Source organism: Pseudomonas sp. ES3-33 (assembly GCF_000952175.1).
In the GTDB taxonomy this organism is placed as follows: domain Bacteria; phylum Pseudomonadota; class Gammaproteobacteria; order Pseudomonadales; family Pseudomonadaceae; genus Aquipseudomonas; species Aquipseudomonas gregormendelii.
Genome location: NZ_JZRI01000043.1, coordinates 1 through 56,884, shown reverse-complemented (window position 1 = coordinate 56,884; position 56,884 = coordinate 1). Strand labels below are relative to the sequence as shown.

The 56,884-nt window shown below is 59.8% G+C and carries 56 protein-coding genes and 3 tRNA genes (1 of these 59 cut by a window edge); 39 read left to right on the top strand and 20 right to left on the bottom strand.

Features of this window, described 5'->3' with window-relative positions:
• Positions 1–1,354, bottom strand: partial view of a bifunctional acylase PvdQ gene (gene pvdQ, locus UB23_RS05615; RefSeq protein ID WP_045058339.1) — the 5' portion only. Its footprint begins 962 nt before the window's first position; only the first 1,354 of its 2,316 coding nucleotides appear in the window; its start codon is at positions 1,352–1,354; the stop codon falls past the left edge of the window.
• A 244-nt stretch (positions 1,355–1,598) separates the two neighbouring features.
• Between pvdQ and UB23_RS05610 the strand changes: the two genes are divergently transcribed.
• On the top strand, positions 1,599–1,970 hold the full coding sequence (locus UB23_RS05610) for a fe2+ zn2+ uptake regulation protein (protein ID WP_045058338.1): 372 nt from the start codon (positions 1,599–1,601) through the stop codon (positions 1,968–1,970).
• A gap of 18 nt (positions 1,971–1,988) precedes the next feature.
• On the opposite strand, the gene UB23_RS05605 is transcribed toward UB23_RS05610, so the two are convergent.
• Positions 1,989–2,177, bottom strand: a complete 189-nt coding sequence (locus UB23_RS05605) for a hypothetical protein (RefSeq protein ID WP_045058337.1) — start codon at positions 2,175–2,177, stop codon at positions 1,989–1,991.
• A gap of 250 nt (positions 2,178–2,427) precedes the next feature.
• Between UB23_RS05605 and UB23_RS05600 the strand changes: the two genes are divergently transcribed.
• From UB23_RS05600 to UB23_RS05580, 5 genes are all read left to right on the top strand, one after another.
• The gene (locus tag UB23_RS05600; protein WP_045058336.1) at positions 2,428–2,874 is read left to right on the top strand and encodes a DUF411 domain-containing protein; all 447 of its coding nucleotides are present in this window, start codon (positions 2,428–2,430) and stop codon (positions 2,872–2,874) included.
• Positions 2,874–3,308: a YqaA family protein gene (locus tag UB23_RS05595; RefSeq protein WP_045058352.1), complete on the top strand. Its 435-nt coding sequence runs from the start codon at positions 2,874–2,876 to the stop codon at positions 3,306–3,308. The genes UB23_RS05600 and UB23_RS05595 overlap by 1 nt, the downstream gene beginning before the upstream one ends.
• A gap of 82 nt (positions 3,309–3,390) precedes the next feature.
• Positions 3,391–4,416 (top strand): alpha/beta fold hydrolase, encoded by a 1,026-nt coding sequence (locus UB23_RS05590; protein ID WP_045058335.1) that lies wholly within the window; start codon positions 3,391–3,393, stop codon positions 4,414–4,416.
• Between the two features lie 13 nt (positions 4,417–4,429).
• Entirely contained in the window at positions 4,430–5,383 is a 954-nt protein-coding gene (locus tag UB23_RS05585; RefSeq protein WP_045058334.1) for a D-2-hydroxyacid dehydrogenase family protein, read from the top strand.
• 115 nt (positions 5,384–5,498) lie between these two features.
• Positions 5,499–6,032 carry a tetratricopeptide repeat protein gene (locus tag UB23_RS05580; RefSeq protein WP_045058333.1) on the top strand — a complete coding sequence of 178 codons (534 nt, stop codon included), beginning with the start codon at positions 5,499–5,501 and terminating at the stop codon, positions 6,030–6,032.
• A gap of 67 nt (positions 6,033–6,099) precedes the next feature.
• Here the strand turns inward: UB23_RS05580 and UB23_RS05575 are convergent, their stop codons facing one another.
• Both UB23_RS05575 and UB23_RS05570 read right to left on the bottom strand, forming a co-directional pair.
• A complete protein-coding gene (locus tag UB23_RS05575) occupies positions 6,100–7,401 on the bottom strand; it encodes an ATP-binding protein (RefSeq protein WP_045058332.1) in 1,302 nt (433 codons plus the stop codon).
• A 4-nt stretch (positions 7,402–7,405) separates the two neighbouring features.
• Positions 7,406–8,107, bottom strand: coding sequence for a response regulator transcription factor (locus UB23_RS05570; protein WP_045058331.1), 702 nt, complete (start codon positions 8,105–8,107; stop codon positions 7,406–7,408).
• A 294-nt stretch (positions 8,108–8,401) separates the two neighbouring features.
• Between UB23_RS05570 and UB23_RS05565 the strand changes: the two genes are divergently transcribed.
• The 8 genes from UB23_RS05565 to UB23_RS05530 all read left to right on the top strand — a co-directional run bounded on the left by UB23_RS05565 (position 8,402) and on the right by UB23_RS05530 (position 18,841).
• Positions 8,402–9,559, top strand: a complete 1,158-nt coding sequence (locus UB23_RS05565; RefSeq protein ID WP_045058330.1) for an efflux RND transporter periplasmic adaptor subunit — start codon at positions 8,402–8,404, stop codon at positions 9,557–9,559.
• Between the two features lie 15 nt (positions 9,560–9,574).
• The gene (locus tag UB23_RS05560) at positions 9,575–12,673 is read left to right on the top strand and encodes an efflux RND transporter permease subunit (RefSeq protein ID WP_045058329.1); all 3,099 of its coding nucleotides are present in this window, start codon (positions 9,575–9,577) and stop codon (positions 12,671–12,673) included.
• Between the two features lie 158 nt (positions 12,674–12,831).
• Positions 12,832–13,473, top strand: a complete 642-nt coding sequence (locus UB23_RS05555) for a DUF1345 domain-containing protein (protein WP_045058328.1) — start codon at positions 12,832–12,834, stop codon at positions 13,471–13,473.
• Positions 13,474–13,587: 114 nt separating this feature from the next.
• The gene (locus UB23_RS05550; protein ID WP_045058327.1) at positions 13,588–14,613 is read left to right on the top strand and encodes a LacI family DNA-binding transcriptional regulator; all 1,026 of its coding nucleotides are present in this window, start codon (positions 13,588–13,590) and stop codon (positions 14,611–14,613) included.
• A gap of 74 nt (positions 14,614–14,687) precedes the next feature.
• A complete protein-coding gene (locus UB23_RS05545; protein WP_045058326.1) occupies positions 14,688–15,470 on the top strand; it encodes a sugar phosphate isomerase/epimerase family protein in 783 nt (260 codons plus the stop codon).
• A complete protein-coding gene (locus UB23_RS05540) occupies positions 15,463–16,488 on the top strand; it encodes a sugar kinase (RefSeq protein ID WP_045058325.1) in 1,026 nt (341 codons plus the stop codon). Before UB23_RS05545 ends, UB23_RS05540 begins: the two co-directional genes overlap by 8 nt.
• 66 nt (positions 16,489–16,554) lie before the next feature.
• Positions 16,555–17,850: an MFS transporter gene (locus tag UB23_RS05535; RefSeq protein ID WP_045058324.1), complete on the top strand. Its 1,296-nt coding sequence runs from the start codon at positions 16,555–16,557 to the stop codon at positions 17,848–17,850.
• Between the two features lie 13 nt (positions 17,851–17,863).
• Entirely contained in the window at positions 17,864–18,841 is a 978-nt protein-coding gene (locus UB23_RS05530; protein WP_045058323.1) for a 2-hydroxyacid dehydrogenase, read from the top strand.
• Positions 18,842–18,902: 61 nt separating this feature from the next.
• Here the strand turns inward: UB23_RS05530 and UB23_RS05525 are convergent, their stop codons facing one another.
• Positions 18,903–20,090 (bottom strand): pyridoxal phosphate-dependent aminotransferase, encoded by a 1,188-nt coding sequence (locus UB23_RS05525; RefSeq protein WP_045058322.1) that lies wholly within the window; start codon positions 20,088–20,090, stop codon positions 18,903–18,905.
• A 157-nt stretch (positions 20,091–20,247) separates the two neighbouring features.
• On the opposite strand from UB23_RS05525, the gene rarD reads away from it, so the two are divergent.
• The gene (gene rarD / locus UB23_RS05520) at positions 20,248–21,129 is read left to right on the top strand and encodes an EamA family transporter RarD (protein WP_045058321.1); all 882 of its coding nucleotides are present in this window, start codon (positions 20,248–20,250) and stop codon (positions 21,127–21,129) included.
• 92 nt (positions 21,130–21,221) lie between these two features.
• Here the strand turns inward: rarD and hppD are convergent, their stop codons facing one another.
• A complete protein-coding gene (hppD, locus tag UB23_RS05515) occupies positions 21,222–22,298 on the bottom strand; it encodes a 4-hydroxyphenylpyruvate dioxygenase (RefSeq protein ID WP_045058320.1) in 1,077 nt (358 codons plus the stop codon).
• A gap of 409 nt (positions 22,299–22,707) precedes the next feature.
• Between hppD and UB23_RS05510 the strand changes: the two genes are divergently transcribed.
• On the top strand, positions 22,708–24,243 hold the full coding sequence (locus UB23_RS05510) for an EAL domain-containing protein (protein ID WP_045058319.1): 1,536 nt from the start codon (positions 22,708–22,710) through the stop codon (positions 24,241–24,243).
• A gap of 230 nt (positions 24,244–24,473) precedes the next feature.
• Positions 24,474–24,839: a histone-like nucleoid-structuring protein, MvaT/MvaU family gene (locus UB23_RS05505; RefSeq protein ID WP_045058318.1), complete on the top strand. Its 366-nt coding sequence runs from the start codon at positions 24,474–24,476 to the stop codon at positions 24,837–24,839.
• Between the two features lie 197 nt (positions 24,840–25,036).
• On the opposite strand, the gene UB23_RS05500 is transcribed toward UB23_RS05505, so the two are convergent.
• Positions 25,037–25,549 carry a DUF4946 domain-containing protein gene (locus tag UB23_RS05500; RefSeq protein WP_045058317.1) on the bottom strand — a complete coding sequence of 171 codons (513 nt, stop codon included), beginning with the start codon at positions 25,547–25,549 and terminating at the stop codon, positions 25,037–25,039.
• 145 nt (positions 25,550–25,694) lie between these two features.
• Between UB23_RS05500 and gloA the strand changes: the two genes are divergently transcribed.
• Positions 25,695–26,216 carry a lactoylglutathione lyase gene (gene gloA / locus UB23_RS05495; protein ID WP_045058316.1) on the top strand — a complete coding sequence of 174 codons (522 nt, stop codon included), beginning with the start codon at positions 25,695–25,697 and terminating at the stop codon, positions 26,214–26,216.
• Positions 26,217–26,296: 80 nt separating this feature from the next.
• On the opposite strand, the gene ahpF is transcribed toward gloA, so the two are convergent.
• The 3 genes from ahpF to UB23_RS05480 all read right to left on the bottom strand — a co-directional run bounded on the left by ahpF (position 26,297) and on the right by UB23_RS05480 (position 29,637).
• A complete protein-coding gene (gene ahpF / locus UB23_RS05490) occupies positions 26,297–27,859 on the bottom strand; it encodes an alkyl hydroperoxide reductase subunit F (RefSeq protein ID WP_045058315.1) in 1,563 nt (520 codons plus the stop codon).
• A gap of 137 nt (positions 27,860–27,996) precedes the next feature.
• The gene (gene ahpC / locus UB23_RS05485; RefSeq protein WP_045058314.1) at positions 27,997–28,560 is read right to left on the bottom strand and encodes an alkyl hydroperoxide reductase subunit C; all 564 of its coding nucleotides are present in this window, start codon (positions 28,558–28,560) and stop codon (positions 27,997–27,999) included.
• 138 nt (positions 28,561–28,698) lie between these two features.
• A complete protein-coding gene (locus UB23_RS05480; protein WP_045058313.1) occupies positions 28,699–29,637 on the bottom strand; it encodes a site-specific integrase in 939 nt (312 codons plus the stop codon).
• A 338-nt stretch (positions 29,638–29,975) separates the two neighbouring features.
• On the opposite strand from UB23_RS05480, the gene UB23_RS05475 reads away from it, so the two are divergent.
• Positions 29,976–30,986, top strand: a complete 1,011-nt coding sequence (locus UB23_RS05475; RefSeq protein ID WP_045058312.1) for a DNA-binding protein — start codon at positions 29,976–29,978, stop codon at positions 30,984–30,986.
• Here UB23_RS05475 and gorA read toward each other — a convergent pair.
• Positions 30,983–32,341: a glutathione-disulfide reductase gene (gene gorA / locus UB23_RS05470; RefSeq protein ID WP_045058311.1), complete on the bottom strand. Its 1,359-nt coding sequence runs from the start codon at positions 32,339–32,341 to the stop codon at positions 30,983–30,985. The genes UB23_RS05475 and gorA overlap by 4 nt on opposite strands.
• Positions 32,342–32,469: 128 nt before the next feature.
• Complete coding sequence (gene galU / locus UB23_RS05465) at positions 32,470–33,309, bottom strand: UTP--glucose-1-phosphate uridylyltransferase GalU (protein ID WP_010460715.1); 840 nt, start codon at positions 33,307–33,309, stop codon at positions 32,470–32,472.
• Between the two features lie 281 nt (positions 33,310–33,590).
• Here galU and UB23_RS05460 point away from each other — a divergent pair, with 281 nt between their 5' ends.
• Both UB23_RS05460 and UB23_RS05455 read left to right on the top strand, forming a co-directional pair.
• Positions 33,591–33,782 (top strand): hypothetical protein, encoded by a 192-nt coding sequence (locus tag UB23_RS05460; RefSeq protein WP_045058310.1) that lies wholly within the window; start codon positions 33,591–33,593, stop codon positions 33,780–33,782.
• A 151-nt stretch (positions 33,783–33,933) separates the two neighbouring features.
• A complete protein-coding gene (locus UB23_RS05455) occupies positions 33,934–34,215 on the top strand; it encodes a lipoprotein (RefSeq protein ID WP_045058309.1) in 282 nt (93 codons plus the stop codon).
• 11 nt (positions 34,216–34,226) lie between these two features.
• Here the strand turns inward: UB23_RS05455 and UB23_RS05450 are convergent, their stop codons facing one another.
• Both UB23_RS05450 and UB23_RS05445 read right to left on the bottom strand, forming a co-directional pair.
• Positions 34,227–34,457 (bottom strand): hypothetical protein, encoded by a 231-nt coding sequence (locus UB23_RS05450; protein WP_045058308.1) that lies wholly within the window; start codon positions 34,455–34,457, stop codon positions 34,227–34,229.
• 72 nt (positions 34,458–34,529) lie between these two features.
• Complete coding sequence (locus tag UB23_RS05445; protein ID WP_045058307.1) at positions 34,530–34,886, bottom strand: hypothetical protein; 357 nt, start codon at positions 34,884–34,886, stop codon at positions 34,530–34,532.
• Positions 34,887–35,096: 210 nt separating this feature from the next.
• On the opposite strand from UB23_RS05445, the gene UB23_RS05440 reads away from it, so the two are divergent.
• The 12 genes from UB23_RS05440 (at position 35,097) to UB23_RS05390 (ending at position 45,015) form a co-directional block, all read left to right on the top strand.
• The gene (locus UB23_RS05440; RefSeq protein WP_045058306.1) at positions 35,097–35,399 is read left to right on the top strand and encodes a DUF1883 domain-containing protein; all 303 of its coding nucleotides are present in this window, start codon (positions 35,097–35,099) and stop codon (positions 35,397–35,399) included.
• A 35-nt stretch (positions 35,400–35,434) separates the two neighbouring features.
• A complete protein-coding gene (locus UB23_RS29880; RefSeq protein ID WP_163019503.1) occupies positions 35,435–35,605 on the top strand; it encodes a hypothetical protein in 171 nt (56 codons plus the stop codon).
• A 49-nt stretch (positions 35,606–35,654) separates the two neighbouring features.
• Positions 35,655–36,320, top strand: a complete 666-nt coding sequence (gene alkB, locus UB23_RS05435; RefSeq protein ID WP_045058305.1) for a DNA oxidative demethylase AlkB — start codon at positions 35,655–35,657, stop codon at positions 36,318–36,320.
• Positions 36,321–36,407: 87 nt separating this feature from the next.
• Complete coding sequence (ada, locus tag UB23_RS05430) at positions 36,408–37,508, top strand: bifunctional DNA-binding transcriptional regulator/O6-methylguanine-DNA methyltransferase Ada (protein WP_045058304.1); 1,101 nt, start codon at positions 36,408–36,410, stop codon at positions 37,506–37,508.
• 93 nt (positions 37,509–37,601) lie between these two features.
• Positions 37,602–38,663: an NAD(P)H-dependent flavin oxidoreductase gene (locus UB23_RS05425; protein WP_045058303.1), complete on the top strand. Its 1,062-nt coding sequence runs from the start codon at positions 37,602–37,604 to the stop codon at positions 38,661–38,663.
• Positions 38,664–38,893: 230 nt separating this feature from the next.
• Positions 38,894–39,661 carry a molybdate ABC transporter substrate-binding protein gene (modA, locus tag UB23_RS05420; protein ID WP_045058302.1) on the top strand — a complete coding sequence of 256 codons (768 nt, stop codon included), beginning with the start codon at positions 38,894–38,896 and terminating at the stop codon, positions 39,659–39,661.
• A complete protein-coding gene (modB, locus tag UB23_RS05415) occupies positions 39,662–40,342 on the top strand; it encodes a molybdate ABC transporter permease subunit (RefSeq protein ID WP_045058301.1) in 681 nt (226 codons plus the stop codon).
• 3 nt (positions 40,343–40,345) lie between these two features.
• Positions 40,346–41,425 carry a molybdenum ABC transporter ATP-binding protein gene (modC, locus tag UB23_RS05410; RefSeq protein ID WP_045058300.1) on the top strand — a complete coding sequence of 360 codons (1,080 nt, stop codon included), beginning with the start codon at positions 40,346–40,348 and terminating at the stop codon, positions 41,423–41,425.
• 75 nt (positions 41,426–41,500) lie between these two features.
• A complete protein-coding gene (locus UB23_RS05405) occupies positions 41,501–42,547 on the top strand; it encodes a DNA topoisomerase IB (protein ID WP_045058299.1) in 1,047 nt (348 codons plus the stop codon).
• Between the two features lie 140 nt (positions 42,548–42,687).
• Positions 42,688–44,370 (top strand): ABC-F family ATP-binding cassette domain-containing protein, encoded by a 1,683-nt coding sequence (locus tag UB23_RS05400; RefSeq protein WP_045058298.1) that lies wholly within the window; start codon positions 42,688–42,690, stop codon positions 44,368–44,370.
• Between the two features lie 44 nt (positions 44,371–44,414).
• Complete coding sequence (locus tag UB23_RS05395; RefSeq protein ID WP_082069131.1) at positions 44,415–44,672, top strand: hypothetical protein; 258 nt, start codon at positions 44,415–44,417, stop codon at positions 44,670–44,672.
• Positions 44,673–44,784: 112 nt separating this feature from the next.
• A complete protein-coding gene (locus UB23_RS05390) occupies positions 44,785–45,015 on the top strand; it encodes a hypothetical protein (protein ID WP_045058296.1) in 231 nt (76 codons plus the stop codon).
• 574 nt (positions 45,016–45,589) lie between these two features.
• Here the strand turns inward: UB23_RS05390 and UB23_RS05385 are convergent.
• Positions 45,590–45,676 (bottom strand) — tRNA-Leu (locus UB23_RS05385).
• 692 nt (positions 45,677–46,368) lie between these two features.
• Here UB23_RS05385 and UB23_RS05380 point away from each other — a divergent pair.
• Positions 46,369–47,451 carry an acyltransferase family protein gene (locus tag UB23_RS05380; protein WP_045058295.1) on the top strand — a complete coding sequence of 361 codons (1,083 nt, stop codon included), beginning with the start codon at positions 46,369–46,371 and terminating at the stop codon, positions 47,449–47,451.
• 73 nt (positions 47,452–47,524) lie between these two features.
• Here the strand turns inward: UB23_RS05380 and UB23_RS05375 are convergent.
• From UB23_RS05375 to gacA, 5 genes are all read right to left on the bottom strand, one after another.
• Positions 47,525–47,598, bottom strand: a tRNA-Cys gene (locus tag UB23_RS05375).
• Positions 47,599–47,645: 47 nt separating this feature from the next.
• Positions 47,646–47,721 (bottom strand) — tRNA-Gly (locus tag UB23_RS05370).
• Positions 47,722–47,784: 63 nt separating this feature from the next.
• Entirely contained in the window at positions 47,785–48,345 is a 561-nt protein-coding gene (pgsA, locus tag UB23_RS05365; protein WP_045058294.1) for a CDP-diacylglycerol--glycerol-3-phosphate 3-phosphatidyltransferase, read from the bottom strand.
• A 32-nt stretch (positions 48,346–48,377) separates the two neighbouring features.
• Positions 48,378–50,201, bottom strand: a complete 1,824-nt coding sequence (gene uvrC, locus UB23_RS05360) for an excinuclease ABC subunit UvrC (protein ID WP_045058351.1) — start codon at positions 50,199–50,201, stop codon at positions 48,378–48,380.
• Between the two features lies 1 nt (position 50,202).
• Positions 50,203–50,844: a response regulator transcription factor GacA gene (gacA, locus tag UB23_RS05355; protein ID WP_082069126.1), complete on the bottom strand. Its 642-nt coding sequence runs from the start codon at positions 50,842–50,844 to the stop codon at positions 50,203–50,205.
• Positions 50,845–51,523: 679 nt separating this feature from the next.
• On the opposite strand from gacA, the gene UB23_RS05350 reads away from it, so the two are divergent.
• From UB23_RS05350 to UB23_RS05330, 5 genes are all read left to right on the top strand, one after another.
• Positions 51,524–52,591, top strand: coding sequence for a 3-deoxy-7-phosphoheptulonate synthase (locus UB23_RS05350; RefSeq protein WP_045058292.1), 1,068 nt, complete (start codon positions 51,524–51,526; stop codon positions 52,589–52,591).
• A gap of 217 nt (positions 52,592–52,808) precedes the next feature.
• Entirely contained in the window at positions 52,809–53,090 is a 282-nt protein-coding gene (locus UB23_RS05345) for a peptidylprolyl isomerase (RefSeq protein WP_045058291.1), read from the top strand.
• Between the two features lie 136 nt (positions 53,091–53,226).
• On the top strand, positions 53,227–55,095 hold the full coding sequence (locus UB23_RS05340; RefSeq protein ID WP_045058290.1) for an extracellular solute-binding protein: 1,869 nt from the start codon (positions 53,227–53,229) through the stop codon (positions 55,093–55,095).
• A complete protein-coding gene (locus UB23_RS05335) occupies positions 55,095–56,156 on the top strand; it encodes a microcin C ABC transporter permease YejB (RefSeq protein WP_045058289.1) in 1,062 nt (353 codons plus the stop codon). Before UB23_RS05340 ends, UB23_RS05335 begins: the two co-directional genes overlap by 1 nt.
• On the top strand, positions 56,156–56,884 hold a 729-nt coding region (locus UB23_RS05330), incomplete at its 3' end, for an ABC transporter permease (RefSeq protein WP_045058288.1). The genes UB23_RS05335 and UB23_RS05330, both read left to right, overlap by 1 nt.

Below are 56,884 nucleotides of genomic sequence, written 5' to 3'. Positions count from 1 at the left end.
ATTCGCTGCGAGAACCATCGAGCACGATCATCTGCAGGCCGGCGCGCGGGTCGCTGCACGCCGCCAGTTTCGCGGCATTCACGTTGGGCACGACCGAAAGGTTCATGTAGAGCGTCTGGCCCTGATCATCGGCGGCCAGGGTGTTGACCCAGGGGATACCCTGGATCTTGTGCACTGACGCTTGCAACTGGCCAAGGCTGGTTGCGCGGTTCATCGAGTACCACTGCTGTAACACCCGATCGTTTTCCAGATTGGCATCGCGCAGGCTGTAGGCGAACTGCGAATCCCAGTCCAGCTTGCCGGGCCATTGCACCACGGGGCCGAATCGCGAGCTGTAGACTTCGCGTGTCATCGGCTGCACCTGACCGTCCGCAGTTTTTGCCTCTACCATCACGGTCTGCCGGGTCATCGGCAGCGACTTGCCATCCAGCAAATAGCGGGTCGGGTCCTTGGGATCGAGCTCCAGGCGGTACAAGGTAAAGTGTTTGGACGAATCCACCGTGTGGGTCCAGGCCAGGTGCTGGTTGAAACCGATGTTGATCATCGGCAGCCCAGGCAACGCGGCGCCCATCACGTCCAGCTGGCCGGGAATGGTCAGGTGCATCTGGTAGAAGCGCATGCCGCCGACCCAGGGAAAGTGCGGGTTGGCCAGCAACATCCCGCGCCCGTTGAAGGAACGCTCGCTACCCACGGCCACGGCGTTACTGCCGCGATCCAGGGCAAAACGCTGCAGGCGCGTGGACGCCACCTGGAACGAAGCCGGCGGGCCGGCCTGTGCAGCGCCTGCCTGGGGCGGCGAGGCACCCGCCAGTCCTTCGGCAAACTGACCAACCCCTCCCTCGACTAGCAAGCGCCGGGTCAGCTTGACCAGATCCTGCGTGGTGATGTCGCGCACCCATTCGCCCTGGCACTGCGGGGGCAGGCCCTTGGCCCGGGTTTCTTTCAGGGAGCGGTTGAAGCCTGCCACATAACCTTCCACCAGCTCGCGCACGGGGAGCGTTTGCGCCTGCCAGAATGCGGCAACCGCCTGGGGCGTGTTGAGCCAGGTGAAAAACACGTCGCTGACCTGGTTCTCCCGCTCTTCCACGGTCAACTGGGTCGGGCCGAAGTAGCGCGAGCGCTCGCCATTGACCGTGACAATCTCGTTCGCCAGCAAGCACAGATTATCTTGCGCATAGGCATAACCGATGCCGTAGCCCAGGCCGCGCTCGTTGTCGGCGCGAATGTGCGGTACGCCAAAACTGGTGCGCCGGATATCTGCGGTGGCCTCGTTCGGCTGCGCGCTTGCCGCAACGTTCACCGCTGCCAATACACCCGCAAGGCTCAATCGGGTCAACTGCCGGGAAATAATCACGCTCGCTCCTGATCGAAAATGCCAGTCATTGACTGTACGTACGCGACTGGCCTTCCCCCAAGAACGAAAATCCCGGGCAAAAATTTAGCGCCTGCAACCCCGTCTTCAAGGCCGCTCACACCTTGCCGACATGGCGTCGACAAAATTTCTACATTTGAGCCTTCATGATTTGGCCATCTCATCCGTCTTATTAAATGAGAGCACCCATCATTTACCGGACAAAGCTCGGAAAAGGAGTTTTTGCATGTACAACTCGCAACTGCCAACGGACGGTAGCATTGCGCCAATGGGAACATCCATTGGTGCCGGCGTTTTCGATCAACGTACCGATCGCCATGGCAACGAACGCATCAGGGTCCTGCTCAAGAGCTTCGGCCTGCGCACCAGCCTGATCCGCCTCAAAGTCATCGACGCCCTGTTGAGCGCCGCCGAACAGGAGCGTTCCCTGGGCGTGCGCGGGGTGCACAGCCAACTGCTGGACCTGGATATCCCCCTGTCCTTTCTCAGCGTGCGCGAAGTGTTGAAACGCTTGTGCAGCGAAGGGGTTATCAACCTCAACCCGGACAAGAGCTACAGCCTCAATCCCCAGGCATTCGCCGCATTGCACGGCGAATAAGCATCCGGTGTGCGTCGTTCAGGGCTTGACCTTGCGACGCATCACGCCGTTGATCACCACCACCAGCACCGCCACGCCAATGGCGATGTACTGGAAGGTTTTTTCGCCGATGACGCCGGTGTTCTGCAGATAAGACAAGCCAAACATGATCGCCAGCACTACCAGCGAGATCAAAATCGAATACTTCAAACGTTGTGACTGGGTCATGGGTAATTCCTGAACGTGAAAATATAGCCGCCTGCCTGTCGGGGTACAGGCGGGTCATCATGTTACAGGACTCGATTCCAGCCGGCACCGATGGTTTGCGGTGCAGTTGCACCCCAGGTTTTGCCTCAGGATGGATCCGCCTTGATCCTTCCTGCGCATTTTGTAGCACTTGGAAACACTCATTGAAGGCCTGGCCGTCGAAAAAGGTCAAAATGAATGTTTCCGGCCGCAATTCGAGACGAGACTCCCCATGCGAACCCACCTGCGACTGGCTGCCTTGAGCGCCTTGTTCATTTCTTCCCTGGCCCAGGCCGCCGACCTCATCCCAATCGAGGTCCATCGTGACGCCAACTGCGGCTGCTGCAAAAAGTGGATCAGCCACCTGGAAGCCAATGGTTTCAAGGTCGAGGACCATGTTGAAGCCGACATGAGCGCGTTCAAACAGAAACACGGCGTGCCGCCACGCCTGGCGTCCTGCCACACCGGGCTCATCAATGGCAAATTTGTCGAGGGCCACGTGCCGGCCGATCAGGTGCTGGCCTTGAGCAAGCGCGACGATTTGCTGGGCGTGGCCGCCCCCGGCATGCCCATGGGTTCGCCCGGAATGGAAATGGACGGCATGAGCGACGCCTATCAGGTGATCGGCCTGAACAAGGCTGGCGCTGACGTGGTGGTGGCGGACTATCCGGCCAAGTGATTGTCGGCGCCTACCTGGGGCTTTTCCTCGCCGCGTTCGGCGCCGCCACCTTGCTGCCGTTGCAATCGGAAGCCCTGCTGGTGAGTTTGCTGCTCAGCGGCAAGTACTGGCTTTGGGTGCTGCTGGCGGTCGCGACCCTGGGCAACGTCCTGGGGTCATTGGTGAACTGGTGGCTGGGGCGCGGTATCGAGCGCTTTCGTGATCGTCGCTGGTTTCCGGTGAGCCCCCGACACCTGGAAAAAGCCCGGGTGCACTACCAGCGTTATGGCCATTGGTCGCTGCTGCTCAGTTGGCTGCCGATTATCGGCGACCCGCTGACCCTGGTGGCTGGCGTAATGCGTGAGCCATTGGGCCGATTCCTGCTGATTGTCACTTTCGCCAAGGGCGCGCGTTACGGTGTAGTGGCCGTGGCGACCCTGGGCTTGGCCGGTTGAACGATCGGCCCCGCGTATTGCCTGTTTAATGTTGCCCTAATGAGGCCGTCCCAGGATCGGTCGATTACCAAGGAGTTCACCCATGTCCCTCGCCTTTTCCCGCTGGCTGCCCGGCCTGCTGTTGAGCGCTGCGCTGCCGGCTCTTGCCTACGCCGAAGGTCCGGAATATGGCCCGCAATTGCAGGGCTTCGAGTACCCCTACACGGTGAAGCATTTTGCCTTTGAGTCCCAAGGTGAATCCCTGCAGATGGGCTACATGGACGTCGCCGCCGAAGGCAAGTCCAACGGCCGCAGCGTGGTGCTGATGCATGGCAAGAACTTCTGCGGCGCGACCTGGGACACCTCGATCAAGGCGCTGAGCAAAGCCGGGTACCGGGTCATCGCACCGGACCAGATTGGCTTCTGCACCTCAAGCAAGCCAGCACATTATCAGTACAGCTTCCAGCAACTGGCGACCAATACCCAGCAACTGCTCAAGGCCCTGGGCATCCAGAAGGCGACCCTGCTGGGGCATTCCACCGGCGGCATGCTCGCCACCCGCTACGCGCTGCAATACCCCGAACAGGTCGATCAACTGGCCATGGTGAACCCCATTGGCCTTGAAGACTGGAAAGCCCTCGGCGTGCCCTATCGCACCGTGGACCAATGGTATGAGCGTGAGCTGAAAGTAACCGCACAAGGCATTCGCGACTACGAGCGCAGCACCTACTATGACGGGCGCTGGAAGCCTGAATACGACCGTTGGGTCGACATGTATGCAGGCCTGGCCAAAGGGCCGGGCAAGACCCAGGTGGCGTGGAATTCGGCGCTGATCTACGACATGATCTTCACCCAGCCGGTGTACTACGAATTCAAGGACCTTAAGGTGCCCACCCTGTTGCTGATAGGCACGTCCGATACCACGGCCATCGGCAAGGACATCGCACCGCCGCAGGTCAAGGCGAAAATCGGCCATTACGAAGTGCTGGGCAAAGAAGTGGCCAAACTGATTCCACAGTCGACCCTGGTGGAATTCCCCGGCATGGGCCATGCACCGCAAATGGAAGAACCGGAAAAATTTCATCAGGCCTTGCTCGCCTGGTTAAGCAAGACCAACTCCGTTCCTTGATGAGGTAAGGCCAATGGCTGTGCAGATTGCGGTGCTCGATGACTGGCAGGACGTGGCGCGCGACGTGGTGGACTGGACAGCACTGGACGCCATTGGCCTGGTGAGTTTCCTTCACGACTTCCCGGCCGATAACGCCACCCTCGCTCAGCGCCTGCAGGCCTTCCAGGTGATCTGCGTGATGCGTGAGCGCACGCGCTTCGATGAAGACCTGCTGCGCCGCCTGCCCAACCTCAAGCTGCTGGTGACCGGGGGCATGCGCAATGCGGCCCTGGACCTCAAGGCCGCGGCAGCCCTGGGAATTCAGGTCTGCGGCAGCGACAGTTACAAGCACGCCGCACCGGAGTTGACCTGGGCGTTGATCATGGCGGCCACGCGCAATCTGCTCGCCGAAGCCAACGCCCTGCGGGCCGGCCACTGGCAGCAAGGCCTGGGGGGCGATCTGCACGGCAAGACCTTGGGCATTCTGGGCCTCGGCAGCATCGGCCAGAAAGTCGCCGGTTTCGGCCAGGCCTTCGGCATGCGGGTGATCGCCTGGAGCGAAAACCTGACCCCCGAGCGAGCGGCGGCCGTCGGCGTGACTCATGTCAGCAAGCAGCAGTTGTTCGAGCAGGCCGACGTACTGTCGGTGCATCTGGTACTCAGCGAGCGCAGCCGTGGGCTGGTGGACGCCGAGGCGCTGGGGTGGATGCAGCCCCACTCGCTGCTGGTCAATACCGCACGCGGACCGATCGTGGACGAGGCGGCGCTGATCAAGGCGTTGCAAAAACAGCAATTGGGCGGCGCGGCCCTGGATGTGTTCGAACAAGAACCCTTGCCAGCCCATCACCCGTTCCGAACACTCGACACTGTGTTGGCAACACCGCATGTGGGCTACGTGAGCCAGCAGAACTATCAGCTGTTCTTTTCTCAGATGATTGAAGACATCCAGGCCTGGGCAACGGGAGCACCGATCCGCCTGCTGACCTGATCAGCAGTCAGGCAGGACACCATCATTTGAGCTTTGCTTACAGGGAGCGCTGCAAAGAAATGAACATTTGCCGGCGCGGCGATGTTCTTTAAGTATCACCCCTGAGGATTGGCTAATGAATACTCGTCTTGCCTGGTGCTCCCCCCTGCTGCTGGCCGCTGCGCTATCCAGCTCCCTTGCCTTCGCCAACGCTGACGAAGACGAGGAGCCGGCCAAGCCCAATTGTCCCAAAGGCCAGGTCTGGGACAGCAAGCAGCAAAAATGCCTGATGCAGGACAGCAGCCTGCTGCCTGACGCCGACCGCACCACTTACGCCTATCGCCTGGCCAAGGATGGTCGCTACGAAGAAGCCCTGGCGCTGCTCGACACGCTGAAACAACCCAACACCGCCAAGGCACTGAACTATCGCGGGTACGCCACGCGCAAACTGGGGCGCACCGACGAAGGCATCGGCTATTACCTGCAGTCGGTCAAACTTGACCCGCAGTATGCACAGGTCCGCGAATACCTCGGCGAAGCCTATGTGATCAAGGGCCGACTGGACCTGGCACAGGAACAGTTGCAGCACATCAAGTCCATCTGCGGCGACACCCGCTGCGAGGCCTATCAGGATCTGGCCGAGGCGATCAACGCCTCATCGAAAACCTGAAACGGCAGCGACGCCGCAGGCTGAATCAGCACCAGGCCCTGGCCCTTGGCGGGGCCGTTCGTCCATATCATGCTACGTTCGGCAACCACAACCTGAACCGGGCGCCGCCCAGGGGCGAAGCCTCCACCGTAAGTGTGCCGCTTTGGGCCTCCAGGGCTCGACGGCTGATGGCCAGGCCCAGCCCAAAGCCTCCGGTGGCGCGATCGCGGCTGCGATCAAGCCGGTAGAAGGGTTCGAAAATTCGCTCACGTTCGTCGTCAGGGATTCCGATCCCGTCGTCATCCACCCAGATCTCGCAACCGTGCGCCAGCACCTGCACGCTGACCTGGATACGTTTCTCGCAATAGCGCATGGCATTGCGCAATAGGTTCTGCAGCGCCCGCGCGGTGAGGCGTGGGTCGAGGCTGAAGCGCTCAAGCTGGCCATGCAGCCACACGTCGATGACGATGTCCGGCGACTCCAGCTCTTCGTCGACACTGCCCAGCACGCTGTCGATGAACTCATCCAGCGAGACCTCGACTTGCTCAGGCAGACGCGCAGGATTTTGCAGGCGGCTGTAGGACAGCAACTCCAGCACCAGTTCATCCAGTTCGCGAATGTGTGCCACCAAGCCTTGCAAGCGCTCGCGAGTGGCCGCTGGCAAATCATCGGAGAGTGCCAGCGCCAGGCCGAAATCCAGGCGTGTGAGGGGCGTGCGCAGTTCGTGAGAGACGGCATTGAGCAGGTCTCGCTGCTGGTTGAGCAGGCTTTCGATGTCACTGGCCATGGTGTCAAACACGTTCGCCAGGCTGCCGATGTTGGAGCGCGGCGAAATATTCGTGCGCTCACTCAGTTGTCCTTTGCCGAAACGTTCGGCGGTACCCTTGAGGCGCTCCAGATCACGCCAGTGCGCGCGCAGCCACAGTAACAGGCAGGCGAGCATGGTCGCGCCTATCAGGAGGTTAATGCTCCAGTACAACAGGTTGACGTCCAGCGGATCCGGCGGCACCACCATCTTGACCACGGTTTGCTCGTTCAGAGGCGCCACCGCCAGGGTGCGCCAGCCCCAGTCACCGATGCGCACAACCTTCTCGCCGCGCTGCAGGCGTTGGCGCTCCGCCGGAGAGAAATCAGCGTCGTCGATGGGTGACAGTACGATGTGCAGCGGCGCGAACTCCTTGTCCATCTGCTCGGCCAGGCCAGGCCACTGCTCCTGCGGCACGCCATGAAACTGCTTGACGATCAGGCTTTGCAGGCCGCGGGAATAGTCGAGGTTGTAGCTGACAAAGCGCTCGTGAAACAGCTTGATCACCAGGTCCGGTACCAGGTAAATCGCCGCGCTGTAGGAGACGATCGTGACCAGGTACAGGCGGAACAGGATTCTGAACATGGCTTCAGCATTCCCACTCGGAGCGGCTGAACAGGTAGCCCTTGCCCCACACCGTCTTGATCTTGCGCGCCTCGGCGGCGGTGTCGTCGAACTTGCGCCGCAGCTTGGAAATCGCCACGTCCACCGAACGGTCGGTGCCGTTGAACTCGATGCCACGCAGACGTTGCAGGATCTGGTCGCGGCTCAACACTTCGCCCGCGTGCCGGGCCAGTACCACCAGCAGGTTGTACTCGCCGCTGGACAGTTCCACGAGTTGCCCACGCCAGGTCACGGTGCGCTCGGACAGGTCGATGCACAGGTTGCCCATGAGGATCCGGTCGTTGGCGGTCTGCGGCTCGCCCAGGCTGCTGCGGCGCAACAGCGTGCGCACCCGGGCCAGCAGCACCCGGGGCTCGCAGGGCTTGGTGACATAATCGTCGGCGCCCATTTCCAGGCCCAGGACCTGGTCGTGGCTGTCGTCCCGGGCGGTGAGCATCAGGATCGGCAAGGTCGCCGAGTCGGCGCGCAGCAGGCGGCAGACCTGCAAGCCATCGAGCCCCGGCAGCATCAGGTCAAGGATCACCAGATCCGGCGGATTGAGCCGCGCGCGCTCGCGCACATGATCACCACGGCTGATCACGCTGACGGAGTAGCCATTACGTTCCAGATAGCTGGCAATCAGCTCGGCGAGCGCGGTGTCGTCTTCGACCAGGAGGATGTTGGGCATGGGGTGTTTCCAGAAAGTGCGATGGCGACTGTGAGATTGCGATCGCGGGCAAGCCTTGCTCCCAGGGATTCTCGTTGGACACAAATCCTGTGTACACCACAGATCCACTGCGGGAGCGGGCTTGCTCGCGAAAGCGGCATGACAGACGCAATAGGAATCAAGGCCTGCAGGATATACGCCATCACCCACTCCTGAGTAAAACCCTTACACAATTTCACACTGCACGTACAAAGCTTCACCGCTACTCTCGCCCCCTCCCCGTAGGATGCCGGGGGGTCACTATTGGGGTAATACATGTCAAAGAAACTGCTCGCCAGGCTCAGTCTGATTGCACTTGCGCTGACGCTGTGCGCCTGTGACAAGTCGTCGATCGCCGAAGAGACGGCGCCACTGGCTACCGTGCGCATTGAAACCATCGAGGCGCGGCCACTGTCGATTACCAGCGAACTGAGCGGGCGGATTGCCGCGCCGCGCATGGCCGAAGTCCGCGCCCGGGTCCCTGGCGTGGTGTTGCAACGGACCTTTCGCGAAGGCAGCGACGTCAAGCAGGGGGACGTACTGTTTCGTATCGACCCGGCGCCGTTCAAGGCTGACCTCGATAGCGCCGAGGCTGCGCTGCGCAAGGTCGAGGCCAACGCGTTCCAGGCGCGCTTGCAGGAGCAGCGCTACGCCCAGCTGGTGGATGGCAACGCTATCAGCGGCCAGGATTACGACAACGCCAGGGCCGCCGTGCGACAAACTGCTGCCGACGTCGCCGGCAACAAGGCCGCGGTCGAGCGCGCCCGCCTCAACCTCGGCTACGCCACAGTCACTGCACCGATTTCCGGTCGCATCGGCCGCGCCCTGGTCACGGAAGGCGCCCTGGTGGGGCAGAACGAAACCACGCCCCTGGCATTGATCCAGCAGCTCAACCCGATCCATGCCGACCTGACGCAATCGACCCGCGAGCTCAACGACCTGCGCCGCGCGTTTCGCTCCGGTCAGTTGCAGCAGGTAGGTCAGGGCCAGGCCAAGGCTACGCTGATCCAGGACGACGGCAGCCTCTACCCGCTGCCGGGCAAGCTTCTGTTCACCGATATCACGGTGGACCCGGGCACCGGCCAGATCACCCTGCGCAGCGAATTCCCCAACCCGGATCTCGATTTGTTGCCCGGTAGTTTCGTGCGGGTGCGCCTGGAACAGGCCATCGACCAGCAGGGCATCAGCGTGCCGCAGCGGGCCATCCAGCGCGACAGCGCCGGCGTGGCCCAGGTGTTGTTGCTCGATGGCGAACAGCGCGTCGGCCAGCAGCCGGTTGAACTGGGGGCCGTGCAGAACGATCGCTGGATCGTCACCGGTGGCCTGAAGCCGGGCGACCGCATCGTCATCGAAGGCCTGCAGCACGCCCGTACCGGTGAGAAAGTCCAGATCGACGACACCCCTCTTCCACTTGCCCAGGTTTCTGGCCAGTAAGCAGGACGCTTTTTTATGCCGCAGTTCTTTATCGATCGCCCGATTTTTGCCTGGGTAGTCGCCCTGTTCATTCTGCTGGCGGGCGCCCTGGCCATCCCGCAGTTGCCGGTGGCGCAGTACCCGGATGTCGCGCCGCCGCAGGTGGAAATCTATGCCGTTTACCCCGGAGCATCGGCGCAGACCATCGACGAGAGCGTGGTCAGCCTGATCGAGGAAGAGCTCAACGGCGCTGACAATCTGCTGTATTTCGAGTCCCAGAGCAACTTGGGCAGTGCGACGATCAAGGCCACTTTCCAGCCCGGCACCAACCCGGAGCTGGCCCAGGTCGACGTGCAGAACCGCTTGAAAGTGGTCGAGTCGCGACTGCCCCAGGCAGTGAACCAGCAGGGTTTGCAGGTAGAAAAAGTGTCCTCCGGCTTTTTGCTGTTGATCACCCTGACCTCCAGCGACGGCAAGCTCGACCAGACTGCGCTCAGCGATTACCTGGCGCGCAACGTGATGAACGAAATCAAGCGCCTGGACGGCGTCGGCAAGGCGCAGTTATACGGTTCCGAGCGAGCCATGCGTATCTGGATCGACCCGCAGAAGCTGATCGGTTTCAACCTGACCCCAGCTGACGTCAACGCTGCCATCGTTGCACAGAATGCCCAGGTCTCGGCCGGCAGCATTGGCGACTTGCCAACCCGCAGCACCCAGGAAATCACTGCGACCATTCTGGTCAAAGGCCAGCTCTCGACCCCGGAAGAATTCGCCGACATCGTGCTCAAGGCCAATCCCGACGGCTCCACCGTGCGCATCGGTGATGTCGCCCGGGTGGAAATCGGCAGCCAGGAATACCAGTTCGGCACCCGCCTGAACGGCAAGCCGTCGACCGCCGTCAGCGTGCAGCTGGCGCCGAGCGCCAACGCCCTGAAAACCGCGACCCTGGTGCGGGCCAAGATGGATGAGCTGGCGCGGTATTTCCCGGCAGGCGTTGAATACAAGATCCCTTACGACACCTCACCCTTCGTCAAGGTCTCGATCACCAAGGTCGTCTACACCCTGGTCGAAGCCATGGTGCTGGTGTTTGCGGTGATGTTCCTGTTCCTGCAGAACATTCGCTACACGCTGATCCCGACCCTGGTAGTGCCGGTCGCACTGATGGGTACCTTCGCCACCATGTTGGCTTTGGGCTTCTCGATCAACGTGCTAACCATGTTCGGCATGGTGCTGGCCATCGGCATACTGGTGGATGACGCCATCGTAGTGGTGGAGAACGTCGAGCGCATCATGGTCACCGAGGGCCTGTCGCCCAAGGAAGCGACGCGCAAGGCGATGCAGCAGATCACCGGGGCGATCATCGGCATCACCCTGGTGCTGGTGGCCGTGTTCATTCCGATGGCGTTCATGCAGGGCTCGGTCGGGGTGATCTACCGGCAGTTCTCCCTGTCGATGGCCACCTCGATCCTGTTCTCGGCGTTCCTCGCCCTGACCTTGACCCCGGCCCTGTGCGCGACCTTGCTCAAGCCGATCGCCAAGGGTGAGCATCATGAAAAGCGCGGTTTCTTCGGCTGGTTCAATCGACGTTTCGAGCAACTGACCGAACGTTATCAAGCCTGGGTCGCTTACGCGCTCAAACGTACAGGGCGCTATCTGCTGATCTACGGCGTGCTGCTGATCGCCCTGGGTATTTGCTTCGTACGCCTGCCCTCCTCGTTCCTCCCGGTGGAGGACCAGGGCTACACCATCACCGACGTACAACTGCCGCCGGGTGCGAGCAAGAACCGTACAGTCGCAGTGGTCGAGCAGATCGAAGCGCATAACGCCAAGGAGCCCGGAGTGGGCGACAGTACGGTGATCCTCGGCTTCAGTTTTTCCGGCAGCGGGCAGAACGCGGCGCTGGCATTCACCACGTTGAAAGACTGGTCCGAACGCGGCAGCGACGATTCGGCGAGCTCGATTGCCGACCGGGCCAACATCGCCCTGAGCCAGATCAAGGACGCCGTGGCGTTCTCGGTGCTGCCCCCACCGGTGGATGGCCTGGGCACTTCCAGTGGTTTCGAGTTCCGCCTGCAGGATCGTGGCGGCCTCGGTCATGCCACGCTGATGCAGGCACGCACCGAGTTGCTGGAGGCAGCAGAGAAAAGCCCAATCCTGATGAACGTGCGCGAAAGCACCCTGGCCGAGGCACCGCAGGTTCAATTGATCGTCGACCGCAAGCAGGCCAACGCCCTGGGCGTGTCGTTCGCCGAAATCGGCAATGTATTGTCCACCGCCGTCGGCTCCAGCTACGTCAACGATTTCCCCAATCAGGGGCGCATGCAACGGGTGGTGGTCCAGGCCGAAGGCGATCAGCGCAGCCAGGTGGCGGACCTGTTGCAAATGCACGTGCGCAACAACGCCGGAAAAATGGTGCCGCTGTCGGCCTTCGTCGAGGCCAAATGGACACAGGGCCCGGCGCAACTGACCCGTTACAACGGCTACCCGGCGATCAGCATTTCCGGTGAACCGAAGCCGGGGCACAGCACCGGCGAAGCCATGGCCGAGATCGAGCGCCTGGTAGCGCTGGGACCTGCGGGTTTGGGCCAGGAATGGACCGGCTTGTCGCTGCAGGAACGGCTGTCCGGAAGCCAGGCGCCGATCCTTTTAGGATTGTCCTTGCTGATCGTGTTCCTGTGCCTGGCGGCCTTGTACGAGAGCTGGTCGATTCCGACTTCAGTGCTCCTGGTCGTACCGCTCGGCGTGCTGGGCGCGGTACTGGCCGTGACGTTGCGCGGAATGCCTAACGACGTGTTTTTCAAGGTCGGGTTGATCACTATCATCGGCCTGTCGGCGAAGAACGCGATCCTGATCATCGAGTTCGCCAAGAGCCTGTATGACGAAGGTCACGACCTGATCGACGCGACCCTGCAAGCCGCACGCCTGCGATTGCGGCCGATCGTGATGACCTCCCTGGCGTTCATCCTCGGCGTCGTGCCGTTGGCCATCGCCACCGGCGCCAGCTCGGCCAGCCAGCAAGCGATCGGCACCGGAGTCATCGGCGGCATGATCACCGCGACCCTGGCGGTGTTGTTTGTGCCGGTGTTTTTTGTGGTGGTGATGAAGCTGGTGCGCAAGCGCCATAAGGACCTATAGCCGCCCCCCGTTGTAGGAGCGAGCTTGCTCGCGATGAACGCAAGAACGCTGCTGGGTGTCAGGCTCCCAGCGTCATCGTTAACGACCATCGCGAGCAAGCTCGCTCCTGCAACAGGACCGCGCTATGGTGCACTGACGTCCTGTTACAGTGAGCCGCTATGCCCTTCCTCGCCCGCACCCACCCGCGCCTGTCCGCCGCCGCCACCCTTGGCATTGCGGTGGGCATCCTGGCTCCCGCCGATTCGATCATCAGCAAAATTCTCTTTGGCTGGAATGCCGGGGTCTGGACTTACCTGGTGCTGATGCTCTGGCTCACCGCTCGCGCCAAAGCGCCTGACGTAAAGCGCATCGCTGAAGTCGAAGACGAAAACGCCGGTCTGGTGCTGCTCGTGGTGTGCATCGCCGCCATCGCCAGCCTGGCCACCATCGCCTTCGAACTGGCTGGCAGCAAGCAACTGGACACCACGACCAGACTGCTGCACTACGGCTTCACTGCGCTGACCGTGATTGGCTCATGGCTGCTGATCGGCGTGATATTCAGCGTGCATTACGCGCGCCTGTTCTACACCTGGCGCGGCAAGGACCCGGCACTGCGATTCGCCGAGGGCCTGACCACGCCCAACTATTGGGATTTCCTGTACTTCTCGTTCACCATCGGCGTGGCGGTGCAGACCGCCGATGTGGGTGTCGCCACCCGCGATATGCGCAAGATCGTGCTGGCGCAGTCGTTGGTCGGATTTGTATTTAATACGGCGATATTGGGCTTTTCGATCAATATCGCGGCGGGATTGTTTGGGTAAAAGGCGACGAACATTTTGCCCGGGGCTTGACGCAGGGCATATTCCTGGTGTTTCCTGAAACCGGTTTCAGCGCCAAGCGCCAGCCTTATAAATCCAATAACAAGGTTTCAACCCGTGAACGACTTTTCCGCCGCCCAGCGCAGCCGCGTGACCATGCTTGATGTCGCTGAACACGCCAGGGTTTCCAAGGCCAGTGTGTCGCGATTCATTGGCGAAGACCGCGGCTTGCTCTCCGATGCCATTGCGTTGCGCATCGAGCAGTCGATTGCCGAGCTGGGCTACCGCCCAAACCAGATGGCCCGTGGCTTGAAGCGCGGACGCACGCGCCTCATCGGCATGCTGGTGGCCGACATCCGCAACCCTTATTCGATTGCCGTGATGCACGGGGTGGAAACCGCCTGCCGTCAGCACGGCTACAGCCTGGTGGTGTGCAATACCGATCGCGATGACGAACAGGAGCGCCAACACCTTGCCCTGTTACGTTCGTACAACATCGAAGGCTTGATCGTTAACACCCTGGGCCATCACCGCGACGAATTGCACGAACTGCATCGGGAAATGCCCCTGGTGCTGGTGGATCGCAAGGTCGAGCACCTGGAAAGCGACATGGTCGGGCTGGATAACTCGAAGGCGGTCGAGATGGCCATCGAGCACCTCGAAGCTCAGGGCTATCGCGATGTACTGTTGGTGACCGAGCCATATGACGGCACCAGTTCGCGTATCGAGCGCGTCAGCAGTTTCAAATCGCAGGTCGCCCAGCGGCCTTCACTGCGAGGCGCAATTATCGAAACCGGCAGCCAACTCACGGCTCATCTCAAGGCTTTCCTGGACGCTCCTGGCCCCGGCCCGAAAGCGCTCTTCTGCGCCAACGGCATTGCGGCACTGGCCAGCACCCACGCACTGCGGGAACTGCAGTGCGATCTGTTTGCGAATGTGGGCTTGATTGCCCTGGACGACCTGGATTGGTACCCGCTGGTGGGCAGTGGCATTACCGCCCTTGCGCAGCCGACCGCGCAAATTGGAGCAAGTGCATTCGAGTGCCTGCTCAAGCGACTGCGTGGGCAGGCTGGGCCGGTTCGAACGCTGGATTTTTCGGCGCAGTTGATCGTGCGGGGCTCGACGCTCGGGAGTTCCCGGTGATGGAGCCTGCAGCAACACCCACCAGAAACTATTTTTTTGTACAAAAATGAAACCGGTTTCAGAGGTAAATAACAATGAAAAAATCACCCGTCTCCATCAGCCTTTCCAGCTACGGCGCCGAACTGGTACGCCAGCGAGGCCAAGGCAGTTTCATCGAAATCCTCGCCGCCGCCGGTGCTTCCCTCATTGAATGGCGTGAGGAATTGCTGACCCACGAACACGCCACGCAACTGGCCCAAGCCACCTCCAACCATGGCCTGGAAAGCATCTACTCCTCACCCATGGAGCTATGGCTGGCGGGCCATTCAAACCCTAATCCCGCTTTGACGGCAGCCCTGCACAGCGCCCAGGCCTTTGGAGCCAAATGGCTGAAAGTCTCGCTGGGTTATTTCACTGATAACAATGACCTGCAAGGTCTGGCCCGTACCCTGGGCCACTGCGGCGTGCAACTGCTGGTAGAAAACGACCAGACCCTGCACGGTGGCCGCATCGAACCCTTTCAGCGCTTTTTCGGCGAAGTGGAGCAACACCAACTGCCCATCAGAATGACCTTCGATATCGGCAACTGGCACTGGCAGGACCAGTGCGCCGCAAGCGCCGCTCGAATGCTCGGTCGTCACGTCGGCTATGTGCACTGCAAGGCCGTGACGCGCCGGGCCGATGGCAAACTGATTGCCACACCGCCCGCCGCAACAGATCTGCAGCAATGGGAACAACTGCTGCGCCACATGCCCCAAGGCGTCATGCGGGCGGTGGAGTATCCACTGCAGGGCGACGACCTCGCGCAACTTACCGGCGAACACGTCGCCGCCCTCGCCCGCCTGGGTCAATCGCGACTGGAGAGCGCTCATGTCTGAGATCGATATCCTGTCGTTTGGCGAGACCATGGCGATGTTTGTCGCCGAAGAGCCCGGAGACCTGGCCAGCATCACCCGGTTCCACAAGCGCATCGCCGGGGCTGACAGCAACGTCGCCATCGGCCTGTCGCGGCTTGGATTCAAAGTGGCCTGGCTTAGCAGGGTCGGTGCCGATTCACTTGGCAGGTTCGTGATCGACACGCTTGAAAAGGAAGGACTGGACTGCCGTCATGTCGACATTGATACCGCGCACCCAACTGGATTCCAGCTCAAGTCCCGCACCGAGGACGGCAGCGATCCGGTAGTGGAGTATTTCCGCCGTGGTTCGGCCGCCAGTCACCTGTCCCCGCAGTCAATTGTCCCCCAATTGCTGAACGCCCGGCACCTGCACGCCACCGGTATTCCTGCGGCCCTGTCGGCAAGCGCACGGCAACTGTCGCTGGAATTGATGACACGCATGCGCGATGCAGGACGCAGCGTATCGTTCGACCCCAATCTGCGGCCGAGCCTGTGGGCCAGCACGCAACAGATGGTCACCGAAACCAACCGCCTGGCAGCCCTCGCCCATTGGGTGCTGCCGGGCTTGAGCGAAGGCCAGTTGCTGACCGGCTTCGAAGACCCTGCCGATATCGCTGCTTTTTACCTCGACCAGGGTGTAGAGGCTGTGGCGATCAAGCTGGGCCCGCACGGTGCCTATTACCGAACTCATCAGGATCAGGGTTTTGTCGCCGGCGTGCCGGTGCAGGCAGTGGTCGACACGGTGGGTGCCGGTGACGGCTTTGCTGTGGGCATGATCAGCGCCTTGCTGGAAAACCACAGCTTTGCCGAGGCCGTGAAGCGGGCCAACTGGGTTGGCAGCCGGGCGGTGCAGAGTCGGGGGGATATGGAGGGGTTGCCTACCCGGGCCGAGATGAGCGCTGAGTTAGAGGCCGCCAACGCAAGCGGGCTCGCTCCCACACAAGATCGGGTTCCAACCCAAATGCCCTGTGGGAGCGAGCCTGCTCGCGATAAGGCCTGACCATTCACTGAAGATTTCGAATTCGTTACCTGCTGCGACAAAAACAACAAGCTCAGGAGCACCACCATGAAAACCGCAACCCTCGCCGCCCGCCGCTGGTGGTACATCATGCCCATCGTGTTCATCACCTACAGTCTGGCGTATCTGGATCGCGCCAATTACGGCTTCGCCGCCGCCTCCGGCATGGCCGCCGACCTGATGATTACCCCGGGCCTGTCCTCACTGCTCGGCGCCCTGTTCTTCCTCGGCTACTTTTTCTTCCAGGTGCCGGGGGCGATCTATGCGCAGAAACACAGCGTGAAGAAACTGATTTTCGTCAGCCTGATCCTCTGGGGCGGCCTGGCGACCCTGACCGGAATCGTCTCCAATGCCTATTGGTTGATCGTCATCCGCTTTATGCTCGGCGTGGTCGAGGCGGCGGTGATGCCGGCGATGCTGATCTATCTGTGCCACTGGTTCACCCGCGCCGAACGCTCGCGAGCCAACACCTTCCTGATCCTCGGCAACCCGGTGACCATGCTGTGGATGTCGGTGGTCTCAGGGTATCTGGTCCAGCACTACAGCTGGCGTTGGATGTTCATCATCGAGGGCTTGCCTGCGGTGCTGTGGGCCTTCATCTGGTGGCGCCTGGCCGACGATCGTCCGGCCCAGGCCAAATGGCTCAGTGACCAGGAAAAACACGACCTGGAAAGCGCCTTGGCTGCCGAGCAAGTCGGCATCAAGGCGGTGAAAAACTATGCCGAAGCCTTTCGCTCGCCAAGGGTGATCATCCTCGCGTTGCAGTTCTTCTGCTGGAGCATCGGCGTCTATGGCTTCGTATTGTGGCTGCCGTCGATACTCAAGGCCGGTGCACAAATGGACATGATTGAAGCGGGTTGGCTGTCGGCGCTGCCCTACCTGGCCGCCGTCATCGGCATGTTGCTGGTGTCCTGGGCCTCGGACAAACTGCAAAAACGTAAACGCTTCGTCTGGCCACCACTGCTGATCGCCTCGTTCGCTTTCTACGGATCCTACGCCCTGGGCGCCGAACATTTCTGGTGGTCCTACACCTTGCTGGTGATTGCCGGTGCCTGCATGTACGCGCCTTACGGACCATTCTTCGCGATCATCCCGGAAATCCTCCCGGCTAACGTGGCGGGCGGCGCGATGGCGCTGATCAACAGCATGGGTGCTCTCGGTTCGTTCGGCGGTTCCTACCTGGTCGGCTATCTGAACAGTTCCACGGGTTCACCCGGCGCTTCCTACCTGTTGATGAGCGGCGCGCTGATGCTCTCGGTGGTGCTGACTATTTTCCTCAAGCCCGGCGCCAGTGACCGGGAGCGGCCCACGGTCGCATTAACCCGCACCGCCGCACATTCCTGATTGGATGACGACAATGAAAAAGCAGGTTGTTCTATACAAGAAACTCTCGGCGCTGCTGATGGCTCGTTTGCACGAACGGGCTGAAGTGACGCTGATTGAAAGTCTCGACGCCGATGGCCTCGCCCGATTGCGCGATGCCCTGCCCCGAGCCCACGGTTTGCTCGGTGCCAGCCTGAAGCTGGATGCCGAGCTGCTGGATCTGGCGCCCGACCTTGAAGCCATCGCCAGCGTCTCGGTGGGCGTCGACAACTACGACATCGACTACCTGACCGAGCGACGCATCCTGCTGAGCAACACGCCAGACGTGCTCACCGAAACCACCGCCGATACCGGTTTTGCGTTGATTCTCGCGACCGCCAGACGCGTAGTGGAACTGGCGAACATGGTTCGAGCAGGCCAATGGAGTCGTAACCTCGGCCCCGCGCATTTTGGCAGCGACGTGCACGGCAAAACCCTGGGCATCATCGGCATGGGCCGCATCGGCGAGGCACTGGCCCAGCGTGGGCATTGCGGTTTCGGCATGCCGGTGATCTACCACAGCCACTCGCCGAAACCGGCGGTAGAGCAGCGTTTTAATGCGCAATACCGCAGCCTGGGCGAGCTGTTGCAACAGGCGGACTTCATCTGCCTGACGCTGCCGCTGACGGCTGAAACCGAGCGACTGATCGGCGCCGAGGAATTTGCCCTGATGCGCCCGCAAAGCATCTTCATCAACATCTCCCGAGGCAAGGTCGTGGATGAAGCGGCGTTGATCGAGGCATTGGGTGCGGGGCGGATTCGCGCGGCGGGGCTGGATGTGTTTGAACGTGAGCCGCTGAACCTGGACTCGCCGTTGTTGCAGATGGATAACGTGGTGGCAACGCCGCACATGGGCTCGGCGACCCATGAGACACGTGAGGCGATGGCTCGATGTGCGGTGGACAATCTGTTGGCCGCCTTGGCGGGTGAGCGGCCGGCAAATCTGGTGAATCCTTCGGTCTGGAAAGATTAGGATCAAACGATCGCAGCCTGCGGCAGCGCCTGCAGGAACTGCCGCAGGCCGCGATCTTTTCTCAGGCCCGACGCGCTTCCAGAAGGTCGATTGCACACAGCGCAATCCTTCGACAGGCATCCGCCAGCTTGCGCTGGTCCACCACCAACCCGATGCGGATATGCCCCGCCGCGCTCGGCCCGAACGCCTCACCCGCCAGTACCGATACGCCATACCCCTCCAGCAGCCGCTCGGCGAAATGCTGGGCGGACAACCCGGTGTCGCGCACGTCGACCATCACGAACATTCCGCCATCGGGCTGAATGGCCCGGATACCCGGGCATTGGTTCAGGCTCGTACACACCAGGTCGCGGCGCTGACGATATTCATCGCGCATCAGCGCCACCTCCGGAAGGTCTTCATCCAGCGCCCGTTGCGCCGCCTTTTGCACGAACTCCGGAATGCCAAACAGCATGCTCAACGAGAGATGCTCCAGATGATCGTTCAAGAGTTTGGGCCCGATCACCCAACCCACTCGCCAGCCGGTCATGGCGTGGGACTTGGACAGGCTGCCGATGGTCGCTGTACGTTCGGCCATGCCCGGCAGACTGGCCGGGCTGATATGTTCACCCTCGTACAGCAGATCACCGTAGACCTCGTCGCTGATCAACCAAAGGTCGTGTCGCACACACAGCAAGGCCAGTTCCTGCCAGATCATCAGTGACAGACTGGCGCCGGAGGGGTTGTTCGGGCTGTTGAGCAACAGCGCCCGGGTCCTGGGGGTGATACGGGCCGCCACGTCCGCCGGATCGACCCGAAAGCCGTTCTCCGGACGCACCGCCACCGGCATCACCGTGGCCCCGCAGGCGCCGAACACCCCTTCATACGTCACGTACATCGGCTCGGCGACGATCACTTCGTCGCCCGGATCAAGCAGGCATTGCGCGACCGAGTACACCGCGCATTGCGCGCCGGGCATCACGATCACATGGTCGGCGTCCACCACCTGTCCACTTCGACGCCGATGACGCTGGGCAATGCTGTCGCGCAAACCCCGACTGCCGCGCACCTGCGAGTAGTGGGTGTCGCCCGCCAGCAAGCTGTCGATGGCGGCCTGGACGATGGGCCGGGGTGTATCGAAATCCGGGTCGCCGACCGACAGCAGCAGTACGTCGACGCCCTCTTCGCGCATTTGCAGCGCGCGATTATGAATTTGCCAGGCCGCGGCGCCTTCACCGGCGATGCGTTGGGTCAAGCCTGAATAGCGCATGTATTTCTCCAATCGCGCGAGTTCCTGAGTCAACCCTATCTCAAATCGCGCCACGCGCCAGTACCGTGGTGAAATCGACGATCGGGGCAGGCAACAGAAATTCTGAAAACCACGTATCCTCCATACCCCGTTATACCTTCACTGCCGCGAGGACACGTTGTCTAAAGGTATCGCTCTATCGGTCACGGCCTCGGTGCTGTTTGCCGTCATGTATTACTACACCTCGCTGCTCACCCCCTTGAGCGGCGTGGAGATTTTTGGCTGGCGGATGCTGCTGACCGTACCCTGCATGACTGTGTACATGGTGGTGTCCGGGGAGTGGAAGCGGGTGGTCGAGCTGGTGCGACGACTTATCGCCAAGCCGAAACTTATTGCCGGCCTGGTCGCCTCCTCTGCCCTGCTCGGCGTGCAGCTGTGGCTGTTCATGTGGGCGCCGCTCAACGGCTACAGCCTTGATGTTTCGCTGGGATACTTCCTGTTGCCGCTGACCATGGTGCTCACTGGAAGAATCGCCTTTGGCGAACGCTTGTCCTATCTGCAAAAAGTCGCGGTAGTGTTCGCCTGCCTCGGGGTCATCAACGAGCTGTACCAGGTGGGTGGTTTTTCATGGGCTACCCTGCTGGTGTGCGTCGGTTATCCGACATTTTTTGTCCTGCGAAAGCGCTTGAAGTCAGACAACCTGGGCGGCCTGTGGCTGGACATGGCGTTGACCCTGCCGGTGGCATTCTGGTTTGTGCAGAGTGGCGATCAGGGCTTTGCGGTGTTTGATCAGTACCCGTGGTTGTCGCTGCTGATTCCGCTGCTTGGGGTTATCAGCGCGTCGGCGCTGGTGGTCTACATCATCGCCAGCCGGTTGTTGCCGTTCAGCTTGTTCGGGCTGCTCAGTTATGTTGAGCCGGTGCTGTTGCTGGGGGTGGCGTTGCTGTTGGGGGAAAGCATCAAGGAGGGGGAATGGCTGACCTACATACCGATCTGGCTGGCAGTGGTGGTGTTGATGTTTGAGGGGTTCAAGCATTTGATGCGGCAGCGGCGTCCTTGAAAGCAAAAGATCGCAGCCTTCGGCAGCTCCGACATGGGTTTTTTCACCCTGTAGGAGCTGCCGAAGGCTGCGATCTCTTGTTCTAAACCAAATCAGTCAGTGGACAGCACGCCACGACGAACCTGATCACGCTCGATCGATTCGAACAGCGCCTTGAAGTTGCCCTCGCCAAATCCATCATCGCCTTTGCGCTGGATGAATTCGAAGAACACCGGACCCATCAGGGTTTCCGAGAAGATCTGCAGCAGCAGGCGCTTGTCGCCGGACTCCGACGAACCGTCGAGCAGGATCCCGCGCATTTGCAGTTCATCAACCGGCTCGCCATGGTTCGGCAGACGGCCTTCCAGCATCTCGTAGTAAGTTTCAGGCGGCGCGGTCATGAAGCGCATGCCAATCTTCTTCAGGCGGTCCCAGGTGTCGATCAGGTTGTCGCTGAGGAAGGCCACGTGCTGGATGCCTTCGCCGTTGAACTGCATCAGGAATTCTTCGATCTGCCCGGCGCCCTTGGACGACTCTTCGTTCAACGGAATGCGGATCATGCCGTCCGGTGCGGTCATGGCCTTGGAGGTCAGGCCAGTGTATTCACCCTTGATATCGAAGTAGCGGATCTCGCGGAAGTTGAACAGCTTCTCGTAGAAATTCGCCCAGTACGCCATGCGGCCGCGATACACGTTGTGAGTCAGGTGATCGATGATCTTCAGGCCCGCGCCTTCTGGATTGCGGTCCACGCCTTCGATGAACACGAAGTCGATGTCGTAGATCGAACTGCCCTCGCCGAAACGGTCGATCAAGTACAGCGGCGCGCCGCCAATACCTTTGATGGCCGGCAGGTGCAGCTCCATCGGGCCGGTCTCGATGTGGATCGGCTGGGCGCCAAGTTCCAGCGCGCGCTTGTAGGCTTTCTGCGAATCCTTGACGCGGAACGCCATGCCGCACACCGACGGGCCGTGTTCGGCCGCGAAGTACGAGGCTACGCTGTTGGGTTCATTGTTGAGGATCAGGTTGATTGCGCCCTGGCGATACAGGTGCACGTCCTTGGAACGGTGGGTCGCCACCTTGGTGAAGCCCATGATCTCAAAGATCGGCTCCAAGGTGTTTGGGGTTGGCGATGCGAATTCGATGAATTCAAAGCCCATCAGGCCCATTGGGTTTTCGTATAAATCTGCCATGGTCGGCGCCTCATCATGCTTTTCAGAATTAACAAATGTTAGTTGCTGGCGATGCTGAGGTCGGCGGGCGGCGCGCAGGAGATACCTCTCACGCTGCGCGCGAGGAAGTCACCATAGATCAGTTGAAACCCAAATATCTTCATTGTCGACCCAAGGTTAAGACGGGCGAGGCTTCTGCTGCCAGAAGACGATTATTCTTGTATGCGTAACCCGATTCTACACAGCGTAAACATATTTGTCCGCCCTGTGTATCAAATCCCTGTTCACCACCGCTGTGCAAGCGGTGCATCCCTCCGGGCAGACTGGCAAAAGGCCGACTATCATGGCCGCTGTCAGCCTCTCTTTTGGAGGGCCTGTGATGGTCCTGCCAGCCGTTGACAGCCCTATCCCGTCACCCGGGTTTACAAAAATGCCATTAAGCGCCAAGACCCGCCGCAAACGCAGCTCCCGGATTGTCGTGACCCTGCTCAGCGCACTGCTGCCCATCGTGCTGGGTGGCGTCATTCTTTACCTGCAAGCGCAGCGGACTCTGGAACAGGGTTCGCGCCTGACCGCCGAAGAAGCCGTCCTCCAGTTCGACCTGATGCTCGACAACACCGCCCAGGCCGCAGAAAAATTGCTGCCGCTGGCGGGGCAACCCTGTGCCGACGTCAATCTTGCCCTGCGCGAACAAGTCACACGCCGGCCCTTTGTGCGCGCGACGAACCTGTTGTGGGACGACACCATTTATTGCAGCTCGCTGTTCGGTGAAACCCACGAAAAAATAGCACCGGGTGATTATAGCCACGGGCAGTTACTGCTGATGAAAGGCAACCGGGTGACACCTGATACCGCTTTGCTGGTGTATCGACTCAGCAAAGGCAAACAGGGGGCGATGAGCATCCTGGACGGTTACCACCTGAGCAATATCCTGCGCCTGATCGGGCGCAAGACCATCGTTTTGTTGCAAGTAGGTCCTCAATGGCTGGATGCCGACGGGCAGATCCACGAAGGCCCCCTGCCCGTCCTGCCCGTGGCGCACACCACCCTGGACTCGCAGCGTTATGCCTTTCATGTGACTGCGGGTTTGCGCGAAGGCGAGATCTGGCGTTACATCAGCAGCGAGTACCCTCCGCTGTTCAGCCTGCTGATATTTTTTGGCGCGATGTCCGGACTGATCGGGCACATTCTGCAGAAGCGCTCGACGTCGCCAAGTGTCGAGATGCAACGGGCCCTGGAAGCCAGGGAGTTTGTTCCGTACTTCCAGCCGGTCGTGTCGGGGGACAGTAAACAGTGGTCTGGCGCCGAAGTGTTGATGCGCTGGAACCATCCGAAAGAAGGCCTGGTGCGGCCGGACCTGTTCATCCCCTTTGCCGAGCACTCCGGGCTCATCGTGCCCATGACCCGCTCGCTGATGCAACAAACCGCCGAACTGCTGGCGCCCATCGCCAGCGCATTCGAGCAACCCTTGCGCATCAGCGTCAACATCACCGCCCGTCATTGCAAGGACCTGCAACTGATCAACGATTGCCGCCAATTCCTCAGCCATTTCACCCAGGGCTCAGTCTGCCTGGTGCTGGAACTGACGGAGCGAGAACTGATCGAGCCCACTGATATCACTCACAGGCTGTTCGAACAACTGCATGAACTGGGGGTGAAAATCGCCATCGATGACTTCGGCACCGGCCATTCTAGCCTCGGCTACCTGCGCCAGTTCAACGTAGATTTCCTCAAGATCGATCAAAGTTTCGTCGCGATGATCGGCGCCGACGTGCTGTCCCGGCACATCCTCGACAGCATCATCGAGCTCTCGGTAAAGCTGAATCTGGACATCGTTGCAGAAGGTGTGGAAACCGAAGAACAGAGTGATTATCTGACCGCCCGTGGTGTCGGCTTCCTGCAGGGTTATCTGTTTGCGCGACCCATGCCGGGCGCACAGTTCATTAACGCATTAACAGGGCGTTAACTTATCGACTCAAACGACATACTAATAACGCCGCCTGTGAACACTTCGACAGGCGGTTGTTGTTACATGTAAAAAAGTCATGATTTACTCTTTTCGTATTAACCACTACACTTTTTACTGTTCACACAAAGATGCGCCAGCGAGCCCTTAGCACTGAGCCGCTTCAAAGCGCCTGGCTTATAGCTTTATTTACGGCTGGCATCAGTCACACAACTATTGGAGTGAAGATATTGTCCAGACTTGCTGAATTTCGTGCAGCTGAAAAGGCCCTTCAGGAGCAGCTCAAGCAGCTGGAAACCTTGAAGAACGACGCCGGACTCAAGAAGGAAATGGAATTCGAAGAGAAGCTCCAGGGGCTGATGAAAACCTATGGCAAGAGCCTGCGGGATGTGATCGCCATTCTCGATCCGAACCCGGCAAAATCGGGCCTGCAGGTGGCGTCTGCGCCGAAAACCCGGCGCGCTCGCGTGGTCAAGGTCTATCACAATCCGCACACCGGTGAACTGATTGAAACCAAGGGCGGCAACCACCGCGGCCTGAAATCATGGAAGGAACAGTACGGGGCGTCCACGGTTGAGTCATGGCTTCGCGGCTAAGATCATTGCAGGAGCGAGCTTGCTCGCGAAGAACTCAGAGACAGCGCGCTTAGTCAGGCCTCACGCGTTATCGTTGACGTTTTTCTCGAGCAAGCTCGCTCCTTCAGTGTTACTGCCAACGCATAGCTTTTTTACGTTTAGATACCTACTTTATGCTTAGTTCTTTAGAGCTGTCCTACTCCAATTTTTAGTCACCACTAAAGTTTCAAACTGTTACGAACGGCAGCTATCTCGTCCTGACTGGCCTTGTACACTTCGGCTTGTCCGGCGTAAGAAAGTACATAGGCGTTATCCGCGTCCACGGCCGCGACCAATGTCTGAGAGAGCACGTGTCGTCCGTTCTGGGTGACGGTGCAAGTTGTCTCCAGCGCCTGCAAATCACTCAAGCGTGCGTCGTGGATCTTGTTGCAAACACTTTGATACCCGCCCTGGAAAAAGTCCTTTTGCAGCGACTTGCGCATCTCCAGCAACACGCCCTGCAGGTTGACCTGATGCCCGGGTTCCACTGGGGTCATGGTCAATTCCATCACCAGCACGGGGGTACCGCCCACATCGTTTTTTACTGCACGTTGGCGCGACACTTTCGATGCAGCGTCTGCCTGGGCCACGGCCTCCACTTCCCAGCCACTGGGCCAGGTGATCAGCGCGGGCTCTGCATGGGCGGCGGCGATTACCGACAGCAGGCTTATCAGTAAACAGAATCGAATCATCGCAAGGTCGTACTCAAAGGTTGATTCAACAAGTCTGGGCCCACCCCGCCCGTCAGGCAATAGCGGACGCTTTGGGTTTGGTGATGTCGGATCCCTTGCGTATCATTGCTGCCATTCGCTAGCCCATTTATTGACCGGAGGGCCCATGAGCCTGCACGATTTGAATACCTTCCCCGGCGTCACTGCCCAACCTGACACTGCCACGCAGAAGTTTGTCTTCAACCACACCATGCTGCGGGTCAAGGACATCACCAAGTCGCTGGATTTCTACACGCGAATCCTCGGTTTCTCACTGGTGGAAAAACGCGATTTTCCGGAAGCGGAATTCAGCCTGTACTTCCTGGCGCTGGTGGAAAAAGACCAGATCCCGGCTGACGCTGCTGCGCGCACCGAATGGATGAAGTCGATTCCAGGCATCCTGGAACTGACCCATAACCACGGCACGGAGAATGATCCGGCGTTTGCCTACCACAATGGCAACACCGACCCGCGGGGTTTTGGTCATATCTGCATCTCGGTCCCGGACATCGTCGCCGCCTGCGAGCGCTTTGAAGCACTGGGCTGCGACTTCCAGAAGCGCCTGACCGATGGCCGCATGAAGAGCCTGGCCTTCATCAAGGATCCGGATGCCTACTGGGTCGAAATCATCCAGCCAGCCCCAATGTAAACCAAACCACATTTGGCTCGTGCAAAACGCAAAAACCCCATGATCGCTCATGGGGTTTTTGTGTTTTCAGCCCTCGGCTTTTATGCCGGGGCCGAGGTGCGGATCAGGTGATCGAATGCACTCAAGGAAGCCTTGGCGCCCTCGCCTACCGCAATCACGATCTGCTTGTACGGCACAGTGGTCACGTCGCCGGCAGCGAACACGCCCGGCATCGACGTCTCACCGCGAGCATCAACGACGATCTCGCCGCGAGGCGACAACTCGATGGTGCCTTTGAGCCAGTCGGTGTTGGGCAGCAAACCGATCTGCACGAAAATACCTTCCAGCTCGACGGTGCGAAGTTCATCTGACTTGCGATCCTTGTAACGCAGTCCATTGACCTTTTGCCCGTCGCCGGTCACCTCGGTGGTTTGCGCACTGGTGATCACTGTTACGTTCGGCAGGCTGTGCAACTTGCGCTGCAAGACTGCATCGGCACGCAACTGTACGTCGAACTCCAGCAAGGTCACGTGGGACACGATACCGGCGAGGTCAATGGCCGCTTCGACGCCCGAGTTGCCGCCGCCGATCACCGCCACGCGCTTGCCCTTGAACAGCGGACCGTCGCAGTGTGGGCAGTACGCCACGCCTTTGTTGCGGTACTGCTGTTCGCCAGGGACGTTCATTTCACGCCACCGCGCACCGGTCGCCAGGATCACGGTCCTGGCTTTCAAGGTGGCGCCGCTGGCGAAGTGGATCTGGTGCAACTCCCCCTCCTTGCCCGGCACCAGTTTGTCGGCACGTTGCAGGTTCATGATGTCGACGTCGTATTGCTTGACGTGCTCTTCCAAGGCCACGGCCAGCTTGGGCCCTTCGGTTTCCTGCACGGAGATGAAGTTTTCGATGGCCATGGTGTCCAGCACCTGCCCACCAAAGCGCTCCGCCGCCACACCGGTACGAATGCCTTTGCGGGCAGCGTAGATCGCGGCCGACGCACCGGCCGGGCCACCGCCGACGACCAGTACGTCAAAGGCTTCCTTGCCGCTGATTTTCTCGGCTTGACGCTCGATACCGCTGGTGTCGATCTTGGCGAGGATCTCTTCCAGGCCCATGCGGCCCTGACCGAAGTTGACCCCGTTGAGGTAGATGCTCGGCACCGCCATGATCTGACGGTCATCGACTTCAGCCTGGAACAGCGCGCCGTCGATCGCCACGTGGCGAATATTCGGGTTCAGCACCGCCATCAGGTTCAGCGCCTGGACCACGTCCGGGCAGTTCTGGCAGGACAGCGAGAAGTAGGTCTCGAAACTGAACTCGCCTTTGAGCGAACGGATCTGTTCGATCACTTCCACACTGGCTTTCGAAGGGTGACCGCCAACTTGCAGCAAGGCCAGCACCAACGAGGTGAATTCGTGGCCCATCGGGATGCCGGCAAAACGCAAGCTGATATCCGCACCTGGGCGATTGATCGAGAACGATGGTTTGCGTGCATCGTCACCGTTATCGAGCAAGGTAATCTGGTTGGAAAGACTGGCAACGTCTTTCAGTAACGCGAGCATTTCCTGGGATTTCGCACCGTCGTCGAGGGAAGCAACGATCTCGATCGGCTGGGTGACCCGTTCCAGGTATGACTTCAACTGGGCTTTAAGATTGGCGTCCAACATACGGGCGATTTCCTTTTTTCGGATTCATATAAAGCAGGCATAAAAAAACGCCCGAGCGAATCTCGCCCGGGCGTTTTTAGTGGGCGGTTGCAGCTTACTGAGGTGCGGAAACCCGCCCTGATAGTGCTTTCACAGTCTTAGATCTTGCCGACCAGGTCCAGGGACGGAGCCAGGGTAGCCTCGCCTTCTTTCCACTTGGCTGGGCAAACCTGACCTGGGTGAGCAGCAACGTACTGAGCAGCCTTGATTTTGCGCAGCAGCTCGGAAGCGTCGCGGCCAACGCCGCCATCGTTCAGTTCAACGATCTTGATCTGGCCTTCAGGGTTGATCACGAAGGTGCCACGGTCAGCCAGGCCAGCGTCTTCGATCAGCACGTCGAAGTTGCGGGAGATGGCGTGGGTCGGGTCGCCGATCATGGTGTACTGGATCTTGCCGATGGCTGGCGAAGTGTTGTGCCAGGCAGCGTGGGCAAAGTGGGTGTCGGTGGAAACGCTGTAGATTTCAACGCCCAGCTTCTGGAACGCTTCGTAGTTGTCGGCCAGGTCTTCCAGCTCGGTTGGGCAAACGAAGGTGAAGTCCGCCGGGTAGAAGAATACGACCGACCATTTGCCTTTCAGGTCAGCGTCCGAGACTTTTACGAAGTCGCCATTTTTGAAGGCGTCAGCTTTGAACGGTTTAACTTGGCTGTTGATGATAGGCATCGATGACTCTCCGTCAGGGGTTGAAAAGTTGATGAGATGAATCCTACCTATCCAATCCCTCGATGGCTCATTGGCAAAGCTCATGCTACTGATTGGTTTTCGCTATTAGCCGACAGTATTAATAGAAGAAAACGGAATCTAGGGCGCCAGTGGCTTTTCGACCAGGCGGGTCATGCCGGGAAACGGACTGGCCTCGACGTAACGCATCGCCGATTTCACGTCTTTCCAGCCGACGTAACTCATCAGCGATTTCAGATCCCAGCCGCTCTGATGCGCCCAGGTGGCAAAACCCCGGCGCAGGGAATGGCTGGTGTAGTGCTCGGCGGCGATGCCTGCGCGTTGTAACGCCTGGCGCAATAGTGGAATCACGCTGTTGGGGTGCAAGCCCTCCTTGCTCAGATGTCCCCAGCGGTCGATACCGCGGAACACCGGGCCCCGCACCAACGCGGCGGCGCTGATCCAGGCGATATAAGCCTGCACCGGGCACAAGCGCTGGAGCGCTGGCGTCTGGTAGGTCTTGCCGAGGTTGTCACGGTCACCCTTGCTGCGCGGCAAATACAGGCTGATTCCGGCACCGGCGCTGGCCTGGACGTGCTCGATCTGCACGCGACATAACTCGTCACTGCGAAATCCTCGCCAGAATCCCAAGAGGATCAGCGCGGTGTCGCGCCTTGCGCGCAACAAGCCCGGTTGATCGTGTTCGGCCTGAGCGATCTGCGCCTCTCGTTCAAGCCAGGCAATCACCCGCTCCAGGTGCTGCAGCTGTAACGGCTCGGCCTGCTTTTCCTGGGCCGGGTGCAGTGCGCGGATCCCCTTGAACACCTTGCGCACCACCGGCGCCTTGGTGGGATCGGCAATCCCCTGGCTGCTGTGCCACTGCGCCAGCGCCGACAAGCGCAGCTTCAAGGTGTTGATCGAAAGTACGCCCGCATGCGCCACCAGATAACGCGCGACGCTGTCGGCGGTCGCGGGCAGGAAGCCGCCCCAGCTGACTTCGAAGTGCTCGATGGCGGCGCGGTAGCTACGCCGGGTGTTGTCGCGGGTGGCGGCATTAAGGTAACGATCAAGCTCGCTCATGCGACCTGCCTTCTGAACGATCAAACCCGCTCATGGAACCTGCCTTCTGGAAAATACGCTCATGGAGCCTGCTTCTGTAGGAGCGAGCTTGCTCGCGATGGTCGTCAACGATGGCGGGGGTTAGTTAGCCAGCGGCGCTTGCGGGGTTTTCGCGAGCGAGCTCGCTCCTACAGGGCTTTGTGTACGGATTTGGGGCGGCTTACTACTGAAAAAGCTTATCACACGGGATAATACCAATATATCCCATGTGAGTATTCAAGAATTATCTCTGATTATCGAATCATGGTACAATTGATTTTTAGTGGTATGTACCACAGTACGAAATCGTAGGAGAGCTCATGGCTCGCGGCGGCATTAACAAAGCAGTGGTTCAAACGGCACGCCTGGCAATCCTTGCCCGGGGCGAACACCCGAGCATTGACGCTGTACGCATAGAAATGGGCAATACCGGCTCAAAGACTACTATTCACCGATATTTGAAGGAGCTCGACGACGCTGCCGAGCCTGTAGATGCGACCAGCGAACCGATCGATGACGAACTCGCAGGGCTGGTAGCCCGCCTCGCCCAACGGCTTAAAGAGCAGGCGCAGGAGCCCATTGACCAGGCTCGCACGCAGTTCGATCAGCAGAAAAAGGCGCTGGATGCACAGCTGGCCCAAGCGATGGAAGCCAATACCGAGCTGCAACAGCAATACGAAGTGCAAACCCTGGCCCTCACCCAGGAATCGGACACTCTGCAGAACACGCTCGCGTTATTGCAGACCGAGCAGACACGCAACGCGGGACTCAACCAGGCGCTGGCAGATTTCGAATTGCGCTTGCAGGACAAGGATGAGCAGATTCGCTCTCTGGAAGAAAAGCACCTGCACGCCCGCGACGCGCTGGAGCACTATCGCAACGCGGTCAAGGAACAGCGTGAGCAGGAGCAGCGCCGCCATGAAGGGCAGGTACAACAAATTCAGATGGAGCTGCGCCAGGCCCAGCAGAGCGCCTTGATACGCCAGGACGAAATCACGCAGCTGCATCGGGACAATGAACGCCTGCTGACGGAGAACCGTGGCACGCTGCGTGAGCTGAGCCTGATGCAGGAACAGCTCAAGCACACGCATAACCGCCAGGATCAGTTGCTGGAGCAAGTCAACCGCATCGACAGCGAGCGCACCCTCCTCCAGGAACGCCTGCGCGCAGCTTTGCTGGAAAGCCAGTCGCTTAAACAGAGCGTTGAAGATCAGTCGCAGCTCAACAAGGGATTGGAAACAGAACTGCAAAAGACCCGGGCGAGCCTTGATGAAAGCATGCGCCTGGCGGCTGCCATTGCGACAGCCCCAGACGCTGCAACAGCCGATTAACGATCGACCGGCGTACGCATGGTGACGAATTCTTCGGCGGCCGTCGGATGGACGCCGATGGTTTCGTCGAAGTCGCGCTTGGTCGCACCGGCCTTCAGTGCGACCGCCAGACCTTGAACGATTTCACCGGCATCGGGCCCGACCATGTGACAACCCAGCACCTTGTCGGACTTCGCGTCGACCACCAGTTTCATCAGGGTGCGCTCCTGACACTCGGTCAAGGTCAGCTTCATCGGGCGGAAACGGCTTTCGTAGATCACCACTTCATGCCCGGCGTCCCGCGCCTCTTCCTCGGTCAAGCCGACAGTACCGATGTTCGGCAAACTGAACACCGCGGTCGGGATCATTTTGTAATCCACCGGACGGTATTGCTCGGGCTTGAACAGGCGTCGCGCTACCGCCATGCCCTCAGCCAGCGCAACAGGCGTCAGCTGGACCCGACCGATGACATCACCCAGCGCCAGGATCGACGGCTCGGCGGTCTGGTATTGCTCGTCAACTTCGACGAAGCCTTTCTGGTCGAGCTTGACGCCCGTGTTTTCCAGCCCAAGGTTATCCAGCATCGGCCGGCGGCCCGTGGCGTAGAAAATGCAATCGGCTTCCAGCTCACGACCGTCCTTGAGGGTGGCCTTGAGACTGCCATCGGCCTGCTTGTCGATGCGCTCGATGTCGGCGTTGAACTGCAGGTCCATACCGCGCTTGGTCAGCTCTTCCTGCAAATGCTTGCGCACCGCGCCGTCGAAGCCACGCAGGAACAGGTCACCGCGATACAGCAAGGTGGTGTCGGCGCCCAGCCCGTGGAAGATCCCGGCAAACTCGACGGCAATGTAGCCGCCACCGACTACCAGCACGCGCTTTGGCAGCTCTTTCAGGAAGAATGCCTGGTTGGAGCTGATGGCATGCTCGTGCCCCGGGATTTCCGGGACCTGCGGCCAGCCGCCGGTAGCGATCAGGATGTTCTCCGCGGTGTGGCGCTCGCCGTTGATCTCGACCGTATGCGGATCAACGATCTTGGCATGGCCCTCGTGCAAGGTCACACCGCTGTTGACCAGCAGGTTACGGTAGATGCCGTTGAGGCGATTGATCTCGCGGTCCTTGTTGGCAATCAGGGTCGCCCAATCAAATTTCGCCTCCCCAAGTGTCCAGCCGAAACCGGACGACTGCTCGAAGTCCTCGGCAAAATGCGCGCCGTAGACCAGCAGCTTTTTCGGCACGCAGCCGACGTTCACACAGGTACCCCCCAGATAACGGCTCTCGGCCACAGCCACCCTGGCCCCAAAGCCGGCAGCGAAACGCGCAGCCCGTACGCCACCGGAACCGGCGCCAATCACATAAAGGTCAAAATCGTAGGCCATCTTCAATCTCCTCGGCAGGTCAACAGCATACCTGCACACGCATGCTGGGCAAGTACTGGGCTTTTATTTGGGGGCTGAAAAAGAAAAAGCCACCCGAAGGTGGCTTTCATTACAAGCAGGCCTGGCTATCAGTAAGCCTTGCCAGTCTTGTAGAAGTTCTCGAAGCAGAAGTTGGTTGCGTCGATGTAGCCTTCGGCACCGCCGCAGTCGAAACGCTTGCCTTTGAACTTGTAGGCCATCACGCAGCCGTTTTGTGCCTGTTTCATCAGGGCGTCGGTGATCTGGATTTCACCACCCTTGCCTGGCTCGGTTTGTTCGATCAGATCGAAGATGTCCGGAGTCAGGATGTAGCGACCGATGATCGCAAGGTTCGACGGCGCATCTTCAGGTTTTGGCTTTTCAACCATGCTGTGAACGCGGTAGATGTCGTCGCGGATCATCTCACCGGCGATCACGCCGTATTTGTGAGTCTCTTGCGGATCAACTTCCTGGATGGCCACGATCGAGCAGCGGAACTGCTTGTACAGCTTGACCATCTGGGTCAGTACGCCGTCGCCTTCAAGGTTCACGCACAAGTCATCCGCCAGTACCACGGCGAAGGGTTCGTCACCGATCAGCGGACGGCCGGTCAGAATGGCGTGGCCCAGGCCTTTCATTTCGGTCTGGCGGGTGTAGGAGAACGAGCAGTTGTCGAGCAACTTGCGGATGCCGACCAGGTATTTTTCCTTGTCGGTGCCCTTGATCTGGTTTTCCAGCTCGTAGCTGATGTCAAAGTGGTCTTCCAACGCGCGTTTGCCGCGACCGGTCACGATGGAGATTTCGGTCAACCCAGCGTCCAGGGCTTCTTCAACGCCGTACTGGATCAGTGGCTTGTTTACCACCGGCAGCATTTCCTTGGGCATGGCTTTAGTCGCTGGCAGGAAGCGAGTACCGTAACCGGCTGCTGGGAACAAGCATTTCTTGATCATAAAAGTCCTTGTAAGGGCTGTGTGTACGAGTTTCGGCGCAGTCTAATCAGGCGGCGGGCACCTTACAATGCCCCGCACTGGCTAACCGATGCCATCATAGAGAAATATTCTGTCGGATAGTTCCCCAGAACAGTTCGCCTCCTAATAGATAGCAGAAAAGCTGGACGCTGTGCGCCGAGGGGAAAATCGGCGCGCAATCGCACCACCATACGCCCATCAGCACCCGGTGAGTGCATTTGGCGTTATCATTGCCCAATTGAACCAGCCAACGAGGCAGATACATGTCGGAAGCAAAAATAGTCAACGGTTACCAGATCAAGCAAGTCAAGCCTGGCGAATGGCGAGTGGCGGGTGCCAACGGTGAAGATGTCGGCGCCGGGGCCTTTCCGACCGAGGCAATGGCAATCGAGGTAGCATCGGTACTGGAGCTGGAACACGCCAGTACTGGCCGACGTGGCAAAGACAAACGCTGATCAGTAGCTGCCGCACCCAAGCCCTGACTCGCGCAGGGCTTTTTTGCGACGCCTGTTTTAGATAAGACGGCAATAAGTGGCCTTTGGCTATAACCTTTTGATGCCAGCGCTGTCACAGGCTTAGCCCCATCATCCTGACGACGACAACGACATGAATAAATTTTTGCCACTGATTGCAGTATTGGCCCTGAGCGGCTGTGCCACTTCTGAAACCACCTACCTCAATAACGGGGAACAAGGCCTGGCCATCGACTGTTCCGGAGAGGCCAATTCCTGGGCCACCTGCTATGAAAAAGCCGATGCCTCCTGCGCCGGCACCGGCTACCGGATCGTCGGCACCGACGGCACTCCTTCGTTGAAGGAAAGCGACAAGACCCTTGGGGTGGACGTCGGCAACTTCAAAAACCGCAGTGTGGTGGTGGTCTGCAAGTAAGGCACCCTGCCCTACATGTGGATTTCCGCAAATTTGATCCCGAGGCCGCGAACGGTCTCGATCAGATCGTCGAGACGGCTGAAGGACTCGACTTCGTCGTTATCATCCACCAGAAAGTAACTGCGCCCGGCGCTCTTCTTGAAAAAAACGATCCACTCTCCCGAGTTCGCCGGATTCTGAATCACATGGGTGGCCGAAATACTCCCTTCGGCGTGACGTTCCCGTACTTGCTCTCGCTTCATGCTCGACTCCAGAAATGACAATGCCGCCAAAGCGTCGCTGAGGCGGCATCAGTGCTGACCGGCGGTATTCTATCAGCCGGAAATGCAGGCAGTTGCAGCGTTACGCACATCCTTGGGACGCAACGGCACATTGGAAATGCGCTCGTGCAGCTTGATGCTGCTGCCACTGGAACGGTCCTCGATATCAAATACGGCGGCCGGCCCCGAGGAAAACTTCTGCGGTACGATAACCCGCACGCCATCCTTGTGCGGCTCAACCTGCAAGGCGCCACGGCTGCTGGCAAGCTTTTCGGTCAGGCACTGCGCATATTCATGGGGTTTCTTGCCGGAGATCACGCTCATGGTCGGCAGCGTTTCATTGATCTCCGAAACACTTGCGCAACCACTGATCACCAACGCCAACGGCAGTAACCCTACACCCCACTTCATATAAAACCTCCGATAAAGACCCTCCGACAGCACAAATGCTGTTTTTCTCCGAGGCTGCCTGCGTTAATCGCTGATTGATGTCCAAAATTCTGCATTTATTGCCAAAGTGGACCAAGGCGACCGGATAATAACCTGTTCGGGCTGATAAACTGCGCCAATTGCCCAGCTATCGTTTTGATTTTGTAGAAAAAGCCCTTCTGGAGGCGCCTCATGAAATTTATCCACCAGCGCGAGCACCTGAATGAAGACGACATCGTCGTCATTCAATGCTCGCAAACCTGCAACATCCGCTTGATGAACGACGCCAACTTCCGCAGCTTCAAGAATGGTGGTCGCCACACGTACCACGGCGGCGCGTTCGACACTTTCCCGGCGCGCATCACCGCACCGAGCACCGGTTTCTGGAACATCACAATCGACACGGTGACCAACCGGGCGATCAGCGTGACCCGCAAGCCGACCCTCACGCACTCGATCAAGATCATCCGCCGCTCCAGCTCGAAACTGAGCTGAGTGGCATTTCCACCTCCCGACTTGCAGGTATGACCGTGGCCCAGACGACCAAGTACGTCATTAAATACAAGCTCAACGGCGAACGCCGGTTCGAGTTCGCCCAGCTTGAAAACGGCACTGCCGAAGAAGCCAAGGCCGCGCTGGACGTGATTCACGGCCAGGGCGAAGATGTCATCAGCGAGATCAGCGTGAGCAAGGCGCTGTAACGCCGGCATCTCCCGAATCGCTGATCATCGTCTCGATGAGTGACCACCTATGAGCTCTGTCACCCTGGACCTGTTCGCCGACCACGAACCTGAGCAACAGCCAAAGCGCGAGCAAATTGCCGAACAATCCTGGGTGCTGCGGGGTTTCGTCCTGCCCTGGCTTGAACGCTTGCTGCCGGAGCTGGATGATGTCCTCGCGGCCGCGCCTTTTCGGCAGATGGTCACCCCAGGGGGCTTCACCATGTCGGCCGCGCTGAGCAGCTGCGGTACCTGGGGCTGGACCACCGACCGCAGTGGCTATCACTACAGCCGCCAGGATCCAGCGAGCGGCAAGCCCTGGCCGCCAATGCCCGAGGTGTTTCTTCACCTGGCCCAGGCAGCCGCCCTGGAAGCTGGGTTTGCAGGCTTTGTCCCCGACTCCTGCCTGATCAACCGGTATCCCCCCGGCGCGAAAATGTCATTGCACCAGGACAAGGACGAGACGTCCATGGCAGCGCCAATCGTCTCGGTATCCCTCGGGTTGCCGGCGGTCTTCCTGTTTGGTGGATTCGAACGCGGTGACAAATGCCAGAGGGTGTCGCTGTTTCATGGCGATGTGGTGGTATGGGGCGGTGTCGATCGCTTGCGCTATCACGGGGTATTGCCTATCAAGGACGGTCAGCATCCACGGTTGGGGGAGCAGCGCATCAACTTCACCTTCCGGGCGGCGCGGTGAGCCTTTCGAGTTCAATCGCAAGCCGCGGAGTGTTGCGTAGGACGCAACCTCCTAAGCTGGATCAAACCCTTCCATGCAGGTGAAGTCATGACCACTCCTTCGACAACTGGCCCCATCGAGGATGACCCCCGCTGGGCTGCCGTGGTTGCGCGCGATCCGCGCGCAGATGGACAATTCGTCTACGCGGTGAAAACCACTGGCGTCTATTGTCGCCCCAGTAGCCTGGCGCGCTTGCCCAAATCGCAGAATGTGCAGTTCTTCGATACTGCCGAGCAAGCCCAGGCCGCAGGATATCGCCCAAGCAAAAGGGCGGCGAAGGATCAAAGTGATCTCGCCGCGCAGCATGCCGCGACTGTAGCAGCGGCGTGCCGCCAGATAGAAACCGCCGAGCAAGTGCCGGTGCTCATTGACCTCGCCTCGGCTGCAGGCATAAGCAGCTTTCACTTCCATCGTGTGTTCAAGGCGATCACTGGCCTGACCCCCAAGGGTTATGCCGCCGCCCATCGTGCCCGCAAGGTGCGCCAGCGCCTGGCCGATGGCGGCTCGGTCACTGAGGCGCTCTACGACGCCGGATTTAACTCCAATAGCCGCTTCTACGCAGCGGCGGATAGTGTACTGGGCATGAAACCAACCGATTACCGTGCCGCCGGCCAGAACAACGACATTTTTTTTGCCGTGGGCCAGTGCTCACTCGGCGCGATCCTGGTGGCGCAAAGCGAGCGCGGGGTGTGCGCGATCCTGCTGGGGGACGACCCGCATCAGTTGGTGTGCGATCTGCAGGATCGATTTCGGCAGGCCAACCTGCTGGGGGCTGACCATGCGTTCGAGCAGTTGATTGCCAAGGTCGTCGGCTTCATCGAAGCCCCGGCCCTGGGCCTGGATTTGCCCCTGGATGTGCGCGGCACGGCGTTTCAGGAGCGGGTATGGCAGGCGCTGCGGGATATTCCGCCGGGTAGCACCGCCAGCTATGCTGAAATTGCCCGGCAGATCGGCGCCCCGAAAGCCTTCCGGGCGGTAGCGCAGGCGTGTGGCGCAAATCATCTGGCAGTGGCGATTCCTTGTCATCGCGTGGTGCGCAGTGACGGCGACCTGTCGGGGTATCGGTGGGGCGTGGAGCGCAAGCGAGAGTTGCTCGAGCGCGAAGCACGCCCCGAATCTGCTGTTGGACATGAGACTTGTTTGAAATGAGCGCTGCGCCAGCACTGGCCTTGGCGCCGCGATTGCTGGTACAAATCCGCCCCGACTGTCCCTGCCCTGCCCACCCGCCGGAGAGCCCGCAAAATGAGTCAATGGCCAGATACCCGCATCCTTGACCTGCTTGGCATCGAGCTGCCGATCATCCAGGCGCCCATGGCTGGCGCGACGGGTGCGGCCATGGTGATCGCGGCGAGCAACGCCGGAGGCCTGGGGTCCATGCCCGCAGCCCTGTTGAGCACCGACCAACTGCGCGAAGAACTGAAGGCCATTCGCGCGCAGACCCAGCGCCCGATCAACGTGAATTTTTTCTGCCATCAACCACCCGTGGCCAACGAACAAGGCGCCCGGGACTGGAAGAATCTGCTGGAGCCTTATTACCGCGAACTGGGCGTGGACTTCGATGCGCCGACGCCGGTGTCCAATCGCGCGCCGTTTGATAGCGCGACATGCGAAGTCATTGAAGAACTGCGCCCGCAAGTGGTGAGCTTTCATTTTGGCCTGCCGGAAAAGTCACTGCTCGACCGCGTCAAGGCGACCGGCGCAAAAGTGCTGTCGTCCGCTACTACGGTCGAAGAAGCGATCTGGCTGGAGCAGAACGGTTGCGACGCGATCATTGCCATGGGCAATGAAGCGGGTGGTCATCGCGGCATGTTCCTCAGCGACGACCTGAGTAGCCAGGTGGGTACATTCGCCCTGGTGCCGCAGATTGTTGATGCCGTGAAAATCCCGGTGATCGCCGCAGGCGGCATCAGTGACGCCCGTGGCGTGGCGGCGGCGTTCATGCTGGGAGCGAGCGCGGTGCAGGTCGGTACCGCCTACCTGTTCACCCCGGAAGCCAAGGTCAGCGCCTCTCACCACAAGGCATTGCGCACCGCCAGGGAAAGTGACACGGCCGTGACCAATCTTTTCACCGGCCGCCCGGCACGGGGCATTCTCAATCGAGTGATGCGCGAGCTGGGGCCTATGAGTGACAAGGCCCCGGCCTTTCCGCTCGCCGGGGGTGCGTTGATGCCATTGCGCGCCAAGGGAGAAGCCGACTTCAGCAACCTCTGGGCAGGTCAGGCGTTTCCCCTCGGGAAGGAGCTGAGCACGGCAGAGCTGACCCGCAAACTGGCAGAGGAAGGGTTGGCGAAACTGATCCACTAGACCTCAAGCCGCCGCCATCCCTGTAGGAGCTGCCGCAGGCTGCGATCTTTTGATCCTCGTGGTTTAGAGATCAAGATCAAGATCAAAAGATCGCAGCCTGCGGCAGCTCCTACCGGGGTCGATCTGGGCAACATGTATACAATCGAGTTCCGTTTGCGGGTTTTTCGCTATATATTTCCCTACATAGCGTTTAGTCCCCACTGCTGTACCTGCCCGTCACGGAGCCGTTCATGACCCCTCGCGCCTCACGTTTTGCCCCTGCTGCCCTTATGAGCCTGGTGGCTGTCTGCACGGTTGGATCGGCCCAGGCCGAAGAAGTCCAGGTCGCGGTCGCGGCCAATTTCACCGCCCCCCTCCAGGCGATCGCTGCCGATTTCGAGAAAGACACCGGTCACAAGCTGATAGCTGCCTACGGTGCCACCGGCCAGTTCTACGCCCAGATAAAGAATGGCGCGCCCTTCGAAGTGTTCCTGTCAGCCGATGACAGCACGCCGCAGAAACTTGAAAACGAAGGCGATACCGTCAAGGGCTCACGTTTCACTTACGCCATTGGCACCCTGGCGCTATGGTCGGCCAAGGACGGATACGTCGACAACCAGGGCAAGGTCCTTAGCGATAACCAGTATCAGCATCTGGCCATCGCTAACCCGAAAGCTGCGCCGTACGGGCTGGCAGCTACCCAAGTGCTGGCCAGGCTGGGCCTGACCGATCAAGTCAAAGCCAAGATCGTCGAAGGCCAAAACATCACCCAGGCTTACCAGTTTGTGTCCACCGGCAACGCCGAGCTCGGTTTCGTCGCCTTGTCGCAGGTTTACAAAGACGGCAAAGTGTCCGGCGGCTCGGCCTGGATCGTTCCGGGCGACATGCACGACCCGATCAAGCAGGACGCGGTGATCCTCAACAAGGGCAAGGACAATCCAGCCGCCAAGGCGCTGGTTGACTACCTCAAGGGGCCCAAAGCCGCTGCCGTTATCAAATCCTACGGTTATCAACTTTAAATGAGCCTGACCAGTGCCGATTTTGCTGCCATCTGGCTGACCCTGAAACTGGCGTCGCTGACGACGGTCATCCTGTTGGTGATCGGCACTCCGATCGCGTTGTGGCTGTCGCGTACCACCTCCTGGCTACGCGGTCCGGTCGGGGCGATCGTCGCCCTGCCCCTGGTCTTGCCCCCTACGGTGATTGGTTTTTACCTGTTGATCGCGCTAGGTCCCCACGGCGTTGTCGGCCAGCTCACCCAATCACTCGGGCTCGGCACCCTGACCTTCAGTTTTGCCGGCCTGGTGATTGGCTCGGTGCTCTATTCCATGCCATTCGTGGTGCAACCCCTGCACAATGCTTTTGCCGCTATCGGTACGCGGCCACTGGAAGTGGCCGCGACGCTGCGGGCCAATCCCTGGGACACTTTTTTCAGCGTGATCCTGCCCCTGGCACGTCCCGGTTTCATCACGGCAGCCATTCTGGGCTTTGCCCATACGGTCGGCGAGTTCGGAGTCGTACTGATGATCGGCGGCAACATTCCGGACAAAACCCGGGTGGTCTCGGTACAAATCTACGACCATGTCGAAGCCATGGAATACGCCCAGGCCCATTGGCTGGCCGGGGCGATGCTGGTCTTTTCGTTTGCCGTGTTGCTGGCGCTCTACTCCAGCCGCAAGACCCGTGCGGGCTGGAGCTGATCGATGATTGATATGCGCTTGAAACTGGACTATCCGGGGTTTGCCCTGGACGTCGACCTGCAATTGCCCGGCCGTGGCGTGACGGCGCTGTACGGGCATTCCGGCTCCGGGAAGACCACCTGCCTGCGGTGCATCGCCGGGCTGGAGAAGGCTGGTCAGGCTTTTATCCAGGTCAATGATGAAGTCTGGCAAGACAGCGCGAAGAGGATTTTCGTGCCAGCACACAAGCGCGCCCTGGGCTACGTATTCCAGGAAGCGAGCCTGTTTCCGCATCTGTCGGTGCTGGCCAATCTGCAGTTCGGCCTCAAGCGCATTCCCGCCTCCCAGCGGCGGGTTGATATGACGCACGCCACCGATCTGCTGGGCATTGGCCATCTGCTCGATCGTCATCCGCACAACCTGTCGGGCGGTGAGCGCCAGCGCATCGGCATAGCCCGCGCATTGCTCACCAGTCCCCGGCTGCTGTTGATGGACGAGCCGCTGGCGGCGCTCGACAGTCAGCGCAAGAACGAGATCCTGCCGTACCTGCAGCGCTTGCACGACGAACTGGAAATCCCCGTGCTGTACGTCAGCCACTCACAGGATGAAGTGGCGCGCCTGGCCGATCATATTGTTCTGCTAAGCGATGGCAAGGCCCTGGCCAGCGGCCCGATCGGCGCCACCCTGGCGCGTCTCGACCTGCCGCTTGCACTCGGTGACGACGCTGGCGTGGTGATCGAGGGCCAGGTCAGCGCCTACGATGCCCACTACCAGTTGCTGACGCTGCAACTGCCCGCCAGCGACATGAACATTCGCGTGGCGCACTCGCCAATGACCCTGGGCCAGGCGCTGCGGTGCAAGGTGCAGGCGCGGGATGTCAGCCTGAGCCTGAACGCCGCCGAGCACAGCAGCATTCTCAATCGCCTGCCCGTCACGGTAATCAGTGAAATGCCCGCAGACAATGCCGCTCACGTTTTGATACGCCTGGAAGCCGGTGGCACGCCGCTGCTGGCGCGCATCACTCGTTACTCCCGGGACCAGTTGGGTGTGTACCCCGGCCAGCAATTGTGGGCGCAGATCAAGGCGGTGGCGGTGCTGGCTTAAATTCGCCGGCACCACTGCGATTGCGTGCGGTCAATCGCTGTAACGGCCAATTGATTGCAAGCCAGGACTACCGCCATGCCCGATACCGATCTGCCCGTTGCGTTGCCTCCCGACCTGCACTATGTCGATGACACGCAACCTGGAATCACCCGCAGGAAACTACGCGGCAAGTTCTGCTACTTCGACTCGACCGGCCAGCGCATCACCGATCCGGACGAGGTCAAACGCATCAATGCCCTCGCGGTGCCGCCGGCCTACACTGACGTGTGGATCTGCGCCGATCCACGCGGCCATCTGCAGGCGACCGGACGTGATGCACGGGGTCGCAAGCAGTATCGTTATCATGCGCGCTGGCGCGAAGTACGCGACGCCGACAAATACTCACGCCTGAGAGATTTCGGCCTGGCTTTGCCCAAGTTACGCAAGCAACTTGAAGCACTGCTGGAGGCTCCCGGCTTCAGCCGCGACAAGGTCATGGCCACCGTAATAACCTTGCTTGACGCGACACTGATCCGCGTCGGTAACACCCAGTACGCCCGGGACAACCGCTCCTACGGCCTGACGACCCTGCGCAGCCGCCATGTTGAAGTCAATGGCAGTGCGATCCTGTTCCAGTTCCGCGGCAAGAGCGGCGTAGAGCATCAGATCACCGTCAAGGACCGGCGCCTGGCGCGAATCATCAAGCGCTGCCTGGAGATACCCGGACAGAACCTGTTCCAGTATCTGGACGAAAACGGTGAGCGCCACACGGTGAGTTCTTCAGACGTCAACGCCTACCTGCAAACGCTCACCGGCGCCGACTTCACCGCCAAGGATTACCGCACCTGGGCAGGCAGCGCGCTGGCGTTGTCGGTGTTGCGCGAATTGCACTGGGAGCCGGAATCGGACGCCAAGCGCCACGTGGTTGAAATGGTGAAAAATGTCGCCAAACAACTGGGCAATACCCCGGCGGTGTGCCGTAAGTGCTACATCCATCCGGCGGTACTGGAGCATTTTCTCCTCGGCGCCCTGGCTGAGCTGCCGAGGCCCAGAACCCGCAAGGGGCTGCGAGCCGAGGAAGTCGGATTGGCCATGTTCCTGGAGAAAATGGTCGAAGCCACGCAGAATGGCGACTTGCGATAACCCTCGAAGGGCGAGTAGGCTAGCCACCTCCGCTCTCTCAGGTTGACCTTTGACGTGAATAACTAAGCCGTCCAGAAATGTGTTCGCGACAAGCCGCCCACGGCGCTTGTTGATCTTCTCGACATTTTCCGGAGGTGCCGATGACTCACGTCACGCGTCTGCCTGCACTCGTTTCCCTGAACCAACTGGGCTTTCAATTCGCCGATGGCGAGACAGTTTTTCACGACCTCAATTTAAGCTTTGATCACGTCCACACGGCCATCGTCGGTCGCAACGGCAGTGGCAAGAGCGTGCTGGCGCGCCTGATTGCCGGACAGCTGCAACCCTGCTCGGGCACCCTGACGGTCCAGGGTCAGGTGGCCTATGTGGCGCAATCGTTTACCGATGCACCGGGACACACCGTCGCCGATGCCACCGGTACTCGTGAAGTGTTGCAAGCGTTGGCCAGAGTCGAGCTTGGGCACTTCGACGAGGCGGACCTGCAAGCCCTGGCCGGGCGCTGGGACCTGGCTGCCCGCCTGCGCAGGCAACTCGACGAGGCGGGGCTTTGCCACGTCAACCCGGATACGCCCACGCACACCTTGAGCGGGGGTCAACGAGCGCGGGTCGCTCTGATCGGTGCGTTTCTGGGTGAGGCACAGCTGATCGTCCTGGATGAGCCCACCAACCACCTGGACGATCAGGGGCGCGGTTGGCTGACAAATCAGTTTGCACAGTGGCGCGGTGGCCTGATCGTGGTCAGCCATGATCGACACCTGCTGAGCGGTTTTGCCCGAATCGTCGAAATCAGCCCACTCGGCGCCAGGCTCTTTGGCGGTAATTATCGCGAGTTTCAGGCGCAGCGAGAGATTGAACAAGCCGCGGCACGCGCAGAGCTCGATCAGGCCCGCGCCGAGCGCAAACGCGAGACCAGCCGCCTGCAGCGCGAGCATGACACTGTGCAGCGACATGCTGCCGCCACCCGAAGAAAAGCGGACATCGCCAACGTCTCGGGCTTCGAGCGGGGAAAAATCAAGAGCGCGGCCAGGGATGCCATGGGTCCGGTTCGCCAGGGGCATCAAGCGCGCAAAGACGGCCTGGCGGCCAGGGTGCGCGATGCCAGCGCCAACGTTGTGGTCCAGGAAAGTGTCCTGGTCAACTTGCCCGGCAGCCGGGTGCCGGCCGGTCGTCAGGTACTGACACTGGTCGATGTGCACCTGAACCACGCCGGAACTGCCCAATACGCAGTGGAGGACATGGGCCACGCCGCTGCAGGAACGGCCGCCGGCCTGACCTTGGCCATCGCAGGCCCGGTACGCATCGCAGTCAGCGGGCCCAACGGTTGCGGTAAAACCACCCTGTTGCGCACGCTGGCCGGGCACATCGCCCCGCGTAGCGGTCAGTGCCTGACCCACGTCCCGAGCGCCTTGCTCGATCAGCACCTGGCACTACTCGATGACCAGCGCTGCGTGCTGGAACAACTGCATGCGCTCGATACCCCGATACCAGAAGACAGGCTGCGTAACCACCTGGCGCACTTACACCTGAACGCCGACCGAGTCACGCGACCCAGTTGTTCGCTGAGCGGCGGCGAGCGCCTGAAGGCCGCCATCGCCATCGCGTGCTGGGGCAAGACGCCTGCGCAGTTACTACTGCTCGATGAGCCTACCAACCACCTTGACCTTGAGTCCGTGGAAGCTTTTGAGACAGCCCTGCAGAATTTTCCCGGCGCGATTGTCGCAGCCTCCCATGACGCACATTTCCTCGCCGCGCTGGCGCCGACCCACCTCCTCAAATGGCACCCGCAGGGCTGGTTGCTGGCCCCGAATATGCCGGACTCGTAGAGCTTTGGCCCCGCGGATTTTTTGCACGATTGCAAATGGCTTCTATAGTTGATGTGAACAAGAATCTGCGCGGTGGAGCCATGGAAGACATATTCGTCGTCAAGCGGTGCAACAAGATCATCATCCACGGACGCCGAGCCGGTGAAGTCAGCCATGCGCCACCCGATGCCTCGGTCTGGTACAGGGTGACGGACACTCGCACCCGCGGCTTCATCGGCGACGGATTCGATCTGGAAGAAGACGCGCGCCGTGAATGTCAGCGTCTCAACGACAGGTCCCGTGTGACGGTCCGACAGGGCTGAAGTACGGGTCTATACTTGAAGCGCTGACGGAGCGGCGTACCCATCGACAGACTGCTCGCACCTTGCGGGTTGTTTGCTGCCATTTACCAGGTTTCTTGAACGGAGGTGTGTCATGTCCGAAAAAGAGTCCATCACCACCCTGCTTACCCTGCTTGATTCACGCCAGGCGCGACTGGCGGCTGCGTGCAAGGAAATTGCCGACTGGGTTGATCATCAAGGCGGGCACCCAACTGCCCTGCGAATCCGCGATCGGCTCAATGACATTGAAAAAGACACGCCGCTGATCCGCAACACCCTGTCCTCACTGCGACCGGTTGACAGGCCGTTGCCGCGCTTCAGGTAGTAAGCACTGGACGCCCCGATGAAAGCGCTGTTCTGATTCAGGACGCATTAACGGCGACGTCACCGTGTGCGTCCTTACCCGATTTTGGTTGACCTCTGTTTAACCGCTGAGTCTTGCGCCAGTTTTTTCACGCCTCTTTCACATCGAGTGCCCTACAGTGAATTCACTCCTTTGATGAATCCCCTTGGCCCGCCCGCATGCGGGTCATTTTTTTGCCTGGGATTCAGTGGGCGCCCAATCCAATGGAACGAGCCCGTTAGGCGCTTTTCAAATTCCATATGCCCCCGAATTGGCTTTGGGACGCTTCGCAGAGGCAATCCCGAGTAACAGAAAACTCCTGCTTTTGCTCGCCTGCCTGAGCCCAGGTGTCGTGGTAGCCCCGTTCTATTACGGAGCCGAGAATTTGCGGCAATCTAAAATCGACTGCAAGAGCGGCGGTGGCAGCTGGAAAGCCAAGTAGCAGCTGCGCCTCGCCCGGCCTGGATCATCGACCCTCACGCGAAAGGCGAGGTGTTTATGGAGGCGCAACAAAAAGGGCCTGCATGAAGTATCTCATGCAAGCCCTTGATATATATGGTGCCCGAAGCCGGAATCGAACCGGCACGCCCTTACGAGCGGGGGATTTTAAGTCCCATGCGTCTACCAGTTTCGCCATTCGGGCGGTAGCGCGGTCAAGCAGCCTGAATTTCACCAGTCACTCCTGGCAGATCCGACGCTTGTGCAGCAGAGGTGGGAATATATACATCCCGACCGCGTGAAGCAAGTTCACAAGCCTCTTTTTCGAGACTAAATCTTGCAATCTCGCTGGTTAAATCTCTTGGCAAATCATGGATCTACAGCGCAATACTCGAGCAGCAGGTGCAGTCGCGCGCTGGCGAGGGAGACCTGCAACGGTTCCAACGTGTGCTCCACCCCCGGCTGATTGCGCCGAAAAGCACCGGATGGGCTTAAATTGCATAGTGGCTGTTTACGAAACACCGGTGTAGCACTTACCACTCACTATTGATGTACTGAGTACTGAGATTATTTTCTGGCGTCATTATTGAGTCGATCGTCCATTCGTCACAACTCCACAAACCGCCTTGCTCTTTCAAAGAGCGCTGCTAACGTGTTATCACGCCGCGCGATTTGGTTAAGTCGTCATCTCGAGGATGGCAACTATCATTAGCCGCCATGTTGGCGTGTTGTCTATGACAACTCGATGCTATGCAACTGTTTAACGCTCGGTTCTTCGATTGTTTGCTTTGCACGTATTACTGCCAAGCGTATTTGTATTATCAGACTGCGCCAGCCATATCGCCTTCCCCTCTGATTCGACGCCACCTTCCGAGCCACACTGATCAGGGTCTCGCCATGAATTCCTCGCTGCAGGCTCCAACCGACAAGCTCGAAAGCGTTCAAATGCTGCGCGCTATCGCAGCACTCGCCGTGGTGTTTTTTCATATTCCGTTGTTTCGCAATGGCGACTGGGGCGTTGATATCTTTTTTGTCATCAGCGGTTTTATCATGGCCATGGTCACCGCTAAATCAGGCAACCACTTTTTTATTAAAAGAATTATCCGTGTCGTTCCGTTGTATTGGCTCGGCACCCTCGGTGTATTCGCAGTTGCCTTGTTGCTGCCGAGCTTGCTCGACAACACTACGGCCGATGGCGTCGGGGTGCTTAAATCGCTCTTCTTCATTCCGTACCAGAAAGGCGAGTACGTTCAGCCGCTGTTGTACTTGGGCTGGACTCTGAACTACGAAATGTTCTTTTATGCCTTGTTCGCCACTTCCATGGCCATCAGCCACCGTTATCGCCTGCTCATTTGCTCGGCCCTGCTTCTGGCCTTAGTGGTGGCGGGCCACCTGGTGGCGTTTGACGCGCTAGTGGCCCAGTTCTACACACAGCAGATCCTCGCCGAGTTCGTCCTTGGCATGGGCTGCTACGCTTTCTACGCCCGCACCGCCACGTGGCGTGCCGACGGCACGACTAACGGCGCGCGCACTGTGCTCATCCTGATCGGCCTGGCTGCTCTGGTGTACATGCCCTTTGCCGTTGACTTGACCCACTGGCTGGGACGCGGGCTGGCCTGGGGTATCCCGGCTGCAGTTGTATTTCTCACACTGGTGCACGGGTTGTCGGGGCTGAATTTGCCTGGGTGGGTGGTATTGATCGGCGATGCCAGTTACTCCCTGTATCTATTCCACCCGTACGTACTGAAGGTCTTCAACAAGGTATTCCATGTTTTCGACGAGCCTGGCGCCCTCGCCTACCTGATGACGCCCGTAAGTATCGCTCTGTGCTGCATCGTGGCAATCGGTATTTACCGCCTGGTGGAGCTTCCAATGACCCATTGGCTGCGGGTCATGTTAATCGACAGAAGGAAGCTGCCCAGCCAACCGCCGGTCTTGCCCATGGGGACGGTGGGCCATAAAAGCGGCGTGGAAGGCTGATACGCTCAACCACCGCACTTTCCCGAAGCCAAAAAAAAACCCGTAACTCACTGAGTTACGGGTTTTTTAATAGTGGAGGCCGAGGTCGGAATCGAACCGGCGTAGGTGGATTTGCAATCCACTGCATAACCATTTTGCTACTCGGCCTCAAAACATTTGGTGTCGTGTAGCGCAACATCAAATGTGTACAAACTTGGAGCGGGAAACGAGACTCGAACTCGCGACCCCGACCTTGGCAAGGTCGTGCTCTACCAACTGAGCTATTCCCGCGTCTTGGTGTGGCGCATTCTATAGAATCCAGAAGCCCCGTCAACCCCTTGATTCAAAAAAGTTTTATTTCTTTTCAACCTCGGTCTTCAGATGTGGCCAGGCAGCCCGCAGGTACTGGACCATCGACCACAAAGTCAGGCCGGCAGATATCAGCAACAGCGCGTAACCCACCAGCACCCAGAAGGTGAAATCCGATGGATTGGCCAGCAGGATCACCAGCGCGAGCATTTGCGCGGCGGTTTTCCATTTGCCCAGGTTCGACACCGCCACATGAGCGCGGGCGCCGAGTTCAGCCATCCACTCGCGCAATGCCGAAACGACAATTTCACGACCGATGATCACGGCTGCTGGCAGCGTGAGCCACAGGTTGCCATGCTCTTGCACCAGCAGCACCAGCGCGACAGCAACCATCAGCTTGTCGGCCACGGGATCGAGAAACGCCCCGAACGGTGTGCTTTGCTCCAGACGGCGGGCCAGATACCCGTCCAGCCAGTCCGTCGCGGCGGCAAATGCGAACACCGACGCGGAGGCCATATAGCTCCACTGGTAAGGCAGGTAGAACAGCAAAATAAAGATCGGGATGAGCAGGACGCGTAGAACGGTAATCAGATTAGGGATATTCATCGGCACAACTGGCTACGAGGTGAGGTGGCATTCTACTCGCTGTGCAGATTTGCATAAATCAACTCTGCGAGCTTTTTACTGATTCCGGGTGCTTTGGCGATCTCTTCGATGCTGGCACGAGACAGCTCCTGCAATCCACCAAAATGTTTCAACAAATCACGACGACGGGTTGGCCCGACTCCGGCTACGCCTTCCAGCGTAGACGTCCGACGGGTTTTACCACGACGGGCACGGTGACCGGTAATAGCAAACCGGTGGGCTTCGTCGCGAATCTGCTGGATAAGGTGCAGCGCGGGGGAATCGCCGCGCAGGGTGAACTCATGGGCGGCGTCGTTGAGGTACAGGGTTTCAAACCCTGCCTTGCGGGTTGCGCCCTTGGCCACGCCCAACAGGATGAGGTCCGGCACCGCCAGTTCATTGAGCACGTCCCGGGCCATCGACAGCTGGCCCTTGCCCCCGTCCACCAGCAGGATGTCCGGCAGCTTGCCGTCCCCGTCCTTCAGCTTGCTGAAGCGCCGGGTCAGGGCCTGGTGCATGGCCGCGTAGTCATCGCCTGCAGTCACGCCTTCAATGTTGTAGCGTCTGTAGTCGGACTTGATCGGCCCTTCGGGGCCGAACACCACGCAAGACGCCACGGTCGCTTCGCCGCTGGAGTGGCTGATGTCGTAGCACTCCAGGCGTTGCGGCGGCTCGTCCAGGTTCAGTACTTCTGCCAAGGCATCGAAACGTGCTGCAACATGTTGCCGGTTGGCCAGCCGTGCGCCCAGGGCCTGTTCGGCATTGGTCACCGCTAATTGCTGCCAGCGCGCTCGGGTGCCACGCACCCGATGACTGATGGACAACTCACGACCACGCAGCTCTTCAATGGCGGCGATCAATGTCGGAAAGTCTTCGTGAACCACGTTGACGATCAATTCGCTGGGCAAGTCGCGTTCGGGACTGCTGATGAAGTAGTGCCCGAGAAAAGCAGCCATGACTTCTGAAACGTCTTCGTCGATACCCACCTGCGGAAAGAAATTCTTGCTGCCCAGGACCCGGCCTCCGCGCACGCTGATCAGGTGCACGCAAGCACCGCCCGGGTTGACGAACGCGGCGATGACATCCACGTCGCCGGTGCCGCCTTCCATGCTCTGCTGGTCCTGAACCCGGCGCAGCAGGGAGATCTGGTCGCGCAGCTCAGCCGCGCGCTCGAATTCGAGATTGATCGCGGCTTCTTCCATTCCCGCGGACAATTCATCGGTCAACGCATTGCTGCGCCCCTCCAGGAACATGACCGAGTGCCTGACGTCTTCGGCATACACATCGGGCTCCACCAGGCCGACACACGGTGCCTTGCAGCGCTTGATCTGGTACTGCAGGCACGGTCGCGTGCGGTTCTTGTAGTAGCTGTCTTCACACTGGCGAACAAAAAAGGTCTTCTGCAGCAAACTCAAGCTTTCGCGGATGGCGCCGGCACTGGGGTAAGGACCGAAGTACTTGCCCTTGGCTTTTTTTGCGCCGCGATGAATGCTGAGCCTTGGAAACTGACCATCCGAAAGGAACACATACGGATAGGACTTATCGTCGCGCATCAGGATGTTGTAGGGCGGTCGCCATTCCTTGATCAACGTCTGCTCGAGCAACAGCGCCTCGGTTTCGTTGGCCGTGATGGTCGTCTCGACCTGGGCAATACGCGCTACCAGCGCGGCCGTCTTTGGTGCGAGCCCGGACTTGCGAAAGTAGCTCGACAGCCGACTCTTGAGGTTCTTGGCTTTGCCGACGTAGAGCAGGCGCGCATCGCTGTCGAACATGCGATAGACACCGGGGCGCCCACTGACCGTGGACAGAAAAGCGCTGGGATCGAAAGTTTCAGTCATTTCAGAGGCTGGCATCGACCATGCCGTGACGAACCGCCAACAGCGTCAACTCGACGTCACTGCTGATCGAAAGCTTTTCGAAAATGCGGTATCGGTAGGTGTTGACGGTTTTCGGGGACAGGCACAATTTATCGGAGATGATCTGCACCTTCTGGCACCCGACAATCATCAGCGCAATCTGGATTTCCCGCTCGGACAAGGCGTCGAACGGTGAATCGCTGGTGGGCTGGAACGATTTGATCGCCAGTTGCTGGGCAATTTGCGGACTGATGTAGCGCTGCCCGGCAAACACCAGGCGGATGGCCTGGACCATTTCCGGCAGCCCGGCACCCTTGGTCAGGTACCCCGCCGCCCCGGCCTGCAACAACCGGGTAGGGAACGGATCTTCCTCGCACACGGTCACCGCGACCACCTTGATGTCGGGATGGCTGCGCAACAGCTTGCGCGTGGCTTCAAGGCCGCCGATACCTGGCATCTTGACGTCCATGAGGACCACATCGGGTTTCAACTCGCGCGCCTTGAGCAGGGACTCTTCCCCTGACTCGGCCTGGCCGACTACTTGCAGGCCATCGATGTCAGCCAGCATTCGTGTAATGCCTGTACGAACGAGATCATGGTCATCGACTACTAGCACCCTAATCAAGCAGACACCTCACGCAATGGTCTTATTGGTTGCCGGACACCTTAGCAAAAAGCGACTCCCAGACCTAGCGCCAAGCGCCAACTAAAAAGTTTCAATTCGTCTTGGGAGGCTTGTCGTCTGCGCGTTTCAGCGAATCCTGCGACCGCGCGCAATTTCTGATTGAAACCGCCTGCCCGCCTCTAGTAAGCTCCCTGCATCCATCGGAGACAGACCATGACAAACACCCTTTCACAGCTTCGTACCGCCAGCGCCCTGCGCTCGGTTGCGGCTGCCCGGGTGAATGACGCCTGCGCTCCGGTCAGCTTTTATTTTGGGTATTGGTTTAGCCACTGGCGCGCCTGATACCCACACGGCGCCCACTTGAAACGGGTCGCCACCAGAGATTTCTCAACCCCCGGTCGGCCTCCCGACCGGGGGTTTTGTTTTTTCAGCTCCACACATTTTTTAGCGTCATACCAGACACCACGAGGATTACCCAATGAACTACGCCACTTATTACCGTTACGACATTTTTACCGCCTGGCGATTTACCAGCCTCCGCTCGGGACAGCCTGCCGCCTCCGATCGGTCACCCACAGGTGGCAAGCACACACACGCAGCCAATCCGGCTAATTGTCGAACACCCCAGTAGGGCCGAGCGCGCGGGAACGAACCCGCCCCTCGTCCAGGAAGCCTGAATATGAACTCGTCCGTCTCCGCCATGCCGCTGTCCACCCTGAGCCCTGCCAACGAAGCGCTGACACTGCGCCTGCCGAGCTCATTGCAACTCAAACAGCAATTGCCCCTCAGCAACACCCTGACGCAGCAAGTCGCCGCCCATCGCGACGCAGTCCGGGCGATCCTCAACGGTGAAGACTCCCGTTTGCTGGTGATCGTCGGTCCCTGCTCGATCCATGACCCGCAATCAGCCCTCGAATACGCCGCCCACCTTGCACGCCTCGCCACGGAAGTCAGTGACGAGATGCTGCTGGTCATGCGCGCCTACGTCGAAAAACCACGTACGACCGTTGGCTGGAAAGGCCTGGCCTACGATCCGGAACTGGATGGCAGCGACGACATGGCCGGCGGCCTGGCGCTGTCGCGGGAATTGATGCGCGAAATGATTCGGATCGGTTTGCCGGTCGCCACCGAGTTGCTGCAACCGATGGCGGCAGGCTACTTCGAAGACCTGCTGAGCTGGGTGGCCATAGGCGCGCGGACCACTGAGTCGCAGATACACCGGGAAATGGCCAGCGGCCTGAGCATGCCGGTCGGTTTCAAGAACGGCACCGATGGCGGCGTCGGCGTCGCCAGCGACGCGATGCGCTCAGCCGCCCACCCGCACCGCCATTTCGGCGTTGACAGCCAGGGGCACCCGGCAATCATCCAGACCCCGGGCAATCCGGACACTCATCTGGTGTTGCGTGGGGGCCATAGCGGCCCGAATTACGATCGCACCAGCGTGGCCCAGGTGAACAGTGACCTCAGTCGCTTGAAGATCCCGACCCGGATCATGGTCGACTGCAGCCACGCTAACAGCGCCAAGGATCCGCTACGGCAACCGGCGGTGTTCAATGATGTGCTCGAACAACGGCTGCAAGGCGACCGCTCGCTGATTGGCATGATGATCGAAAGCCATTTGTTCGAAGGCTGCCAGCCACTGGGCGCGTCCCTGCGTTATGGCGTGTCGGTCACGGATGGGTGCCTGGGTTGGAGTGCAACCGAGCAATTGCTGCGCGAGGCGGCGCAAAAGCTGCGTAGGAGCTGAGTAGGAGCTGACGAGTGAAACGAGGCTGCGATCTTTTGACCCTGCGTCTTTACATGCCCACACACCCATTTTCGCCGTAACGAATCTGACCACAGCTCCGAACCGGCGGACTGCCTGCGCCAGGCCGCCTCATAGAACCGATGGAACTTTGAGAAGAATTGGGCCACTGAATCCGGTAGGCTCACCACTTTACTGAACATTGATTGGAGTTTTTCCCATGCCTAAAGCTACTGCCCGTCACATCCTCGTTGCCAGCGAAGCCAAGTGCAACGAACTGAAAACCCAGATCGAGGGCGGCGCAGACTTCGCCGAAGTCGCCAAAGCCAACTCCACTTGCCCTTCCAGCCGCCAGGGTGGCGACCTCGGTTCGTTCGGCCCGGGCCAGATGGTCAAGGAATTTGACACTGTAGTGTTCAGCGCGCCGATCAACACGGTGCAAGGCCCGGTCAAGACCCAGTTTGGCTATCACCTGCTGGAAGTGACCAGCCGCCAGGACTGATCAGTCCGCGCAGCTTTCACCACGACGGCCCGCCCTTTGGTGGGCCGTTGTGTATGGGACGATCAATTCGGCTGGCGAGGGATGCGCCGCTAGCGTACAAATTACGGTTATCGACCGCCCGGCTCTAAGGCTGACAATGCGACTGGCTTTCCCTACTGTGCTATTCACTGCCGTGGCCCTGTTGTTTGGCGCCGCCGGTGTGAATGCAGCACCGCAACATGCACTGACCGTGTACGGCGAACCCGCCAAGTATCCTGCCGGCTTCAGCCACTTTGCCTACACCAATCCCCTGGCCCCAAAAGGCGGCACCTTGCGCCGTTCGGCGGTCGAGATCGGTCACTTCGACCACATGCTGCCGTACATCGACAAAGGCATCGGTGTCACGCAGATCGACGGCATGCTCTACTCGCCCCTGGCCCAGCGCTCGATGGACGAGCCCTACACCGTGTATGGCCTGGTAGCGCAACAAATGGAACGCTCTGATGACGGCCTGTCCCTGCGTTTCTACCTGAACCCGAAAGCGCGTTTCGCCGATGGCACGCCCATCACTGCCGAAGACGTGCGCTATACCTTCGACCTGCTGATGACCCAGGGCAGCCTGCGCTATCGCAGCCAGTTCGCCGACGTCAAAGGGGTGGAGATCGAATCGCCGCTGACGGTTCGGTTCGATTTCAAGAGTAACGAGAACCGCACCCTGCCCCTGGACATCGCTACCCTGCCGGTATTTCCCGAGCACTGGTGGAAGACTCGCGACTTCGCTGGTGGTGGCGGCTACGAGGCACCACTGGGCAGCGGCCCCTACAGGGTCGGCAAAGTCGATTCCGGGCGCAGCATCACGTTCGAGCGCAACCCCGACTGGTGGGGCAAGGACTTGCCGGTGAGCCGTGGGCTGTACAATTTCGACCATTTCAGCATCGAGTATTTTGGTGATACCGACGTGGCGCGGCAGGTGCTGCGCGGCGGCGCCTATGACTACAACCGCGAGTTCTCCGCCACGGGTTACTCCATTGGTTATGACAGCCCCGCCCTGCGCGACGGCCGATTGCAAAAAGCCCACCTGGCTACCCAGGCACCGCAACCGAGCCAGGGTTTCGTGTTCAATTTGCAAAACCCGATGTTCCAGGATCGGCGCACGCGCCAGGCATTGGCCATGCTCTGGGATTTCGAATGGAGCAACCGGCAGATGATGCGCAACCTGTATATACGCCAGCAGAGCTTCTTTTCCAACACCGAACTCGCCGCCCGGCATCTGCCGGACGCTGCGGAACTGGCGATACTCGAGCCGTTGCGCGGGCAGATACCCGACGAGGTGTTCACCCAGGTGTTCGAAGCGCCGAAAACCGATGGCAGCGGAGTCATCCGCGACAAACAGTTGCAGGCCCTGGAGCTGCTTGAACAGGCCGGCTGGAAACCCGAGGGCGATCAATTGGTGAATGCTGAAGGCAAGCCGCTGAGCTTCACCTTCCTTGTCAGCCAGAACGGCATTGACCGCTTGCTGCTGCCTTACAAGCGCACGCTGAAGCAGATCGGCATCGACTTGAACATCCGCCGCATCGATGCCTCCCAGTACGTCAACCGCCTCATGAGCCGTGACTACGACATGATCGTCACCGGTTACCCGGTCACTACGTCACCCGGTGGCGAGCTGCTCAACTATTTCGGCTCGGCCTCGGCCAACGACCCGGGCGCCAACAACTACATGGTGCTCAAGAACCCTGCGGTGGACAGTTTGGTGAACGGCCTGATCCGCGCCTCGACCCAGGCCGACATGCTGCGCTACGCCCACGCACTGGACCGGGTACTGCAGTGGAACTACTACTGGATCCCCAACTACTATCCGCCGGGCACTTCCACCGTCTGGTGGAACCGTTTCGGCATGCCCAACGAGCAGGCGAGCAATGACGAAGCCATCGAAAGCTGGTGGGAAATGAGCACCACGCCCCTGACCAACCAACAGATGACCGCCGAGCGCATCAGCCGCAGCAAACCCGGAGGGCCGCATTGATGTGGGCTTATACGTTACGGCGTCTGCTGCTGATCATTCCAACCCTGGTGATCATCCTGCTGGTCAACTTCGTCATCGTTCAGGCCGCACCTGGCGGTCCGGTCGAACAGGCCATCGCGCACCTGCAAGGCATCGGCGGTGCGAGTGTCGGCGGCGGTTCCGGCGATGCACCGTCGGGCAGTTCCCGGGCCAGTCGCGGGCTCGACCCGCAATTGATCAAGGAAATTGAAAAACAGTACGGTTTCGACAAACCGGCCCATGAGCGGCTGTGGCTGATGCTCACCAGCTATGCGCGACTGGACTTCGGCAAGAGCTTTTTCCGCGGCGCCACGGTCACCGACCTGATCCTGGAGAAGATGCCGGTCACCATCTCCCTGGGCCTTTGGGCCACGCTGATCACCTACCTGGTGTCGATCCCGCTGGGCATCCGCAAGGCGGTGCACCACGGCAGCCCATTCGATATCTGGAGCAGCACCGCGATCATCATCGGCTATGCGATGCCGGCGTTCCTGTTCGCGATGTTCCTGATCGTCGTGTTCGCCGGTGGCACCTCACTGAACTGGTTTCCGGTGCGGGGCCTGGTCTCGGACAACTTCGAATCGCTGTCCACCGTGGGCAAGATCGCCGACTACTTCTGGCACCTGGTGCTACCGGTCACGGCGCTGGTCATTGGCGGGTTCGCCCCCCTGACCATCCTGACCAAAAACTCCTTTCTCAACGAAATCACCCGCCAATACGTGGTCACCGCACGCGCCAAGGGCATGAGCGAACGCCGGGTGCTGTACAGCCATGTGTTTCGCAACGCCATGCTGCTGGTGGTTTCGGGCATTCCCCAGGCGTTCATCAGCGTGTTCTTCGCCGGCTCGCTGCTGATCGAGGTGATCTTCTCCCTTGATGGCCTGGGCCGCATGAGTTACGAAGCCGCCGTCTCGCGGGACTACCCGGTGGTCTTCGGCTCCCTGTTCATCTTCACGCTGTTTGGCCTGCTGATTAAACTGATTGGCGACCTCTGCTACACCCTGGTCGACCCCCGTATCGACTTCGCCGCGAGGAACGCCTGATGTTCAAGCTCTCGCCGCTGGGTCGTCGGCGCTTCGAACGCTTTCGCAAAAATCGTCGCGGCTGGTGGTCGTTATGGCTGTTCATCGGTCTGTTCCTGCTGACCCTGGGCGGCGAACTGATCGCCAATGACAAACCACTGGTGGTCAGTTACCAGGGCGAACTGTATTTCCCGGCCTTCAAGCGCCACACCGAGCAGGAGTTCGGTGGGCAGCTGCCGTTTCAGGCCGATTACCGCAGCGAATATGTGCAGAAACTGATTAAAAAAGATGGCGGCTGGATGCTGTTCCCGCCCATTCCCTTCAGCGCGGACACCCCTAATTACGACCTGAGCAAACCCGCCCCCAGCCCGCCTTCGAGCGAGAACTGGCTGGGCACTGACGACCAGGCTCGCGATGTGTTGGCCCGGGTGATTTTCGGTGCGCGGGTGTCGATTCTGTTCGCCCTGATGTTGACCGTGGTCAGTGCGCTCATCGGCATTGCCGCCGGCGCCTTGCAAGGTTATTACGGCGGTTGGGTAAACATGTTTGGCAGCTGCATGCCGGAGGTGGGGGGCTGGTTGCCGGTGTTGTTTCTTCTTCTGAATGTTTCGGGGGTTGTCGGGCCCCATTTCTGTTGGCTTCTTGGGACCATTGCGCTCTTTTCCTTGGTGGCCCCTTTCGAACTGGTGGGGTTCCGGGTACTTCGCCTGCTCGATCTCTTTTACATTAGCGCTGCGCGTGAGCCTGGG

Coding starts and splice junctions, on each gene's coding strand:
- UB23_RS05610 (WP_045058338.1), top strand. CDS start 1,599: ATGTACAACTCGCAACTGCCAACGGACGGTAGCATTGCGCCAATGGGA.
- UB23_RS05605 (WP_045058337.1), bottom strand. CDS start 2,177: ATGACCCAGTCACAACGTTTGAAGTATTCGATTTTGATCTCGCTGGTA.
- UB23_RS05600 (WP_045058336.1), top strand. CDS start 2,428: ATGCGAACCCACCTGCGACTGGCTGCCTTGAGCGCCTTGTTCATTTCT.
- UB23_RS05590 (WP_045058335.1), top strand. CDS start 3,391: ATGTCCCTCGCCTTTTCCCGCTGGCTGCCCGGCCTGCTGTTGAGCGCT.
- UB23_RS05585 (WP_045058334.1), top strand. CDS start 4,430: ATGGCTGTGCAGATTGCGGTGCTCGATGACTGGCAGGACGTGGCGCGC.
- UB23_RS05580 (WP_045058333.1), top strand. CDS start 5,499: ATGAATACTCGTCTTGCCTGGTGCTCCCCCCTGCTGCTGGCCGCTGCG.
- UB23_RS05575 (WP_045058332.1), bottom strand. CDS start 7,401: ATGTTCAGAATCCTGTTCCGCCTGTACCTGGTCACGATCGTCTCCTAC.
- UB23_RS05570 (WP_045058331.1), bottom strand. CDS start 8,107: ATGCCCAACATCCTCCTGGTCGAAGACGACACCGCGCTCGCCGAGCTG.
- UB23_RS05565 (WP_045058330.1), top strand. CDS start 8,402: ATGTCAAAGAAACTGCTCGCCAGGCTCAGTCTGATTGCACTTGCGCTG.
- UB23_RS05560 (WP_045058329.1), top strand. CDS start 9,575: ATGCCGCAGTTCTTTATCGATCGCCCGATTTTTGCCTGGGTAGTCGCC.
- UB23_RS05555 (WP_045058328.1), top strand. CDS start 12,832: ATGCCCTTCCTCGCCCGCACCCACCCGCGCCTGTCCGCCGCCGCCACC.
- UB23_RS05545 (WP_045058326.1), top strand. CDS start 14,688: ATGAAAAAATCACCCGTCTCCATCAGCCTTTCCAGCTACGGCGCCGAA.
- UB23_RS05540 (WP_045058325.1), top strand. CDS start 15,463: ATGTCTGAGATCGATATCCTGTCGTTTGGCGAGACCATGGCGATGTTT.
- UB23_RS05535 (WP_045058324.1), top strand. CDS start 16,555: ATGAAAACCGCAACCCTCGCCGCCCGCCGCTGGTGGTACATCATGCCC.
- UB23_RS05530 (WP_045058323.1), top strand. CDS start 17,864: ATGAAAAAGCAGGTTGTTCTATACAAGAAACTCTCGGCGCTGCTGATG.
- UB23_RS05525 (WP_045058322.1), bottom strand. CDS start 20,090: ATGCGCTATTCAGGCTTGACCCAACGCATCGCCGGTGAAGGCGCCGCG.
- hppD (WP_045058320.1), bottom strand. CDS start 22,298: ATGGCAGATTTATACGAAAACCCAATGGGCCTGATGGGCTTTGAATTC.
- UB23_RS05510 (WP_045058319.1), top strand. CDS start 22,708: ATGCCATTAAGCGCCAAGACCCGCCGCAAACGCAGCTCCCGGATTGTC.
- UB23_RS05500 (WP_045058317.1), bottom strand. CDS start 25,549: ATGATTCGATTCTGTTTACTGATAAGCCTGCTGTCGGTAATCGCCGCC.
- gloA (WP_045058316.1), top strand. CDS start 25,695: ATGAGCCTGCACGATTTGAATACCTTCCCCGGCGTCACTGCCCAACCT.
- ahpF (WP_045058315.1), bottom strand. CDS start 27,859: ATGTTGGACGCCAATCTTAAAGCCCAGTTGAAGTCATACCTGGAACGG.
- ahpC (WP_045058314.1), bottom strand. CDS start 28,560: ATGCCTATCATCAACAGCCAAGTTAAACCGTTCAAAGCTGACGCCTTC.
- UB23_RS05480 (WP_045058313.1), bottom strand. CDS start 29,637: ATGAGCGAGCTTGATCGTTACCTTAATGCCGCCACCCGCGACAACACC.
- UB23_RS05475 (WP_045058312.1), top strand. CDS start 29,976: ATGGCTCGCGGCGGCATTAACAAAGCAGTGGTTCAAACGGCACGCCTG.
- gorA (WP_045058311.1), bottom strand. CDS start 32,341: ATGGCCTACGATTTTGACCTTTATGTGATTGGCGCCGGTTCCGGTGGC.
- galU (WP_010460715.1), bottom strand. CDS start 33,309: ATGATCAAGAAATGCTTGTTCCCAGCAGCCGGTTACGGTACTCGCTTC.
- UB23_RS05460 (WP_045058310.1), top strand. CDS start 33,591: ATGTCGGAAGCAAAAATAGTCAACGGTTACCAGATCAAGCAAGTCAAG.
- UB23_RS05455 (WP_045058309.1), top strand. CDS start 33,934: ATGAATAAATTTTTGCCACTGATTGCAGTATTGGCCCTGAGCGGCTGT.
- UB23_RS05450 (WP_045058308.1), bottom strand. CDS start 34,457: ATGAAGCGAGAGCAAGTACGGGAACGTCACGCCGAAGGGAGTATTTCG.
- UB23_RS05445 (WP_045058307.1), bottom strand. CDS start 34,886: ATGAAGTGGGGTGTAGGGTTACTGCCGTTGGCGTTGGTGATCAGTGGT.
- UB23_RS05440 (WP_045058306.1), top strand. CDS start 35,097: ATGAAATTTATCCACCAGCGCGAGCACCTGAATGAAGACGACATCGTC.
- alkB (WP_045058305.1), top strand. CDS start 35,655: ATGAGCTCTGTCACCCTGGACCTGTTCGCCGACCACGAACCTGAGCAA.
- ada (WP_045058304.1), top strand. CDS start 36,408: ATGACCACTCCTTCGACAACTGGCCCCATCGAGGATGACCCCCGCTGG.
- UB23_RS05425 (WP_045058303.1), top strand. CDS start 37,602: ATGAGTCAATGGCCAGATACCCGCATCCTTGACCTGCTTGGCATCGAG.
- modA (WP_045058302.1), top strand. CDS start 38,894: ATGACCCCTCGCGCCTCACGTTTTGCCCCTGCTGCCCTTATGAGCCTG.
- modB (WP_045058301.1), top strand. CDS start 39,662: ATGAGCCTGACCAGTGCCGATTTTGCTGCCATCTGGCTGACCCTGAAA.
- modC (WP_045058300.1), top strand. CDS start 40,346: ATGATTGATATGCGCTTGAAACTGGACTATCCGGGGTTTGCCCTGGAC.
- UB23_RS05405 (WP_045058299.1), top strand. CDS start 41,501: ATGCCCGATACCGATCTGCCCGTTGCGTTGCCTCCCGACCTGCACTAT.
- UB23_RS05400 (WP_045058298.1), top strand. CDS start 42,688: ATGACTCACGTCACGCGTCTGCCTGCACTCGTTTCCCTGAACCAACTG.
- UB23_RS05390 (WP_045058296.1), top strand. CDS start 44,785: ATGTCCGAAAAAGAGTCCATCACCACCCTGCTTACCCTGCTTGATTCA.
- UB23_RS05380 (WP_045058295.1), top strand. CDS start 46,369: ATGAATTCCTCGCTGCAGGCTCCAACCGACAAGCTCGAAAGCGTTCAA.
- pgsA (WP_045058294.1), bottom strand. CDS start 48,345: ATGAATATCCCTAATCTGATTACCGTTCTACGCGTCCTGCTCATCCCG.
- uvrC (WP_045058351.1), bottom strand. CDS start 50,201: ATGACTGAAACTTTCGATCCCAGCGCTTTTCTGTCCACGGTCAGTGGG.
- UB23_RS05350 (WP_045058292.1), top strand. CDS start 51,524: ATGAACTCGTCCGTCTCCGCCATGCCGCTGTCCACCCTGAGCCCTGCC.
- UB23_RS05345 (WP_045058291.1), top strand. CDS start 52,809: ATGCCTAAAGCTACTGCCCGTCACATCCTCGTTGCCAGCGAAGCCAAG.
- UB23_RS05340 (WP_045058290.1), top strand. CDS start 53,227: ATGCGACTGGCTTTCCCTACTGTGCTATTCACTGCCGTGGCCCTGTTG.
- UB23_RS05335 (WP_045058289.1), top strand. CDS start 55,095: ATGTGGGCTTATACGTTACGGCGTCTGCTGCTGATCATTCCAACCCTG.